At 68.7% G+C, this 55,274-nt stretch carries 53 protein-coding genes (2 of these 53 running past the window's edge); 19 read left to right on the top strand and 34 right to left on the bottom strand.

The genetic code is table 11. From position 1 onward, the window contains the following. The 5 genes from J7U37_RS09315 to J7U37_RS09295 form a co-directional block, all read right to left on the bottom strand. Positions 1 to 1,272 carry the 5' portion of a replication-associated recombination protein A gene (locus tag J7U37_RS09315; RefSeq protein WP_247635533.1) on the bottom strand. 45 nt of this gene lie to the left of the window's left edge, so the window shows 1,272 of its 1,317 coding nt (coding positions 1-1,272); its start codon is at positions 1,270 to 1,272; the stop codon falls past the left edge of the window. Between the two features lie 91 nt (positions 1,273 to 1,363). After that, the gene (locus J7U37_RS09310) at positions 1,364 to 2,842 is read right to left on the bottom strand and encodes a Do family serine endopeptidase (RefSeq protein ID WP_247635532.1); all 1,479 of its coding nucleotides are present in this window, start codon (positions 2,840 to 2,842) and stop codon (positions 1,364 to 1,366) included. Between the two features lie 121 nt (positions 2,843 to 2,963). After that, positions 2,964 to 3,842 carry a hypothetical protein gene (locus J7U37_RS09305; RefSeq protein ID WP_247635531.1) on the bottom strand — a complete coding sequence of 293 codons (879 nt, stop codon included), beginning with the start codon at positions 3,840 to 3,842 and terminating at the stop codon, positions 2,964 to 2,966. Between the two features lie 115 nt (positions 3,843 to 3,957). After that, on the bottom strand, positions 3,958 to 4,320 hold the full coding sequence (locus tag J7U37_RS09300) for a phasin (RefSeq protein WP_247635530.1): 363 nt from the start codon (positions 4,318 to 4,320) through the stop codon (positions 3,958 to 3,960). Between the two features lie 127 nt (positions 4,321 to 4,447). Further along, positions 4,448 to 5,701: a glycosyltransferase gene (locus tag J7U37_RS09295; protein ID WP_247635529.1), complete on the bottom strand. Its 1,254-nt coding sequence runs from the start codon at positions 5,699 to 5,701 to the stop codon at positions 4,448 to 4,450. A 163-nt stretch (positions 5,702 to 5,864) separates the two neighbouring features. Between J7U37_RS09295 and J7U37_RS09290 the strand changes: the two genes are divergently transcribed. Together J7U37_RS09290 and J7U37_RS09285 are read left to right on the top strand one after the other, a co-directional pair. Continuing rightward, positions 5,865 to 7,139, top strand: a complete 1,275-nt coding sequence (locus J7U37_RS09290; RefSeq protein WP_247635528.1) for a glycosyltransferase family 4 protein — start codon at positions 5,865 to 5,867, stop codon at positions 7,137 to 7,139. Positions 7,140 to 7,264: 125 nt separating this feature from the next. After that, positions 7,265 to 7,447, top strand: a complete 183-nt coding sequence (locus J7U37_RS09285; protein ID WP_056184342.1) for a hypothetical protein — start codon at positions 7,265 to 7,267, stop codon at positions 7,445 to 7,447. Positions 7,448 to 7,616: 169 nt separating this feature from the next. Here the strand turns inward: J7U37_RS09285 and J7U37_RS09280 are convergent, their stop codons facing one another. Further along, a complete protein-coding gene (locus J7U37_RS09280; protein WP_247635527.1) occupies positions 7,617 to 9,299 on the bottom strand; it encodes an acyl-CoA dehydrogenase family protein in 1,683 nt (560 codons plus the stop codon). Between the two features lie 212 nt (positions 9,300 to 9,511). Further along, positions 9,512 to 10,384 carry a DMT family transporter gene (locus J7U37_RS09275; RefSeq protein ID WP_056184028.1) on the bottom strand — a complete coding sequence of 291 codons (873 nt, stop codon included), beginning with the start codon at positions 10,382 to 10,384 and terminating at the stop codon, positions 9,512 to 9,514. A 156-nt stretch (positions 10,385 to 10,540) separates the two neighbouring features. Here J7U37_RS09275 and J7U37_RS09270 point away from each other — a divergent pair, with 156 nt between their 5' ends. Together J7U37_RS09270 and J7U37_RS09265 are read left to right on the top strand one after the other, a co-directional pair. Continuing rightward, complete coding sequence (locus J7U37_RS09270) at positions 10,541 to 11,425, top strand: YihY/virulence factor BrkB family protein (RefSeq protein ID WP_056184030.1); 885 nt, start codon at positions 10,541 to 10,543, stop codon at positions 11,423 to 11,425. Between the two features lie 127 nt (positions 11,426 to 11,552). Further along, entirely contained in the window at positions 11,553 to 12,377 is an 825-nt protein-coding gene (locus J7U37_RS09265) for a transglutaminase family protein (RefSeq protein ID WP_056482290.1), read from the top strand. 161 nt (positions 12,378 to 12,538) lie between these two features. On the opposite strand, the gene J7U37_RS09260 is transcribed toward J7U37_RS09265, so the two are convergent. Beyond that, a complete protein-coding gene (locus tag J7U37_RS09260) occupies positions 12,539 to 14,314 on the bottom strand; it encodes a glucan ABC transporter ATP-binding protein/ permease (protein ID WP_056184033.1) in 1,776 nt (591 codons plus the stop codon). 247 nt (positions 14,315 to 14,561) lie between these two features. Here J7U37_RS09260 and J7U37_RS09255 point away from each other — a divergent pair, with 247 nt between their 5' ends. From J7U37_RS09255 to J7U37_RS09245, 3 genes are all read left to right on the top strand, one after another. Further along, the gene (locus J7U37_RS09255) at positions 14,562 to 15,335 is read left to right on the top strand and encodes a MotA/TolQ/ExbB proton channel family protein (protein WP_056184035.1); all 774 of its coding nucleotides are present in this window, start codon (positions 14,562 to 14,564) and stop codon (positions 15,333 to 15,335) included. 61 nt (positions 15,336 to 15,396) lie between these two features. Next, positions 15,397 to 16,230 carry a flagellar motor protein MotB gene (locus J7U37_RS09250; RefSeq protein ID WP_247635526.1) on the top strand — a complete coding sequence of 278 codons (834 nt, stop codon included), beginning with the start codon at positions 15,397 to 15,399 and terminating at the stop codon, positions 16,228 to 16,230. A 333-nt stretch (positions 16,231 to 16,563) separates the two neighbouring features. Further along, positions 16,564 to 18,255 (top strand): CHASE3 domain-containing protein, encoded by a 1,692-nt coding sequence (locus J7U37_RS09245; protein WP_247635525.1) that lies wholly within the window; start codon positions 16,564 to 16,566, stop codon positions 18,253 to 18,255. A 124-nt stretch (positions 18,256 to 18,379) separates the two neighbouring features. On the opposite strand, the gene J7U37_RS09240 is transcribed toward J7U37_RS09245, so the two are convergent. Together J7U37_RS09240 and J7U37_RS09235 are read right to left on the bottom strand one after the other, a co-directional pair. Next, entirely contained in the window at positions 18,380 to 18,877 is a 498-nt protein-coding gene (locus tag J7U37_RS09240; RefSeq protein ID WP_056482284.1) for a CAP domain-containing protein, read from the bottom strand. A 31-nt stretch (positions 18,878 to 18,908) separates the two neighbouring features. Beyond that, entirely contained in the window at positions 18,909 to 21,554 is a 2,646-nt protein-coding gene (locus J7U37_RS09235; RefSeq protein ID WP_247635553.1) for a DUF3772 domain-containing protein, read from the bottom strand. 641 nt (positions 21,555 to 22,195) lie between these two features. Here J7U37_RS09235 and J7U37_RS09230 point away from each other — a divergent pair. Beyond that, entirely contained in the window at positions 22,196 to 22,744 is a 549-nt protein-coding gene (locus tag J7U37_RS09230) for an HNH endonuclease (protein WP_056184046.1), read from the top strand. A gap of 6 nt (positions 22,745 to 22,750) precedes the next feature. Here the strand turns inward: J7U37_RS09230 and J7U37_RS09225 are convergent, their stop codons facing one another. The 4 genes from J7U37_RS09225 to J7U37_RS09210 form a co-directional block, all read right to left on the bottom strand. Then, on the bottom strand, positions 22,751 to 23,014 hold the full coding sequence (locus tag J7U37_RS09225; RefSeq protein WP_247635524.1) for a hypothetical protein: 264 nt from the start codon (positions 23,012 to 23,014) through the stop codon (positions 22,751 to 22,753). Between the two features lie 80 nt (positions 23,015 to 23,094). Continuing rightward, entirely contained in the window at positions 23,095 to 24,018 is a 924-nt protein-coding gene (locus tag J7U37_RS09220; protein ID WP_247635523.1) for an outer membrane beta-barrel protein, read from the bottom strand. A 202-nt stretch (positions 24,019 to 24,220) separates the two neighbouring features. Further along, on the bottom strand, positions 24,221 to 25,072 hold the full coding sequence (locus J7U37_RS09215; RefSeq protein WP_247635522.1) for an outer membrane beta-barrel protein: 852 nt from the start codon (positions 25,070 to 25,072) through the stop codon (positions 24,221 to 24,223). Positions 25,073 to 25,355: 283 nt separating this feature from the next. Then, positions 25,356 to 26,237: an outer membrane beta-barrel protein gene (locus J7U37_RS09210; RefSeq protein ID WP_056184054.1), complete on the bottom strand. Its 882-nt coding sequence runs from the start codon at positions 26,235 to 26,237 to the stop codon at positions 25,356 to 25,358. Between the two features lie 218 nt (positions 26,238 to 26,455). Here J7U37_RS09210 and J7U37_RS09205 point away from each other — a divergent pair, with 218 nt between their 5' ends. After that, positions 26,456 to 26,782 carry an MmcQ/YjbR family DNA-binding protein gene (locus J7U37_RS09205; RefSeq protein WP_247635552.1) on the top strand — a complete coding sequence of 109 codons (327 nt, stop codon included), beginning with the start codon at positions 26,456 to 26,458 and terminating at the stop codon, positions 26,780 to 26,782. Between the two features lie 30 nt (positions 26,783 to 26,812). Here the strand turns inward: J7U37_RS09205 and glmM are convergent, their stop codons facing one another. From glmM to J7U37_RS09175, 6 genes are all read right to left on the bottom strand, one after another. After that, positions 26,813 to 28,156 (bottom strand): phosphoglucosamine mutase, encoded by a 1,344-nt coding sequence (gene glmM / locus J7U37_RS09200; protein WP_247635521.1) that lies wholly within the window; start codon positions 28,154 to 28,156, stop codon positions 26,813 to 26,815. Between the two features lie 251 nt (positions 28,157 to 28,407). Continuing rightward, a complete protein-coding gene (ftsH, locus tag J7U37_RS09195) occupies positions 28,408 to 30,324 on the bottom strand; it encodes an ATP-dependent zinc metalloprotease FtsH (RefSeq protein ID WP_056482272.1) in 1,917 nt (638 codons plus the stop codon). Between the two features lie 227 nt (positions 30,325 to 30,551). Further along, complete coding sequence (gene tilS / locus J7U37_RS09190) at positions 30,552 to 31,517, bottom strand: tRNA lysidine(34) synthetase TilS (protein ID WP_247635520.1); 966 nt, start codon at positions 31,515 to 31,517, stop codon at positions 30,552 to 30,554. A gap of 56 nt (positions 31,518 to 31,573) precedes the next feature. Continuing rightward, a complete protein-coding gene (gene ybgF, locus J7U37_RS09185) occupies positions 31,574 to 32,542 on the bottom strand; it encodes a tol-pal system protein YbgF (RefSeq protein WP_247635519.1) in 969 nt (322 codons plus the stop codon). A 204-nt stretch (positions 32,543 to 32,746) separates the two neighbouring features. After that, the gene (gene pal, locus J7U37_RS09180; protein ID WP_056184345.1) at positions 32,747 to 33,268 is read right to left on the bottom strand and encodes a peptidoglycan-associated lipoprotein Pal; all 522 of its coding nucleotides are present in this window, start codon (positions 33,266 to 33,268) and stop codon (positions 32,747 to 32,749) included. A 378-nt stretch (positions 33,269 to 33,646) separates the two neighbouring features. Further along, entirely contained in the window at positions 33,647 to 34,036 is a 390-nt protein-coding gene (locus tag J7U37_RS09175) for an Hpt domain-containing protein (protein ID WP_247635518.1), read from the bottom strand. Positions 34,037 to 34,183: 147 nt separating this feature from the next. Between J7U37_RS09175 and J7U37_RS09170 the strand changes: the two genes are divergently transcribed. Next, entirely contained in the window at positions 34,184 to 34,609 is a 426-nt protein-coding gene (locus tag J7U37_RS09170; protein WP_247635517.1) for a response regulator, read from the top strand. Between the two features lie 10 nt (positions 34,610 to 34,619). On the opposite strand, the gene J7U37_RS09165 is transcribed toward J7U37_RS09170, so the two are convergent. Continuing rightward, complete coding sequence (locus J7U37_RS09165; RefSeq protein WP_247635516.1) at positions 34,620 to 35,591, bottom strand: WcbI family polysaccharide biosynthesis putative acetyltransferase; 972 nt, start codon at positions 35,589 to 35,591, stop codon at positions 34,620 to 34,622. Between the two features lie 108 nt (positions 35,592 to 35,699). On the opposite strand from J7U37_RS09165, the gene J7U37_RS09160 reads away from it, so the two are divergent. Further along, positions 35,700 to 36,749: a GSCFA domain-containing protein gene (locus J7U37_RS09160; protein ID WP_247635551.1), complete on the top strand. Its 1,050-nt coding sequence runs from the start codon at positions 35,700 to 35,702 to the stop codon at positions 36,747 to 36,749. A 31-nt stretch (positions 36,750 to 36,780) separates the two neighbouring features. Here J7U37_RS09160 and hemC read toward each other — a convergent pair whose 3' ends face one another. Beyond that, positions 36,781 to 37,704, bottom strand: coding sequence for a hydroxymethylbilane synthase (gene hemC / locus J7U37_RS09155; protein WP_247635515.1), 924 nt, complete (start codon positions 37,702 to 37,704; stop codon positions 36,781 to 36,783). A gap of 253 nt (positions 37,705 to 37,957) precedes the next feature. Here hemC and J7U37_RS09150 point away from each other — a divergent pair, with 253 nt between their 5' ends. Both J7U37_RS09150 and J7U37_RS09145 read left to right on the top strand, forming a co-directional pair. Further along, positions 37,958 to 38,305: a hypothetical protein gene (locus J7U37_RS09150; protein ID WP_247635514.1), complete on the top strand. Its 348-nt coding sequence runs from the start codon at positions 37,958 to 37,960 to the stop codon at positions 38,303 to 38,305. 59 nt (positions 38,306 to 38,364) lie between these two features. After that, complete coding sequence (locus J7U37_RS09145) at positions 38,365 to 38,793, top strand: hypothetical protein (RefSeq protein WP_056184074.1); 429 nt, start codon at positions 38,365 to 38,367, stop codon at positions 38,791 to 38,793. A gap of 6 nt (positions 38,794 to 38,799) precedes the next feature. Here the strand turns inward: J7U37_RS09145 and J7U37_RS09140 are convergent, their stop codons facing one another. Both J7U37_RS09140 and J7U37_RS09135 read right to left on the bottom strand, forming a co-directional pair. After that, positions 38,800 to 39,099 (bottom strand): antibiotic biosynthesis monooxygenase, encoded by a 300-nt coding sequence (locus J7U37_RS09140; protein WP_247635513.1) that lies wholly within the window; start codon positions 39,097 to 39,099, stop codon positions 38,800 to 38,802. 33 nt (positions 39,100 to 39,132) lie between these two features. Continuing rightward, on the bottom strand, positions 39,133 to 39,999 hold the full coding sequence (locus J7U37_RS09135; protein ID WP_247635512.1) for a Kdo hydroxylase family protein: 867 nt from the start codon (positions 39,997 to 39,999) through the stop codon (positions 39,133 to 39,135). A 326-nt stretch (positions 40,000 to 40,325) separates the two neighbouring features. On the opposite strand from J7U37_RS09135, the gene J7U37_RS09130 reads away from it, so the two are divergent. Then, positions 40,326 to 40,793: a hypothetical protein gene (locus tag J7U37_RS09130; RefSeq protein WP_056184082.1), complete on the top strand. Its 468-nt coding sequence runs from the start codon at positions 40,326 to 40,328 to the stop codon at positions 40,791 to 40,793. 55 nt (positions 40,794 to 40,848) lie between these two features. Next, the gene (locus J7U37_RS09125) at positions 40,849 to 41,166 is read left to right on the top strand and encodes a hypothetical protein (RefSeq protein WP_247635511.1); all 318 of its coding nucleotides are present in this window, start codon (positions 40,849 to 40,851) and stop codon (positions 41,164 to 41,166) included. 72 nt (positions 41,167 to 41,238) lie between these two features. Here J7U37_RS09125 and J7U37_RS09120 read toward each other — a convergent pair whose 3' ends face one another. Then, entirely contained in the window at positions 41,239 to 41,712 is a 474-nt protein-coding gene (locus J7U37_RS09120) for an Hsp20 family protein (RefSeq protein ID WP_247635510.1), read from the bottom strand. A gap of 180 nt (positions 41,713 to 41,892) precedes the next feature. On the opposite strand from J7U37_RS09120, the gene J7U37_RS09115 reads away from it, so the two are divergent. Further along, the gene (locus tag J7U37_RS09115) at positions 41,893 to 42,873 is read left to right on the top strand and encodes an alpha/beta hydrolase (RefSeq protein WP_247635509.1); all 981 of its coding nucleotides are present in this window, start codon (positions 41,893 to 41,895) and stop codon (positions 42,871 to 42,873) included. Between the two features lie 3 nt (positions 42,874 to 42,876). Here the strand turns inward: J7U37_RS09115 and hisN are convergent, their stop codons facing one another. Then, the gene (gene hisN, locus J7U37_RS09110; protein WP_247635508.1) at positions 42,877 to 43,665 is read right to left on the bottom strand and encodes a histidinol-phosphatase; all 789 of its coding nucleotides are present in this window, start codon (positions 43,663 to 43,665) and stop codon (positions 42,877 to 42,879) included. A 148-nt stretch (positions 43,666 to 43,813) separates the two neighbouring features. After that, positions 43,814 to 45,787 carry an AI-2E family transporter gene (locus J7U37_RS09105; RefSeq protein ID WP_247635507.1) on the bottom strand — a complete coding sequence of 658 codons (1,974 nt, stop codon included), beginning with the start codon at positions 45,785 to 45,787 and terminating at the stop codon, positions 43,814 to 43,816. 634 nt (positions 45,788 to 46,421) lie between these two features. Here J7U37_RS09105 and J7U37_RS25115 point away from each other — a divergent pair. Beyond that, on the top strand, positions 46,422 to 47,435 hold the full coding sequence (locus tag J7U37_RS25115) for a methyl-accepting chemotaxis protein (protein WP_348772985.1): 1,014 nt from the start codon (positions 46,422 to 46,424) through the stop codon (positions 47,433 to 47,435). 54 nt (positions 47,436 to 47,489) lie between these two features. Here J7U37_RS25115 and J7U37_RS09095 read toward each other — a convergent pair whose 3' ends face one another. The 3 genes from J7U37_RS09095 to J7U37_RS09085 all read right to left on the bottom strand — a co-directional run bounded on the left by J7U37_RS09095 (position 47,490) and on the right by J7U37_RS09085 (position 50,879). After that, positions 47,490 to 48,782 (bottom strand): nicotinate phosphoribosyltransferase, encoded by a 1,293-nt coding sequence (locus tag J7U37_RS09095; RefSeq protein ID WP_247635506.1) that lies wholly within the window; start codon positions 48,780 to 48,782, stop codon positions 47,490 to 47,492. Positions 48,783 to 48,990: 208 nt separating this feature from the next. Next, positions 48,991 to 49,494 carry a pyridoxamine 5'-phosphate oxidase family protein gene (locus J7U37_RS09090; RefSeq protein ID WP_056184098.1) on the bottom strand — a complete coding sequence of 168 codons (504 nt, stop codon included), beginning with the start codon at positions 49,492 to 49,494 and terminating at the stop codon, positions 48,991 to 48,993. Between the two features lie 65 nt (positions 49,495 to 49,559). After that, entirely contained in the window at positions 49,560 to 50,879 is a 1,320-nt protein-coding gene (locus tag J7U37_RS09085; RefSeq protein WP_247635505.1) for a GGDEF domain-containing protein, read from the bottom strand. A gap of 462 nt (positions 50,880 to 51,341) precedes the next feature. On the opposite strand from J7U37_RS09085, the gene J7U37_RS09080 reads away from it, so the two are divergent. Beyond that, positions 51,342 to 52,481 carry an Mrp/NBP35 family ATP-binding protein gene (locus J7U37_RS09080; RefSeq protein ID WP_056482217.1) on the top strand — a complete coding sequence of 380 codons (1,140 nt, stop codon included), beginning with the start codon at positions 51,342 to 51,344 and terminating at the stop codon, positions 52,479 to 52,481. 4 nt (positions 52,482 to 52,485) lie between these two features. Next, complete coding sequence (gene mobA / locus J7U37_RS09075; RefSeq protein WP_247635504.1) at positions 52,486 to 53,106, top strand: molybdenum cofactor guanylyltransferase MobA; 621 nt, start codon at positions 52,486 to 52,488, stop codon at positions 53,104 to 53,106. Positions 53,107 to 53,288: 182 nt separating this feature from the next. Here the strand turns inward: mobA and J7U37_RS09070 are convergent, their stop codons facing one another. The 4 genes from J7U37_RS09070 to coaD all read right to left on the bottom strand — a co-directional run. Next, a complete protein-coding gene (locus tag J7U37_RS09070) occupies positions 53,289 to 53,747 on the bottom strand; it encodes a peptidylprolyl isomerase (protein WP_056184106.1) in 459 nt (152 codons plus the stop codon). Between the two features lie 4 nt (positions 53,748 to 53,751). Beyond that, entirely contained in the window at positions 53,752 to 54,141 is a 390-nt protein-coding gene (locus J7U37_RS09065; protein ID WP_056184351.1) for a hypothetical protein, read from the bottom strand. A 91-nt stretch (positions 54,142 to 54,232) separates the two neighbouring features. After that, positions 54,233 to 54,805: a peptidylprolyl isomerase gene (locus J7U37_RS09060; protein WP_056184108.1), complete on the bottom strand. Its 573-nt coding sequence runs from the start codon at positions 54,803 to 54,805 to the stop codon at positions 54,233 to 54,235. A gap of 48 nt (positions 54,806 to 54,853) precedes the next feature. Next, a protein-coding gene (gene coaD, locus J7U37_RS09055; protein ID WP_056482212.1) for a pantetheine-phosphate adenylyltransferase crosses the window boundary here: on the bottom strand, positions 54,854 to 55,274 show its 3' portion. 80 nt of this gene lie beyond the right edge of the window; 421 of the gene's 501 nt are visible here — the last part of the coding sequence; its start codon lies beyond the right edge, outside the window; the stop codon is at positions 54,854 to 54,856.

Genomic DNA, 55,274 nt, shown 5'->3' with positions numbered 1-55,274 from the left:
GGCCAGGCGGTCGCCGTAGCGCTGCTCCATGCCCCGGTCGGTGGGCGCGTAGAAGTGCTGGCGCCCGAGCTTCTCGGGCCAGTAATCCTGGCCCGAGAACGCGTCCGGCTCGTCGTGGTCGTAGCGGTAGCCCTCGCCGTAGCCGATCTTGCGCATCAGCTTGGTCGATCCGTTGAGGATGGTGCGAGGCGGCGGCAGGGAGCCATGCTCCTTGGCTACCCGGGTGGCGGCCTTGTAGGCGTTGTAGACCGCGTTCGATTTCGGCGCGCAGGCGAGATAGACCGTGACCTGGGCCAGAGCCAGCTCGCCCTCGGGGGAGCCCAGGAAATCGAAGGCGTCCTTCGCCGCGGTGGCCACCACCAGGGCCTGCGGGTCGGCGAGCCCGATATCCTCCACCGCCATGCGCACAAGGCGACGGGCGATGAACAGGCGGTCCTCGCCCCCGTCGAGCATCCGGCAGAGATAATACAAGGCCGCGTCGGGGTCTGAGCCCCGCACGGTCTTATGCAGGGCGCTGATGAGGTTGTAGTGCCCCTCCTGGGACTTGTCGTAGATCGGCGCCCGCCGCTGAATGATCGCCTGCAACTGCTCCGCGTCGAAGACCTCCTCCGGTTTCGCCGAGCGCCAGACCTCCTCGGCCAGGGTCAGGGCCGCGCGGCCATCCCCGTCGGCCATGCGGACGAGCACGCCGCGCGCCTCCTCGTCCAGGGGGAGCGGCTGCCCCGTCAGAGCTTCCGCGCGGATCAGCAGCTTGGCGATGGCGGCATCGTCCAGGGCCCGGAACAGCAGCACGCGGGCACGGGAGAGCAGCGCGGCGTTCAGCTCGAAGGATGGGTTCTCGGTGGTGGCGCCCACCAGCGTCACCGTGCCGTCCTCCATGACGGGCAGGAAGGCGTCGAGCTGCGCCCGGTTGAACCGGTGGATTTCATCCACGAAGAGCAGCGTGCCCCGTCCCATGGCCCGGCGCCCGCGCGCCGCGTCGAAGACTTTCCGAAGTTCGGCGATGCCGGAGAAGATCGCCGAGATCTGTTCGAAATGCAGGTCGGTCTCGTGCGCGAGCAGGCGCGCCACGGTGGTCTTACCGGTGCCGGGCGGCCCCCAGAACACCAGCGAGCCGAACGACCGGGCGTTGAGGAGACGGGTCAGCGCCCCGTCCTGACCTGTCAGGTGCTCCTGGCCCACCACCTCGGCCAGGGTTTTCGGCCGCAGGGCATCGGCGAGGGGGCGGGGCGCGGCATGGGCGAGGCCGGCGGAGGCGAAGAGGTCGGACATGGGCGCATGAAGACGCGGGAGCCCGCCGCCCGCAACCGGGAAAATCATCCCCCCGGCAATCACCGCCCCCTGCCCCCCGGGACGCCGGGCGTCAGCCCCCGAACATGGACGTCATCACCTCGCCGCCGCGGTTGATCGAGACCTCCCACATGTTGAGGCTGTTGCGGGTGACCCGCTCCAGGTCCTTCGTGGTGGCGATCGGCAAGCCGTTGATGGCGACGATCATGTCCCCCTTCTGCAGGCCGGCGCGGGCCGCGATCGAACCCTCATCGACGCCGGCGACCGCCACGCCCTCGGACGGGAAATCCACCTGGAGCTCTTCCGCCACGGCCGGCGAGGTGTTCACCAGGGTGGCGCCGAGGAAGGGCGACCGGGTCCGCACCTTCAGGATGTCGCGCGGCCGGGTCTCCGGCGCCGGTCCGAGCTTGACCGCGATCGTCGAACGCCCGGTCCCGCGCAGGATGCCGAACTTGGTCTGGCCGGTGAGGCCCTTCAGGGCGAAGCGGTAGCCGAAGGCCTCCGGGTCGTCGACGACCTTGCCGTCCACGGTCAGGATGAGGTCGCCGCGCTTCAGGCCGGCCTCTTCGGCCGGGCTCTTCGGCTGCAGGCTCGCCACAAGGACGCCCGTCGGATGGTCGAGGCCCATGCTCTCGGCGATGTCGGGCGTCACGCTCTGCACGCGCGCGCCGAGCCAGGGGCGGCGCACGGCGGTGGCGCCGCCCTTGGCGGTCTCGACCACGGCCCGGACCATGCTCGCCGGGATCGCGAAGCCGATGCCGTGGCTGCCGCCCGATTGCGAGTAGATCGCGGTGTTGATGCCGACGAGCTGTCCCTGGAGATCGACCAGGGCCCCGCCGGAATTGCCCGGATTGATGGCGGCGTCGGTCTGAATGAAGAACTGATAGTCCGAGGAGCCGACCTGCGTGCGCGCCAGGGCCGAGACGATACCCTGCGTCACGGTCTGGCCGACACCGAACGGATTGCCGATCGCCATGACGAAATCGCCGACCTCGAGGGCTTCGGAATCGCCGAAGGCCATGGGGATCAGGCCGCCGGTCGGGTTCTTGATCTTGACCACGGCGAGGTCGGTGCGCGGATCGCGCAGCACGATGGTGGCCTCGAACTCGCGCCGGTCGGCGAGCGAGACCCGCACCTCGTTCATGTTCTCGATGACATGATTGTTGGTGATGACGAGGCCGGACTCGTCGACGATCACGCCGGATCCGAGCGACTTCTGGGCGCGCTCCCCGGGGGCTCCGCCGCGACCACGGCCGCCGTTCTCGCCGAAGAACCGGCGCATGAACTCGTCCATGGCGCTGCGGCTCTGGCCGCGCGTCTCCACGTGCGAGGCGTAGACATTCACCACCGAGGGCGCGGCCCGTTTGACCACGGGCGCGAAGGAGAGCTGCACCTGCCCCTTGGCGAGGGGCGCCACCTTGTCGGGAAGCGCTCTGTCCGGGGACGCCTTCTCGGCAGGCCCCTCCGGCGTCTTCATCATCTGCGCCGAGGCCGGCGCGGCGGCGAGCGTCGCGGTCAGCAGCGGGACGAGCAGAAGGGACGAACGCGGCATGGACAACTCCCGGGGACCTGGCGTCGCAGCCATGCCCCGGTCTGGGACGTGGCCGCGACGGATGCCGGGATATCTAGACGGGTCGGGCCGTCGGCGCGAGGGGCGCCGCGTCCGGGGACTTTCAGCGCCGCACGATCGCGGCGGTGAGACGGCTGGTCCGCCGGGCGAGTGCCGCGAAGCAGCTCAGCGAGGCATCGGCCGCCCGCTGCATCTCGGAGACCTGCAGGCGGATCGCATCCGCCGGAGTCGCAGCGCCCGAGAGCGCCTTCAGATGCGCCATGGCGGCCACGCTCTCCCCGCGCAGATAGGCGAGAACCGTGGTGTTCACCTCGCCCACCTCACCCATCAGCTCCGTCAATCGGGGCGGCGTGAGCGCTCCGGTCGTCGCTGGCGGGCTCGCCACGGCGGGGATCGGGGCCAGTGCGGGAAGGGTCGACGGTGCGTCGGCCGCCTCGGGAAGGGTCTGCCTCACGGTCTCGACCGTTTCGGTCGCCACCGCGATCGTCTCACGGGCGATCCGGGCTGGCTCGGGCGCCTCCTCCGGGACCACCGTGAGATCGTCCGAGAGAGGCGCGGCCTCGGCCCCGTCGCCGGGGGATTGCGCGGATGTCGGCTCGGGCGCAGGCTCAAACTCGGGTGCGTTCCGGCCCGATCCGCCCTCGCCCGCGTGGCTCGCCACCAGGGCCTCGGCCGAGACACCTTCCAGCAACGTTTCGTGAACCGACCCTGTGCCGGGCGACCGATGGTTGGTGTTGGCCGCAGCGGCCTCCGCCCCCTGGGAGACCGGTACGAGGCGGGGCTCACCGTCACCGCCGGTCACGGCCTCCACCGGGTCGGCGTCCTCGACGTTCCTCGGTCCGTCCTCCCGGATCTCGGAGGTGTCGGGGGAAGCCCCGGCCTTGTCTTGCCCGGGACTCTGATCTTTACCCGGACCCTGATCTTTGCCCTGACCCTGATTCTTGCCGTGCCCCTGGGGTGGCATCCTGCGCCGTCTCGACATGTCGCTGTCTCCTTGCCGCTCCGGGTCGATGATGAACCCGAAACGGGCCGATGTCGCGCAGGCGCGTCGCGCAGAAGCCACGCGCCGATGCCTGAGTTCGGGGCCGGATCGTCCCTCAGGTCGAGGGACGCAACGTGTTCTGGGCGAGGGCGCCGAAGTCCTTGGCCTGCACCTGCAGGGTGGCGATCTGGCTGCGCAGGAATTCGCCTTGCAGCGCGAAGGCTTCGCGGAGGTCACGGGTGCGGACCAGCTTCTGGGCGAAGTCGAACGTCGCGGCCGCGTTTTCCTGAACCTGGTCGAGACCCTTGACGACGACGGTCTGCATCGATTCCTGCACCGACTTCGACGTGGTCTGCATCTGCTCTGCGGTCTTGAGGGCGGTGCCGATGACATTGCCGACGGCGACCCGGGCCTGGTCGACGCTCTTCTCGGCGAGCGCGCGCATCTCGGTGGGGATCTCGAAGGTTTGACCGTTCATTGCGATACTCTCCAGGGTGCACCGAGTCGTTCGGTGCACTGCGAGAGATTTATGTTGCGCCGCACCATGCAGGTCAATGGGTCCACGGCTGACAGGTGAAAAATTTTGCCGCTTTGCTGATCCGGAGTCACGAGGCCCGGATCGCGCTGCGAAGACTTGGGACAGCGGTGCCCGGCACGGCAAGGATGCGTTCGTAGACACCGATCAGCGCGTCGGCATGCTTGGTCAGGGTCATGGGGCGCGACCAGTAGCCGGCATGCGCCGCCGCACCGAGGCGGGCGGTTCGGGTATCGTCGCGGAACAGCGCGGCGGCCCGCGCCAGGGTGTCCGGATCGGGCGAGACGGAACACCCGTTCACCCCGTCGATGACGGCATCGGAGGCTCCGGAGCGATCGGAGGCGAGAACCGGAATGCCGTGGGCGAGAGCTTCGTAGACCGTGAGAGGGCCGGTCTCGAACCAGCGCGACGGCGCCGCGATGGTGCGGGCCCGCCGGCGCAACAGGGTCCAGACCGCTTCGGGAGCCTGCCAGCCGACGAGTTCGACGCCCGGCCGCGCGCGCAGTTCGTCCTCCAGGGGACCGGCCCCGATGAACAGGGCGGGCAGGCCGGCCGCCTTCGCGGCCTCCGCCACGAGGTCGGCGCCCTTCTCCCGCGTCAGGCGACCGACATACGCGATGGCATCGCCCCGCGCCGGATCGGCCGGCGGCTGGCGCTCAACCCGGACCGGGTTGTCGACCCGGTAATGGGTGACGTCCAACTCCTGAAGGAGGCCGCCCAGGCGCGCCACGCTCGCATCGCAGACATGGATGACAGCGAGCCGTCGGCGTTTCAGGGTCGCGCGCTGAGCCATCGAGCGACCCACCCGCACGAGCTTGTGCAGGCGGGTGCGGCCGTCACAGGGTGCTGCGATACAGGGGGCCGAAAGCGGTTTCAGGGTACAGGGCTCGGCCCGATCGAAGCGGTAATACACCCCGTTCGGACAGGCGAGGAAGTAGTCGTGCGCCGTCACCGCTACCGGTAGGTTGCGCGCGAACAGGATCGGAAACACGCTCGGCGACAGGCTGCGGGTCCATTGATGGAGATGGATCAGGTCCGGCCGCACCGGCAGGGCATCGAGGGCCGCCCCCAGGCGCGTGGCCGCCCCGGCGTCCCACAGGCCGCTGAATGCGGCCCTGTGCGCCGGTCGCGCCCAGATGTCCGTATTGCCGAGGGTGATGCGGCGGATGCGGGCATGGTCGAGGAGCGGATCCATCGGGCCATCGATGGCCTGGATGTAGGTGACGTCGATGCCGGCCTCGGCGAGGCCGCGCGCGGATTCGACCGCGACCTTTTCGGCGCCCCCGCTCGCCACCGCGAACTCGGCCAACACGACGATCTGCATGGCCCTGCCCCAGGTGACGGGTGACGCCCAAGGTGAGGGGCGGGACCCAAGAATGTCGGGAGACTTCCGTCGTTCTCCGCACCCGGATCAGCGATTTACCGGAGATCAACGCACGTTCGGTAAAGATCGGACGAACTGTCGTCGTTGGCCGGGACTGTCCACCATGCATGTCGTCCTCGTCGTCGACCACGCCTACATCAATGGCGGGCAGGCCAAGGTCGCGCTGGATGCGGGCCTGGGGTTACGCGCCCGCGGACACCGCGTCACGGTGTTCGCGGCGGTCGGTCCCGCAGACCCGCGCCTGGAGGCCGCGGGCATCCGCGTCGTCTGTCTCGGCCAGGACGATGTGGGCACGACGACGAACAAGTTCGCCTTCGCCGCCCAGGCCATCTGGAATCGCCCGGCGGCCCGGCGCCTCGCCGCCGAACTGCAGGGGCTCGATCCGCACGACACGGTGGTCCACGTCCACGCCTTCGCCAAGGCCCTCTCGCCCTCGATCGGGCGCAGCCTCGCGGCCTCCGGGCTGGCGCTGCTCTACACCATGCACGAGTTCTTCCTCGTCTGCCCCAATGGCGGCTTCTACGAGTATCCCGCTGCCCGGATCTGCCAGCGCACACCGATGTCCCCGGGCTGCCTGACCACGAATTGCGATGCGCGCAGCTACCCTCGCAAGCTCCTGCGGGTGGTGCGCCACCTCGCCCTCGAGCATCTGGCTGGCATGAAGGCCCTGTTCCCCCATATCGTGACCATCAGTGCCCTGCAGGAGCGGGTGATCGCCCCCCACCTGCCCCCCGCGACCCGCTTCCACCGGGTCGACAATCCCATTGCGGTCGCACAGGCGCCGCTCCGCACCGGCCCACCCGGCGCGTGTCTGTTCGTCGGCCGCATCTCCACCGAGAAGGGCGCTCCGATCTTTGCCGAGGCGGCGCGCCGCGCCGGCATCCGCCCGGTCTTCGTCGGCGACGGTCCGGCGCGCGCCGAACTCGAGGCGCGCTATCCCGAGGCGGTGATGCTCGGCTGGCGCGACGAGGCCGGTGTCCAGGCCCTGATGCGGCAGGCCCGCGCCCTGGTCTTTCCGAGCGTCTGGTACGAGGGCCAGCCGTTGACGGTGTACGAAGCGCTCGCCTGCGGTGCGCCCGTGGTCGTCAGCGACGCCTGTGCCGGGCGGGAAGCGGTGGAGGACGGCGAGACCGGCTTCTGGTTCCGGTCCGGCGATCCCGATTCCCTCGCCGCCCACCTCGTCCGTCTCTCCGACGACAGCCTCGCGGAGCGCATGAGCCGCGCCGCCTACGAGCGCTACTGGGCGGCTCCCCTGACGCCGGATGCTCATCTCGATCGCCTGGGCCAAGTCTACGATTTCGTCCTGCGCGAATGGCGGACGGCCGACCTGCGCGGCCGGCGCGTCGCGACGCGTCCGCAGGTCCCGGCGGCACTCTGAGGGAGCCGGGCGGAACCACGGCCGCGCCATCGTGGAAACCGGAGGCGCGCCCGGCGTTGTCCCGGCTCATCGTCGAGGAAGGTGCTGGCGAGGTCGCCGGCCGCCAAGCCGAGGGAGTGCCGTGCATGGCCGATCATCAGAAGACCCCCGAGACCGACATCATCTCCACCACCGGCAAGCCGGCCCCGAAGGGGTCCGACGGGACTCGTCCCGCGAGCCAGACGGGTGAACGCGACGAGCGTCTTGACGAGGCCCTGGAGGAGACGTTTCCGTCGAGCGATCCCGTGTCGGTGAAGATCACGAAGTAGCCCTTCGCACGGCTTCCCGCTCGCTTCGGCTTCCGAAGCGGGAAACGCAGAACGCCGGGGCGACGATCGCCCCGGCGTTCTGCGTTTCTGGACGGAGACCCGGTTCGGCCCCCGACCACGACGGAGAGGGCGCTCCGCCGGATCGGGTGAGGTCGGTGCCGCTCTCGGCTCAGGCGGTTTCGAGCAGGCGGCGGGCGATGACCTGAGCCTGGATCTCGGCGGCACCTTCGAAGATCGAGAGGATGCGTGCGTCGCAGAGCACGCGGCTGACCGCGTATTCCAGCGCGAAACCGTTGCCGCCATGGATCTGCAGGGCGTTGTCGGCCGCAGCCCAGGCGACACGGGCGCCGAGCAGCTTGGCCATGCCGGCTTCGAGATCGCAGCGCTTGCCCTCGTCCTTCTCACGGGCCGAGAAGTAGGTCAGCTGGCGGGCGATGTTGATCTCCACCGCCATCATGGCGATCTTGTCGGCCACACGCGGGAAGTTGATCAGCGCCTTGCCGAACTGCACCCGATCCTCGGCGTAGCGCAGGCCGAGATCGAGGGCGTTCTGCGCCACGCCGATGGCGCGGGCCGCGGTCTGGATGCGGGCCGACTCGAAGGTCTGCATGAGCTGGGCAAAGCCCTTGCCCTCGACCTCACCGAGCAGGTTGCCCGCCGGTACTTCGAAATTGTCGAAGGCGAGCTCGTATTCCTTCATGCCGCGGTAGCCGAGCACGTGAATTTCGCCACCGGACAGGCCGGCGACCGGGAAGGGCTCGGCATCGGTGCCGCGCGGCTTCTCGGCGATGAGCAGCGACAGGCCGCGGTGGCCCTTCTCCTCGGGCTTGGTGCGCACGAGGCAGGTCATGATATCGGCGCGCACCGGATGCGTGATCCAGGTCTTGTTGCCCGAGATCTTCCAGACGTCGCCGTCCCGGACGGCCTTGGTGCGCAGCGAAGCGAGATCGGAGCCGGTGTTCGGCTCGGTGAACACGGCGGTGGGAAGCGTGTCGCCCGAGGCGATGCCGGGCAGGAAGCGGTGTTTCTGCTCCTCGGTGCCGCCACAGAGGATGAGTTCCGCCGCGATCTCCGAGCGGGTACCAAGCGAGCCGACACCGATATAGGCGCGGGACAGCTCCTCGGAGACCACGCACATCGAGATCTTCGGCAGGCCCATGCCGCCGTATTCCTCGGGGATGGTCAGGCCGAAGACGCCGAGTTCGGCCATCTTGGTGACGATCTCCATCGGGATGTAGGCGTTCTGGCTGTGCCACTCATGCGCGTGCGGCACGACTTCGGCGAGGCCGAACCGGCGCATCTCGGAGCGGATCGCCTCCATGTCCTCGTCGAGGCCGGACTTGCCGATGGTGGCCGCACCGCCGTTGTCGCGGATGCGGGCGACGAGCGCGGCGCGGTTCTCAGGGGTGTTGCCCTCGGCGATGAGAGCCTCGACCGCCTCGGTGCGGAACTTGGCCACCTCACGGGCCGCGAGGCCCAGGGAGCCGGTGGGACGCACCATCTCGCCCTGGCTCATGGGAATGCCGGAGAACAGCTGGTCGAGGTATTCGCCGAGGCCGATCCGCACGAGCAGGCTCTCGGTCTCGCCGAATTCACCCGCCTCGGTCAGGCGCTGCGCGTAGGCGCCAAGCTCGCGCACGCCCTCGGCATAGGTGGCGATCCAGGCGAGCCCGTGGGTCGCGTGCTGCTCGGTCTCCATCTTCTCGGCCGAGATCTTACCCTCGTCGGACAGGATGGTGGTGCGCACCCGGCGGGTCGCCTCGGCCACCAGGCCCTTGGCCGATTCGGCCGCCTCGCGGGCCAGGGTCAGGAGATCCTGCGGTTCGGTCGAAACGACGGGGGAAGCTGACATGGCACACTCGCTGGAAAAGAGATCACGCTTTGCTGTTCATTATAGGCAGGTTTGACGAGCCTGTAGAGGCGTCTCGCCGCAGCGCGGCACTATCCCTCGTGAATTCATAATCCGCGCGGGCGAAAAACCCTGATTTCTCTTGGCAAATGGCCCAATGCTGAATTTTATTGAGATGTTTCTCAAAGAAAAAGTCACGCAGGTCCGTCGCCGAATCAGCCTCGACTGGCGATCGCGACGCCGAGGGCGGCGATGGCCATGCCCCCCATCTGGATCGGCACCAGGGCCTCGCCGAACAGAACGTAGGCCATCACGGCCGAGACCGGCGGCACCAGAAACAGGAGCGAGGCGACGCCCGCCACGGCCCCGCGCCGAATCAGAACCAGCAGCAGCAGGATACCGCCCACCGAGTTCACGACGATCGACCAGGCGAGCCCGAACCAGAGCGGCGTCGATCCATCGAAACCGCCGGTTCCGAACAGGAGTGCCGCCGGCACGGCAAGGATCGCGGCGCCCAGGAACTGAAGCGCGGCATTGCTGAGGAGGTCGCCCCCGGTGCCGTGGCGCTTCTGCCAGAGCGTCCCGCCCGTCATCGCCACCATGGCCAACAGGCATGCGGCGAGTGCCGGGACCGGGATGCCGGCGGGATCGGAGGCGCCGATCTTCGGGGCCAGCACCAGGAGCGCTCCCGAAAACCCGGTGGCGATCCCGAGCCAGCGCCGCCCGCTCACCGGCTCACCGAGAAGGCGACCGGCCAGCATCGCCGTCAACAGGGGCTGGAGGCTGCCCACGAGAGCGGCGATGCCCGCCGGCAGCCCATGCTGGACCGACCAGAACACGCCGATGACGTAGATCCCCTGCATCAGGATGCCGGCGAGGGCGGCATGAAACCAACCGGCCCGGTCGCGCGGCCAGCGTGCCCGCAGGGCGAGGGCCAGGCCCACGAGGACGAGGGCGACGCCCACCACCCGGATCGCCACGAAGGTGAAGGCCTCGGCATGCGGCGCCACGAAGCGGGCCGCGACGAAGCCCGTCGCCCAGATCAGAACGAACAGGGCCGGGATCAGGGACGAAGTGAATGGTGCCATGGCAAGGCCGCAGGCATCACAGTGCCCCCGGGATTTCAAGCCGGTTCCGCGCGGGGTCGGCCGGCGGCCCGTTGCGCAATCGGGTCCCGTTGCGTTTAGAAGACAGCCCGCCGCTTGGCGCCCCATCCTGATCGCTCAAGGACGAACCCCCGCCCCGTGAGTCGCATCCGCAAGCCTTTCGAGATCGCGAACGTCGCCGCGCAACGCTTCGTCGCCCATGACGGCTGGGCCATCGCCAGCCATATCGCGCTCTCGACTCTCACCGCCCTGTTTCCGTTCCTGATTCTGCTCGGCGCCCTGGCCGGCCTGTTCGGCACGAAGTCCCTCGCCGATGGGGCGAGCGACCTCATCTTCGATGCGTGGCCGCGCGCCGTCGCCAATCCCATCGCGGGCGAGGTGCACCGGGTGCTCACCGAGCAGCGCGGCGGGGTGCTGACCCTCGGCGCCCTGCTGGCACTGTACTTTTCGTCCTCGGGGGTCGAGAGCCTGCGGGTCGGGCTCAACCGCGCCTACGGCCTGCGCGAGGTCCGCCCGTGGTGGCTTACCCGCCTGGAATCGATCGGCTACGTCGTGTGCGGCGCCTTCGCCATGCTGGCCTTCGCGCTCCTCGTCGTGCTGGGCCCGCTGATCTGGCGCAAGGTGATCAACGTGGCGCCGGGACTGGAGCCCTTGAGCCTGACGGTGGCGATCGGCCGTATCGGCATCACCGCCTTCCTGCTCCTCACCGTGCTGGTGATCGCCCACAAGTTCGTGGCCGCGGGGCGCCGCTCGGTGCTGGCCGTGGTGCCGGGCATCGCCGTCACGCTGTTGCTCTGGTTCCTCGCCGGCCTCGGCTTCGGCTATTATCTCGACCGCTTCTCCAACGCCTACGCCTCCACCTACGGGGGGCTCGCCACCGCGATGGTGTTCCTCGTCTTCCTGTACTGGCTCGCCGCGATGTTCCTGTTCGGCGGCGAGATCAATGGCACCGTCATTGCAGCGCGGCGGGTGCGGCTCCAGGCGCGGATGCAGGAGAAGCAGGCCCGGGCCAGAGGGCTCTGACTCGGCTGCTTCATCTGCGCGCAGGGCGTGCGATGACATCCGCCTGTGACCTCGGCGGCCTAGTGTCCCCGACCGGGCGCGGGCAGTGAGGGCTGAGCGGCGCGGCGGCGAGCCCGGGGGAGTTTCGATGCGGATCAGGTTCGGTTGCGAGATGGGCTATGATTTCCCACAGCCGACCCCCGTCATCGCCCGCCTGAATTCTTATCCGATCAAGGGCCTGGCGGCGGTGCCGCCGGACGTGCTCACCCTCGATCCGCCCCTTCCGGTGCGCACCTTCCGCGACGTCTTCGGCAACCGCACGGTGCGCTTCGTGGCTCCGGCCGGCGCCGTAACCCTGAGCGTTCACGCCGAGATCGACGACGACGGCGCCCTCGACCCGGTGGTTGCCGACGCGGCCGAGCATGCGGTCGAGGATCTGCCGGAGGAGGCTTTGCCCTTCCTGGTGGCGAGCCGATACTGCGAATCCGATCTGCTCTCCGACGAGGCCTGGAACCTGTTCGGCCATCTCGAGCCCGGCTGGTCGCGGGTTCAGGCGATCTGCGACTACGTCCACGGCCACATCACCTTCGGCTACGGCTACGCCCATGTCGACCGTACCGCCGCCGATGCCTTCGCGAGTCAGCGCGGCGTGTGCCGCGATTACGCACACCTGTTCGTGGCCTTCTGCCGGGCGCTCAACATCCCGACCCGCTACTGCACCGGCTATCTCAGCTTCATCGGCGAGCCCGAACCGCATGGGCCCGGCGACTTCGCCGCCTGGACCGAGGTGTATCTCGGGGGGGCCTGGCACGTGTTCGACCCGCGCAACAATGCACCCCGCCGCGGTCGCATCCTGGTGGCGCGCGGCCGGGACGCGGCGGACGTTCCGCTGACCCACACATTCGGCTCGAACCGCCTGACGCAGTTCCGGGTCTGGGCCGAGGACGCGCGGACGTCGGTCCCGTCGGACTGATCCCCCGCGCTCTCCGTCCTGACAAACTGGCCTCGGCGCCCCCCTGCGCGGGCTGCGTGTCCGCGCCACCCGACCCCGGCACGAAGACGCCCTCCCCCGAGGGTCGGGAGAAGGCGTCAGTCGGTGGGCCTACGGCGCGCTGGCGTCAAATGCGCCGGGGGTCAGGCTGCCAGCGCCATCCCGTCCGGCTCCTGCGCCGCCATGAACTGTGCCCGGGCGAGATCGGCGAAGCGGCCGTTCTGCGCGACGAGGTCGTCGAAGGTGCCGGATTCTACGATCCGGCCCTCGTGGAAGACGAGGATGCGGTCGGCGTTGCGGATGGTGGCAAGCCGGTGGGCGATGACGAAGGTGGTGCGGCCCTCCATCACGGCCTCCAGGGCGCCCTGGAGCTTGCGCTCGGTGGTTGCATCGAGGGCGGAGGTCGCCTCGTCGAGGATCAGCACCGGCGGGTTCTTGAGCAGGGCGCGGGCGATCGACAGGCGCTGGCGCTCGCCACCGGAGAGCGAGCGGCCGCGCTCGCCGATCACCGTGTCGAGGCCGTCCGCCTGGCGGGCCATGAACTCGGTGGCCTGGGCCCGCTCGAGGGCGTCGAGCATCTCGGCATCGGTGGCGTTCGGCCGGCCGACCTGAAGGTTCTCGCGGATGGAGCGGGCGAACAGCATCGGCTCCTGGAACACCACGCCGATGTTGTGGCGCAGGCTGGACAGGCCGATGTCGCGAATGTCGGTGCCGTCGATGCGGATGGCCCCATGGTCGGGATCGAAGGCGCGGTGCAAGAGGCCGAGGGTGGTCGACTTGCCCGAGCCGGTGGTGCCCACGAGGGCGATGGTCTGGCCGGCCTGCGCGGTGAAGGAGACATCCTCCAGGGCCTTGCGGCGGGCCGTGTAGGAGAAACCGACGCTATCGAAGGCGACCTCGCCGTCGAAGCGCGCGACCTGCTGGGCGCCGGGACGGTCGTGAACGGCCGGGGTGGTGTCGAGGATCTCGAAGAACTCGTCGATCTTGGGCATCTGCTGGAACAGGCCGTTGATGCAGGTGGCGACCTGATCGAGGCGCGAAACCAGCATGGTGGCCAGGCTCATGAAGGCCACGACCTCGCCGACGCTGGCCTGGCCGTGCTGGTGCAGCGCGATGCCGGTGATGAAGATCGCCGTCATGGTCAGGGTCGCGGAGGCGCGGGTGGCGACGTTGGCGAGCGCCCACCAGGACAGGACCGGGATCTGCGCGGCGAGCAGGTTGCGGATGATGTCGTGCATCGCCTCCTTCTCGGCCTTGGCGCGGGTGAAGGACTGGATGACGGCGACGTTGCCCAGGGCGTCCGAGGCGTGCTCGGCGAGGCCCGACTGATAGGCCTCGACCCGGCCCTGCAGGGTCTCGGTGCGGCGCATGACCATCGTGGTCAGGGCGGTGAAGGCGAGCACGAGCACGACCAGGATCGAGCCGAGCTGCCAGTTCACGAACAGGGTCATGGGCAGGAGGACGATCAGCGACACGAAGGCGACGAAGTGGTCGCGGAAGAAGCCGAGCCAGAGCCAGAACATGCCGTTCGAGCCTTCCAGCATCGCCTTCAGGACGCGGCCGGAATGATTGGAGGAATGGAAGGCGAGCGGCAGCTCGAGCACGTGCTCGAAGTAGTTGGCCATGGCGGTGAGGCGGTTGCGGTGAGCCAGCCGGTCCGCATGCAGGGCGATCGTCACGCCGGCCGCGATCGTGAACAGGCCGAAGCCCACCCAGGCGCCGATCAGGGGCGCCAGCGTGGCGAAGGCGTTGGTGCTGCTCTTGAGATGGGTGAGCTGGTCGATGATGCGGCCCATCAGCAGCGGCTCGGCGAAGGCCGCCACTGCGAGAGCCACGTTGGCGCAGGCCAGGACCGCCGCCAGACGGCGGTCGGCACCCAGGAGACCCATGACCCGTGCGTAAAGACGAACCAACGACATGATACCGTGTGCTCCGATCCCTGACCGGGTTGCGCGAACGCATCCCGGCGGAGGCCGCCAAATCCTTGGCGTGGCGTGCCTTATGTCCGGCGCTCCCTGAACAGTGCATGACGCGATCACACGGTGTTCGGCCAGAGACCGCCGGCGTTTTTACGGTTCGTTCAACCTGAATGCGTAACGGTGGGAGCGGCGCCTCGTCGTGCGGTGCCAACGCGGCATGCGGGCAGCCGCTCAGGCTCGAGTGATCATGGATCTCGCAACCGGTATCGGCCTCGTCGGCGGCTTCGCCGTCGTCTTCATCCTGATCATGATCGACGGCGGCAATTTCGCCGCCTATTTCGACAAGCACGCGGTCATCGTGATCTTCGGCGGCGCCACTGCCGCCACGATGATGCGGTTCCCGTTCTCCACCATGATGCACGGGCTGCCGATGGGCCTGCGCTACGCATTTTCGATGCGCGCCATCAAGCCGCGCGACCTCATCGAGGAGATCACCAAGATCGCCGACGTGGTGCGCAAGTCCGGCCCGATGGCCCTGGAAAACATGGAGATCTCCGACCCCTTCCTGGCCCAGGGTGCGCGCTACATCGCTGACGGCTACGACCGCGAGTTCATCCGCGACACGATGGAGCGCGACCGCGACAACTTCCTCATGCACCTCGACGAGGGCTCGAAGATCTACCGGGCCTTCGGCGACTGCGCCCCGGCCTGGGGCATGATCGGGACGATTCTCGGCATGGTGACGATGTTCGCAAACATGTCGGACCCCTCGAAGCTCGGCCCCGCCATGGCGACCGCGCTGCTCGCCACCCTCTACGGCGCACTGATCGCCAACATGATCACCCTGCCGCTGGCCGACAAGCTGCATGTGAAGCTGGAGGAGGAGGACGTCTCCCGCTCGCTGATCATCGACGGCATCCTGCTCATCCGCGATGCCAAGAGCGCCTCCCTGGTGCGCGAGATGCTGATCGCCTATCTGCCGCACAACCACCGTGACGAACTCGTGGCCGAGCCGGCCTGATGGCGCGGGTTCGCATCGGGCGCAGTATCACGCATGACTAAGAACAAGCGCGGTACCGCTCATGGCTAAGAAGAAGCGCGGCGGCGCGCATGGCGGCCACGGCTGGTTCGTGACCTTCGCCGACCTGATGGCGCTGCTCATGAGCTTCTTCGTCATGATCGCGGCCTATTCGACGCAGGATCAGAAGAAGATGCAGGCGGTGGCCGGCTCCATGCGCGATGCCTTCGGCGTCAACAAGGAATCGCGCTTCGCCGGCATTATCGAGAAGGACGGTCTGGCCCATGCCGACAAGGTGAAGTTCCGGCGCGACATCCCGCCGGAGCTCGCCTCCGATCACACCACGCCGCCGGCCGTGGACGGCAACGTCGACGAGGGCATGCCGGACAAGGGCTATCCCGACGGCGCGGGGCTGGCGGCCGCGAGCCTGCGCCAGGCGCTTCAGGACATGCCGGAGGTGGCCGAGCTGTCGAAGAACATCATCGTGGCGCCCTCCCAGCGCGGGGTCGACCTGTCCATCGTCGACCAGGACGGAGCCTCGATGTTTCCCGATGGATCGAGCCGACCGAACGCCCGCACCCGCCGCCTGCTCGAGCGCATCGCCGTCACCCTGCGCAAGATGCCGAACCGGATCGCCATCACGGGCTACACCGCCACCGACCGGCCCGGAACGCGCCCCCCCGCCCCGCCCTGGGAACTCTCGGCCAACCGGGCGATCAGCGTGCGCGAGATCCTGGCGGGCAGCGGCGTACCCGACGACCGCTTCGCCTCCGTCGCCGGCAAGGCGGACACCGAGCCGATGTTTCCGGACAACCCCTACCTGCCCGCCAACCGCCGCGTGACCGTGACGCTGATCAGCGAATCGTCGCCTTCGCCGCGGATGAAGCACTTCCCCTGACGGCGGAGGGCGTTTCCGACCGTCGGTCGGATCGCCCCCGATGTCCCGACACCGCGTCCACCGCGCAGCCTCGTCCTTCCGGCGCCCAACCCCGCGCATGGCGGCTGCCTGCCGGACGATCACCACCTCCCCCGACCGATCAGCCTACGCCGCGGCCCCGCCTCGAGCGGACGATGCTGTCGCGCTTCTTCCTCCTGGGGGCCGAACTTGATAAATGATAGGGAGGCGTAAGACATAGTTATAAAAGATAAGACTAGCTCTTCGACAAGCGGATTTTCTCGCCACAGACGGGAGCAGAAGGCTTTTTGCACCCGCAACGAAGAGACATTCTCAATGTTGTCCCGGCTCATCAACCTCAAGATCGCTGCGAAGATTGGTGCAACCCTTGCAATTGTTCTGGCGGCTTCCACAACCGTCTCGGTTGTATCGCTCCGAAACCTTTCGGCGATTGAGGAGGCCAACCAATGGACACGCCACACCTACCAAGTGCTGGGCGAGATGAGCCGCCTCACCGGCGCGATGGTCGATCAGGAAACGGGGGTGCGCGGCTATCTCGTCTCCGGCGATGACGCCTTCCTGGCCCCTTACAAGGCCGGCCAAGCCGTCTTCGCCACCTCCCTGGGCGCGGTGCGGCAGCTGACCTCGGACAACGCCCGCCAGCAGGAGCGGCTCCGGGCCGTGGAGGGCTTCGCGCGGCAATGGCAAGGGGACGTCGCGGAGAAGGAAATCCGCCTCATGGCCAATCCGGCCACGCAGGATGAGGCGCGCCGCGTCGAGGCTTCGGGAGCCGGCAAGGCCTCGATGGACGCTCTCAGAGTCAAGGCGGCCGAGATCGTGGCCGACGAGGCGTCTTTGCTGGAGACCCGCGGGGCCGCCGCCGCCGCCGCGACCCTGGCGTCCCGGCTTGCGAACTGGATCGGGATCGGCGTCATCCTCCTGGTCTCCGCACTCAGCCTGCTGCTGCTGCATCTCGGGATTGCCCGGCCGATCCGGGCCATGACCGCCATGATGGCGCGTCTCGCGGCCGGGGACCTGTCGCTTGCGGTTCCGGGGGCCGGGCGTCGCGACGAGGTCGGCGCGATGGCGGCGGCGGTCGGCGTGTTCAAGGACAACCTGATCTGGACTGCCGAGCTGGAACGGCAGGCCGAACTGGCGCGGGCCAGCATCGAGGTCCAGCGCCAGACCGCCATGCGCGAGCTGGCCGATGGGTTCGAGCGCGCCGTGGGCGGCATCGTGGGCGCGGTGGCGGCCTCGGCCACCGAGTTGCAGGCGACCGCCCAGGTCATGAGCACGACGGCGACCGAGACCAGCAATCAGTCGACGAATGTCGCCGCCGCGGCCGAGGAAGCCGCCACCAACGTCACCACGGTGGCGTCGGCCGCGGAGGAACTCGGCTCCTCCGTCGCCGAAATCGGCCGGCAGGTCGACGGCTCGGCCCATCTCGCCAATCAGGCCGCCTCCCAGGCGGCCGAGACCACGATCCTGGTCCAGGCCCTGTCGCGGAGTGCCGCCAAGATCGGGGAGGTCGTCGGTCTGATCTCCAGCATCGCCGGGCAGACCAACCTGCTGGCGCTCAACGCCACCATCGAGGCGGCGCGGGCCGGCGAGGCGGGCCGCGGCTTCGCGGTCGTCGCGACCGAGGTCAAGGAATTGGCGAGCCAGACCGCCCGTGCCACGGACGAGATCGCCCGGCAGATCAACGAGATCCAGGATTCCACCGGCCGCGCCGTAGGCGCCATCGAGGGGATCGCCAACCAGGTCCGCGAGATGAGCGTGGTCGCCACCACCATCGCGGCGGCGGTGGAGCAACAGGGGGCTGCCACCCAGGAGATCGTGCGCAACGTCGCCCAGGCCGCCAGCGGCACGGACGTCGTGACCACCAGCATCACGGGCGTGGCCAATGCGGCCGCCGGGACGGGGGCGGCGGCCGAGCAGGTCCTGGGCGCAGCCTCCGAGTTGTCGCGCCAGAGCGAACATCTCGACGGCGAGATCCAGCGCTTCCTCGCCACCGTCCGGGCCGCCTGACAGCCTGCGGCAGCCGACCGGTCAAGGAGCCAGCCTACGTCACGAGGAATCCAAGCTTGTCGGCTTGGGTTCCCCGGTTGGCCGAACCCGTCAGGTGCACCGGCGGGAGGCTCTTGTCGGAGCTCTATTTCGCCAGCAGCAGCGCCCAGTAGACCTTGTATTTCGAGCCCGGCGCGTAGGCTGTGGCGATGCCCATGCGTTGGGCGGTGGGCGACAGCATCGCGGCGTTGTGTGCCGGGCTGTCCCGCCAGCCCGAAAAGGCCTCCGCCAGGGTGTGATAGCCGGCCGACAGGTTGGCCTCAGCCGATTCGAAGCCGAGCCGCTCGACGGCGTTCTTCACAGTCTGCGCCCGGCTCGGCCGATCCGCCATCGCCATGGAGGCGGCCTCCGCCTCCGCCAGTTTCTGCAAGTCCGGATCGAGGCGCAGGGCACCCGCACCGCTGCGGGCCCGATAGGCCGAGATCATGTCGCGGGCCGTCGCCGTGTCGACCTGCGCCGTCTGGGTGGTCATCGGCCAGTACAGGCTCGGAAGGGTCGCGTTCACGGGCTCCGGGGTGGCGCATCCCGTCAGGAGCCCGATCCCACCGGCGGCGAAGCCGATCCCCAATCCCTTCACCGACATCCGCCTCACCACGACCCGATCTCCCTGACGTTCAGCTTCCCGCGCGCCGGCGCGCCGCCTCGGCCGAGCGCATCGGCTCGGCCTCGTCGAGACGGTCCTCCGCGGCCCGAGCCGGACCCGCCTGCTCGCCGGGCCGCTGCGGCGGCGTGAACGTGCTGGCGATCTGGCCCATGGCGGACTGGAAGGAATCCAGCCCCTGGACCGTGACCACGCTGGAGCCCGGGCCGAGAGCCGGGATCATTCCGGCCCCAGACAAGGTCTGGAAGACTGCAAAGTTCAAATCGTTCTGCACTTTCAGGCTGAGGCTGATGTCGACGATCATCGCGATCAGCTCGAATTCCAGGAACGGGTCGCCGATCTTGCGGAACACCACCCGGGGCGGCGGCTCCTTCAGCACGTCCGGCTGGGCCTGCGCGCAGTTCATCAGCAGTTCCGCCGCCCGGACCGGGTCCTGATTGCGCAGGACGCTGACCGTGATGCTGACCCGGCCGGTCCGGTCGCCGCGCACGCGGTTCTTGACGATGCCCGAAATCAGGTTCGAGTTCGGAACGATCACGGCCGACCGGTCGAAGGTCTGGATCTCGGTGGAGCGCACCGAGATGCGCTTCACGATGCCCTCACTGTCACCGATGAGCACCTGATCGCCGACGCGGATCGGTCGCTCCCACAGCAGCAGAAGGCCGGAGACGAAGTTGTTGACGATCGATTGCAGGCCGAAACCGATACCGACAGAGAGCGCGCCGGCCACGATGGTGAGCTTCTCGAGACTCAGGCCGAGATACGAGAAGGCCAGCGCCAGGGTGAGCAGGAAGCCGACATAGCCGGCGATGGTCGAGATCGAGTTGCGCAGGCCCGCGTCGAGGTCGGTGGCCGGCAGGTAGGTCTGTTCGAGCCAGCGCTGGATCGCCCGCGTCAGTGTCATGCCGAGGATCAGCAGGCCGATCGCCAGCGCGATGGTGGAGAGTGAGATGGTGACGTCACCGACCTTGAAGCCGAAGAAGGCGGTCCGCACCGAACTGAAGACGTCGGTCGAGTCGAGACCCCAGGGGGCGAGCGCCAGCAGGGCCGCGATCAGCACGAGGACCACGCGGGCGAAGCCCGAGGCCAGTACGGCGATCTGGTTGATCGAGCGCTTGCGCAGGCCGGTATTGGCCTGGAGCGCCGTGGCGAACTTGGTGTCGTCGCCGAGCGTCCCGCCGATGAAGGTGTCGGCGCTGGAGGTCAGCAGGAACAGGAGGACCAGCAGGCCCGCCGTCCACACCAGCTGGTCGATGACGAAGGCCGCGAAGGCGACGTAGCCGACGAGGGCGGCGATCGCGATCACCACCGCGGCCGCCCAGCCGAGGAGTCGCGCCGGGCCGCCGATGCCGGTGGTGGCTTCGGGAGCCACGTAGGGACCGAAGCAGGCCTCCTCCTGCTCGGCCGAGTCGGCGAAGCGGTGCAGGCCGATGGCGAGGATGAGCGCGGTCGCCAGCGCGCCGATGCCGCGCGTGGCGATCGAGATCGGCAGGGCCGCCGAGAGGCCGGAATTCAGGGCCTCGATCGACTTGACCACCGAGATGACGACGGCGATGCCGACCGCCAGCCGCGTCACCCGCGAGGCGGCCGCATCGCTCATGGTGGCGACGCGCCAGGACGGTTTGCCCGGGGAGAGCAGCCCGTCGGCCAGGGCCTCGACATAGGCCACGAAGGCGAGACCGCCCAGGATGGCGCCGGCCACCGGCAGGAGCCGCAGGGGCAGGAGGTCGGTGGCGTCCAGGGCGTAATAGACCGCGTAGCTGCCGATGATGGCCGGGATGGTTCCGAGCAGAAACACCCGCCAGGCCGCCAGGAGCTTCTTGCGCTGCGACGGGGCGACGGCCTTCGCGTCGCGGCGGCCGAGGCGGGGCGCAATGTTGCGGCGGCCGAAATACAGGGCGATCGAGATGCCGAAGGCGACCCCGAGCAGCAGGAGGTTGCCGATGGTGCCGTTGCGGGCGAACAGCGCCACGGTGTCCTCCACCGCGCTCTGGAGCGCCCGCAGGTCGCGCGGGACATCCGCCGCGATCCGCATCCACAGGTCGGGGCTGACCAGGGCGGTCGAACGCTCGAACAGGCCGCGGGTGAAAGCCGCACGCCGGCGGTTGGAGACCTGGTCGATAATCTGATCGGTCTGCACCAGCAGCGAGCGAGCGAGGCGCTGGGTCTCGTCGATCTCGGCGACGGCGTGCTCGCGCTCCGTCCGCTCGCGCGCCACGTCCTCGCCCTCCTCGCCCTCCTTGGGCTTCGGGCCGAGCTGGGTCAGGCGCTCCCGGGCGGCCTCCAGGCGCGGCGTGGTGATGTCGATGACGTGACGGATCTTGTCGGCGATCCCCTCGATGCCTTCGCGGGCGCGGGTCAGGTCGCCGCTGCCGACGTTGGGCCCGCTCAGGATCTTTTCGCGTTGTTCCAAATCGGCCTTGGCGGCGTCGAGCTCGGCGCGAACGTTCTGGATCTCTTCGGAGACCGCCGGCTTCGGTACGGCCGGTTTCGGCTTGGCCTCCGCTGGCGCCGCCTTCGGGTCCGCCGGCGCGGGCTTGGTCTCCGCAGGCGCCGCAGCGGGGGCGGGCTTGGCCGGGGCCGTCGGCGTGCCCTGCGCGACCGCACCGATGGGAGCCAGCACGAGGGCCCCGAGCCAGGCGGCGATCACCGCTGCCATCCGGATGCCCCAGGGTGTCTGGCCTCTCGGGATACCGCCCATGTCGATCCTTTCGCGCCGCGCCAACGCGCGCTCGTGGCCCGCCGTCACGCGCCGCTTCGCCGAGCCGCTGGCAACCCGCAGGGCTCGAATCGCCCCAGCAGGATCTGTGCGAGTCGGAGAGCGGGGAGCGGCCGTGGCCCGCCCCATCGCCGAGCAATGGGGCGAAAGGCTGACGAAGTGGCGGTTTCCGGGCGGAAACCCGGACCTGCGCGTCCGGGTTGTGGGCGCGACGTCGTGGAAAGCCGGAGTGACCTTCACAAGCGTGTCACGCTGATATTAGACTAAGCCCCGATGGACTTGGCCTTTTCGTTCCCGTGCGAGGAGGTGGCGACGCCCATCCGCGCCGATGAGCGTCGCCACGAACCGGGCGTTCCCGCCCGATGCGACGGCTTTTGGCCAACGTCCGGCAAATCTGCCTTCGGCGTGTCACCGCTCCGGCCCCACCAGCCCCATCGCGGACACCCGGTTCCCCCGCTCTTCCGTCGCGCGCCTCGACGCCTCGGATTGCGGAGATGTCTGATCTTTCACCAACCCGGGACGATGCGTCGGCCGATTCCTGCGCGTTGTCCCCTCGTTGACCCGTCGAGAGGGTAGCGCCGATGCTGGATCTCCAAACGCTCGTCCTGAATGCGGATTACCGGCCGCTCTCCTACAATCCGCTGTCCCTGTGGTCCTGGAAGGACGCCTTCACCGCCCTGTTCCTCGACCGGGTCACCCTGGTCGCGAGCTACGATGTCGAGGCGCGGTCCCCATCGCGGTCCCTGCGGGTTCCCAGCGTGGTCGCTCTGAAGAGCTACGTGACCCTGGCGCGCAGTCCCGCCTTCACGCGCTACAACATCTACCTGCGCGACACCTTCTCCTGTCAGTATTGCGGTTTGCGCCTGCCCTCCGGGGGCCTGACCTTCGACCATGTGGTGCCGCGCTCGCGGGGCGGCCAGTCGAGCTGGGAGAACGTCGTGGCGGCGTGCTCCCCCTGCAACCTGCGAAAGGCCAACCGCACCCCGGCCGAGGCCGACATGCCGCTCCTGCACGAGCCGCACCGGCCGACGCGGCACGAACTTCACCGCCGCCAGCCGGAATTCGACCACCGGGAGTACCACCACACCTGGCTCGATTACCTCTACTGGGACACCGAGCTGGAAAGCTGAGGCGGTCTACGGGGTGGGGAAGCGCGGCGGCGGCTCGTTGTAAAGCGGAAGCGCCAGGGAGCGCGGCGCGCGAAGGACCGGCGCCAGGACCACGGTCCGAAGCGGCGGCGGCGCGACGTAGGTCGGGTCGCGATAGGCGATGTCGGGCGGAAGCAGCGGGCGCCGATAGGCCGGCCCGGGCTCTCCCCCCGCGAGAGCCATTCCGACGCCCGCGGGCATCGCGAGCACGCTGCCGGCGAAGACGCTGCCGGCGAGGACGAGTCGAAGCATGGAGAACATCCCGGCGGGCGCAGGCCAACTGCGGCTGACGATCGAACCGCCAGGATAGGGGCGAATGCTTAACGGTACCCTCAAAATTTCACTGCGGCACCGGCACGCACGGTGTTGATGGCGACGCGGTTGGCGGCACTCTCCTGGAAGTCGTTGAGCATCACGTACTGGTATTCGGCCCGAAGCAGGATGTTGCTGGTGAGAGCAAATTCGAGGCCGGCGCCGAGGACGAATCCGCCCATGGTCTTGGTCTTGGCGTTGCGCACCCGCCTGGTTGCCGGGATACCGGCTTCAGGGTTGTTCGGATCGAAGCCGCCATTCACGTAACCGAAATCCTTCACGGCAACGGCCTTGGCGCCCACCTGGAGGGCTTGATTGGCTTTGTAGGCGGCCGCGTCGTAGCCATGATACTGAATGGCGACCGATTGATCGACATGAACGCGGCCGATCGCCAGACCACCGGTGATGTAGGGCAGGAAGTTTCCGATCGCGTAGCCTCCACGCGCCCGCAGCGTCCCGTAATCCTCGACGCGTGAGGTGGCCGCCCCGTCGAGGGAGACGCTTTCCATGTAGCCATCGGGACTGAGTTTGAAACGAGCGATGCTGTCGCGCGCCGAAGTGGTCCGATCGAAGCGCGTGTAATCGGCCTCGATACCGATCACCGTCTCTTCGAACTGATAGTTGAAACCAATATACGCGCCGTAGCTGGAACCCTCCGTGGTGCCGGTCCGCGAAGGGAGCAGGGTCGAGGCGCCCAAAAGGCTCTCAGCCGACGAATCCCGCAATTCGTTCAAGATCAACGGAGTGTAGACGTTCTTGAAGCCTGCGGAGGCGGACGTATACCCGCCATGCCCGCCGACATAGATGCCGTTCCAGTCGATGAGCTGGATCTCGGGCTCGTAGTCCGACCCGCGCAGCACGCCGTAATCGAGGTCGGCCCCCTGCGCCGGCGCGATGACCCCGAGGGTGAAGCTGGCCAGGAGCGCGAGGGTTGCGGTACGCATCGATGTCGTCCTAACGGCGCAGCCCGATGGGTGAGAGTGCTGTGCCTGTAGCCTGGTTCTACTTGAGTAACCTTAACGCTCCGTTGCGGTTTGCGATTTGATGTAGTGGAGAGCCGTCCCGTGGCGGGACGGGACTCGGGAGGACGCGGCGGTCCGACGCTCCCCCGAACGAGGTGCACCGAGAGCCTGCGGGTCCCCTCCCCTACTCGTAGGGATTCCGGCTCCAGCTCGGGACCGCCAGGCCGGGCAGGCGACCGGAGGCGTCGGCGAAGCGGTAGCGCAAGCCGACCCGGACCTCGTGCGAGGCCAGATCCTTCAGGCGCGAATCGTACCCGAAGGCATCGACGCCGGTCTTCGCCCGGCCGAGATCGACGTAGCGGTAGCTGGTGTCGAGGCTGAGGCCATGGCCGATGTCGTAGGAGACGCCACCGGTGAGGGCCCAGGCGAGGGAGGTGACGGACCGGCTCGGCCGGCGCACCGCGTCGCGCGGGCCTGTGCCCGCATTGTTGTCGCAGAATTCGAGGATGCAGGTGGTCTGAGTGTAGGCCTTGGCGAAACGCTTGTCGGCGAAACCGATGCCGCCGCCGATATAGGGCGTCAGGCCCCACCAGGTGCCGAGATCGGCATAGACGTTGACGAGGCCGGTGAGCACGTCGATCTGGCCCGCCTCGACATTGTAGCCGGTCACGAAATTGGACCCGGACGAATAGGCGCTGTAGCGCGCGGGCATGCGCTGATCGATTGTGGCGTCGACGCGGAGCCAGTTGCTGATCCGGTAGCCAATGCCGCCGCCGTAACCCGGCACGGTCTCGAGGTTCATGCGCGTCAGGGGAACGATCGGGCTGCCGTCGGCCGGTCGCGGCGTTGCATCGCGCGGCCGGGCATAGTCGCTGACGGTGGCGTCCACGCGCAGATACCAACCCTCGCCAATCGCTACCGGTGCGATCGGCGGCGGCGGCGGCAGAAGATCGGCGGCCCGTACGGTCGTGGCCCAGCCGGATGCGGAGAGTGCGAGGGCGAGTGCCGTCGCGGTGCGGAATCGGTGTGCGGCCATAACGCCCTCGAACTCACGGTACGCGTGGCAGACCGGGCGCCGGAGACGCGGTGCGGATTGCCGTTCTGGCGATCCTGCACGGGAAGCGTTAGAGAGGACTTAACCCTAACCCTCTGCTGCGAAAAGGTTTTCGTCACCTGAGGATTTCACCCCCATGCGACACAGCAGAACGGCCACGCGAGCGGTCTCCCGCTGTCGTGGCCGTTTTGGATCGGTGCTTGTTGGACGTTCAGCGGTCGCGACGACGAGGGCGGCTTGGCGGCCCCCGACCGTCGTTTCCGGATCAGTACTTGCGGATCAGCGGGGCGGGCTCGGGCTGGTACTCGACGACCGCCGGGGCGACGACGCCTCCGAGCAGCCAGCGCATGCCGATCCGGACGTCGTGGGAGGTGATGTCCTTGATCTTGTAGACGGCGCCGCCGCAGCCCGGATCATTGATGCAGGTCACCGGGTTGGAGCCGACATGGCCGAGGTTCATGTAGCGATAGCCGAGTTCCAGCTTCACGTTCGGGGTGACGCTGTAGCCGAGGCCCGCCATGGCGGCCCACGCGAAGGTGTTGGTGTTCTTGTCCTTGGCGTAGCCGTAGCCACCCGAGGCGGCGCCGAAGCCGGAATCGTTGAATCCGCTCAGGCGGTGAAAGGCTGTACCGACGCCGCCGCCGACGAAGGGCGTGACCCCGTACCAGGTGCCGAGATCGATGTAGCCGTTGGCCATCACCACCACCGACGACAGGTTGGCGTTGTAGGCGTTCACGCCTTTGCACGGATAGGCGTTGTCGCCGCCGCAGACGGAGTCGTAGCTGTCCTGGAAGCGGAACTTGCTGCCGCCCCGATATTCGGCCGTGATGTCGCCGTGGAAGTAGCTGCCGAACTGGTAACCGACGCCGCCGCCGGCGAAGTAGCTGTCCTCGACCGACTTCTGATCGTAGCGGTAGCCTGAAGGCAGGCCCTCGCCATGCACCGTCGTCGAGATGGCACCGACATTGGTCGCGCCGACTCCGACATCGCCACGCAGGTACCAGCCGCCGCCGATCTCGACCGGCGGGGGCAGCGGCTCGGGCGGCAGCGGGGGCAGCAGATCCGCCGCTTGGGCGAGGCAGGGCGCTGCCACGCTCACAATGAGCGTGATCGAGCGCGCCAAGGCAGACAGCTTGGTGCGGCGCATCGGATGTCCTTCAATCGACCGTGTGCCGGAAGCTCAAGACGCCGGCGGGATGACGAGGACACCATGGTGGGGAAGTGTTAAATCGGATTTAACGTTAAATCTTATCCTTGCCGAAGCGTTGACACCGGTTTGGTTGTATTTCGACGGGCACTTGCGAGCATCGTCCAGCAAGAGACATCGTGCTTCACGATGACCAGGGAGACGTCGCGTTCGTGACCATGAAACCCGAGGATGTTCGGCGTCTGGCCCGTGCCCTGCCGGAAGTCGTCGAGGGCGCCCATAGCGGCCATCCCGACTTCCGCGTGGGGGGACGCATCTTCGCGACGCTCTGGGTCGAGGAAGAGCGGGTGGTTCTGCGCCTGTCGCGCGCCCAGCAGGCGGAATGGGTCGAGGCTGAACCCGACCGGTTCGAGGCGATCGAGGGCGCCTGGGGCCGCCGGGGCTGGACCAATCTCAATCTCTGGGAGGCCGATGAGGACGCGCTGCTTGCGGCCCTCCTGGCCGCTTGGCGCGAAGTCGCGCCGGCGGATGAGGATCGGATTTGAGGCCGGGCTTCGATCCCGGTATCGGACCTCTCAGGCCGCCGCCCTGGTCACCGCCTCCACGACCTCGTCGACCACCTCGGAGACGAGGCGCCGGTCGTCGCCCTCGGCCATGACGCGGATCACCTTCTCTGTGCCCGAGGGGCGGATGACGAGGCGCCCCGAATTGCCGAGGCGCTCGCGGGCCTGGGCGATGGCGGTGACCACCGAATCCGCCCGCAGAGGCTCGCCGGAGCGATAGCGCACGTTCTTGAGGATCTGCGGCAACGGCTCGAAGCAGTGGCAGACCTCGCTCACGGGGCGCTCCTGCCGCTTGACGACGCTGAGCAGCTGGAGAGCGGCCACGAGGCCATCTCCGGTGGTCGCGTAGTCTGACATGATGATGTGGCCCGATTGCTCGCCGCCGAGATTGTAGCCGTGCTCGCGCATGTGCTCGAGCACGTAGCGGTCGCCCACGGCCGTGCGGGCGAGGTTGAGCCCGATCCCGCCAAGGTAACGCTCGAGGCCGAGGTTGGACATGATGGTCGCGACCAGGCCCGGCTGGGTCAGGCGATCGTCCTCCTTCCACGAGCGGGCGACCACGGCCATCAGCTGGTCCCCGTCGACCGATTGGCCCTTCTCGTCGACGATGAGGACACGGTCGGCGTCGCCGTCGAGGGCGATGCCGATATCGGCGCGCAGTTCCCGGACTTTGGCGGCGAGCGCGGCCGGTGCGGTCGATCCGACGTCGCGGTTGATGTTGAAGCCGTCCGGCTCGACACCGATGGCGATGACCTCCGCGCCGAGTTCCCACAGAGTCTCGGGCGCCACGCGGTAGGCCGCGCCATTGGCACAGTCGACCACGATCCTCAGGCCGTCGAGGGTGATGTTGCGCGGCAGCGAACGCTTGGCGAACTCGATGTAGCGGGCATGCACGCTCTCGATGCGCTTGGCGCGTCCCAGGTCGCGCGAGCCTGCGAGACGCTTGTGCAACTCGCCGTCGATCAGGGCCTCGATCTCGTGCTCGACGTCGTCGTTGAGCTTGAACCCGTCCGGCCCGAACAGCTTGATGCCGTTATCCTCGAACGGGTTGTGCGAGGCCGAGATCATCACCCCGATATCGGCGCGCATGGAGCGGGTCAGCATCGCCACAGCCGGGGTGGGCATTGGCCCGAGCTGGAGCACGTCCATCCCCACAGAGGTGAAGCCGGCGATCAGGGCGGTCTCGATCATGTAGCCCGACAGGCGGGTATCCTTGCCGATCACGACGCGATGACGATGATCGCCGCGCTGAAACACCAGGCCGGCGGCCTGACCGACCTTGAGGGCGAGTTCCGGCGTGATGACGCCGTTGGCGCGGCCCCGGATACCGTCCGTGCCGAAATACTTGCGCGCCATGATCTTCGCGTCCCGTTTCTAATCTTGAGCCGAGGAGGCCAGCTCCGTTTCCGGACGCCGTTCTCCCAGCCTCATCGGAGATGATGCGTCAGGATCTGTGCACCCGACAGCCTGAAGATCCAGTTGCGGGATAACGGGCGATAACCGAGGGCGATCGAGGAACCCGAACCAGCATTCGTGGAGACTTGATACGAACGAGCCCGCCGGAGGCGGGCTCGTGGTGTCGGAGCGATCGGTTCGCGCGGTGGCGATCAGGCCTGGGGCTGCGGCTCCAGTCCGTCGCTGCCGCGGGGACGACCGCGACCCGTGGACGGGACCGACGACCCGCGCAGGGTGGTCGGACCATCGCCCGCGTCGCGGATCGGCGGTCGGCCGGCGATGAGGTTCTTGATCTCATCGCCCGAGAGGGTCTCGTACTCGAGCAGCCCCTGCGCCAAGGCCTCGAGGTCGTCCTTGTGTTCGCCGAGGATGCGGCGCGCCTCTTCCAGGCCAGTCTCGACGAGGCGACGAACTTCCGCGTCGATCTTCTGGGCGGTGGCTTCCGACACCGTCTGCTGCCGGCCCATCGACATGCCGAGGAAGACCTCGTCGTTGTTCTCGCCGTACGCAACGGTGCCAAGCTCGGGGGAGAAGCCCCAGCGGGTGACCATCATGCGAGCGAGGCGGGTGGCCTGCTCGATGTCGGACTGGGCGCCCGAGGTCACCTTGTCGGCGCCGAAGGTCATCTCCTCGGCGATACGTCCGCCCATCATGATAGCGAGGCGCGAGGTCATCTGCTCGAACGACATCGACAGTTTGTCACGCTCGGGCAGCTGCATGACCATGCCTAGCGCCCGGCCGCGCGGTATGATCGTCGCCTTGTGGACGGGATCGGTCGCCGGCACGTTGAAGGCCACGATGGCGTGGCCGCCCTCGTGATAGGCGGTCAGGCGCTTCTCGTCCTCGGTCATGACCAGGGTCCGCCGTTCGGCGCCCATCATCACCTTGTCCTTGGCGTCCTCGAACTCGTGCATCGTGACGATGCGCTTTCCGCGACGGGCGGCGAGCAGCGCCGACTCGTTGACCAGGTTCATCAGGTCGGCACCCGAGAAGCCCGGGGTGCCGCGGGCGATGACCTTGAGGTCGACATCCGGCGCCAGCGGCACCTTGCGGACGTGGACGCGCAGGATGCGCTCGCGCCCGACGACGTCGGGATTCGGCACCATGATCTGGCGATCGAAACGGCCCGGTCGCAGCAGAGCGGGATCGAGCACGTCCGGCCGGTTGGTGGCCGCGATGATGATCACGCCCTCGTTGGCCTCGAAACCGTCCATCTCGACCAGGAGCTGGTTCAGGGTCTGCTCACGCTCGTCGTTGCCACCGCCGAGGCCGGCGCCGCGATGACGGCCGACCGCATCGATCTCGTCGATGAAGATGATGCAGGGGGCGTTCTTCTTGGCCTGCTCGAACATGTCGCGCACGCGGGAGGCGCCGACACCGACGAACATCTCGACGAAGTCCGAGCCCGAGATGGTGAAGAACGGCACATTGGCCTCACCCGCGACCGCCCGGGCGATCAGGGTCTTACCCGTACCGGGGGGACCGACGAGGAGCACGCCGCGCGGGATACGGCCGCCGAGGCGCTGGAACTTCTGCGGGTCGCGCAGGAACTCCACGATCTCCTGCAGATCCTCCTTGGCCTCTTCGACGCCGGCGACGTCGTCGAAGCTGACGCGGCCGGAAGCCTCGGTCAGCAGCTTGGCCTTCGATTTGCCGAAGCCCATGGCGCGCCCCGCGCCGGACTGCATCTGGCGGGACAGGAAGATCCAGGCGCCGATGAACACCAGGATCGGCAACCAGCTGACCAGCAACTGGATGAACCACGGCGTATTGTCCGATGGCGGGCGCGCGGTGATCTGCACACCCTTGCTCTGGAGCTTCGAGACGAGGCTTGGATCATTCGGGGCGTAGGAGGTGAAGTTGCCGCCGCCCACATAGGTGCCGCTGACGTCCTGCCCGGAGATCACAACCGTCTGGATCTTGCCGGAATCGGCATCGTTCAGAAGCTGGCTGTAGGCGATCTCGGAGCCGCCACCGCGATGACCCGGGTTCTGGAACAGGGTCACGAGGGCGAGCACGAGCAGGAAGATGACGACCCACAAGGCGAAATTGCGGAAATTCGGGTTCATCGATCTTTCCCTGGAGGCGTCCGGGCCCGCCGCGCGAAATGGGGCGAGTCAATCCTGACGCTCGCTCCCAATGTAGGCAGCGAGTCACCCCTTGCCAAGTCGACGTGCCGGCCATGTCATGGACCCAGCCATGGGCACGCGGCCGCAGCGACGTAGCCATGGGCGTGAAGCGGCGACAAGGCCGTGTCCGAACCTTCGGGTGACAGGCCTAATGCTTCGACACAGTCCTAATGCTGCGACGCAGTCCCGTGTGTCCGGCGCGTCGGAGCCGGTCTCAGGACGAGATCACCGGTGCGGGTCACCTCGAACAGGGTCTCGCGCAGGGTCCGACGCAGAGGCGTTCCGCTGCGCAGCGCCGGAACCAGCCCGTCGAGGACCAGACGCTCCAGACGCTCCAGGCGCTCGCGGCCGACGGAATGGTCCCACGTCGCGTTAAGGCGGGTGACGGCCAGGCTCGCGACACGAAGAAGCACCGCTGCCGGCACGGCGCGCAGGGCGGTGCCGTCGAGACGGATCGTCCCCCCGGCCTGCGACGTCGTCGCAGCCGCGAAGACCGTGCCGGCCCACGCGGCCAGGGCGGCGTCGTCTCGGCCGCAGCGCTCCGCCAGGCGGCACAGGCGGTCGGTGCTCAGTCCCTCCCGGTCGAGGTCGGGCCGCAGGCGACGCAGGCGGGCGCGGGCGTAACGGTCGTCGCCGTTCGAGGGATCGCGGATGAAGGCCAGTCCCCGCGCCGCGCAGTAATCGACGAGGTCGGCTTTCGCGAGGCCCAGGAAGGGCCGCCCCAGGCGGATCGAGGAGGTCAGATCACGGGTCGGGCGCATGCCCGCGAGGCCGGCCGGGCCGCTCCCCGCCAGCAGCCGCATCAGGACCGTCTCCGCCTGATCGTCGCGGGTGTGGCCGGTCAGCACGAGGCCGGCGCCGAGGGACCCGGCATGCGCCGCCAGGAGTTCGTAGCGCGCCGCGCGCGCCGCGGCCTGCACGCCACTGGCCGGCTTCGGTCCGGTCCAGACCAGCGTCCGATGCGGCAGGCCGAGGGTCCGGGCGGCCATCGCCACCGCGGCAGCCTCGGCGGCGGAGTTGGGGCGCAGGCCGTGGTCGATGGTGGCGACGTGGAGCGGCGCGGCGGACCCGGCCCGCGCGGCCGCGCCCATGAGAGCCGTCGAGTCCGGCCCGCCCGAGACCGCGAGCAGCACCGCCTCGGTGCCGAGCCAGGGCCGGATCGCGGCCTCGACCGTCTCCGGCGCGATGGTCAGGCGGCGCAGCGCGCGCGCTTCTGTTCGCGGCTCACGCCCTGGCGGACGCTGGCGCTGGCCGAGGGAAACTTCCGCTCCAGTTCCGCCAGGGTCGCGCAGGCCTGTTCGCGGGCGCCGAGCGCGTTGAGCGAGGCGCCGAGCTTCAGCATGGCGTCGGGCGCCTGGGCCGAACGGGCGTAATCGGTCGAGACCTTTAGGAACTGCTCGGCCGCCTCGCGATTGCGGTTGCGCTGCAGGTAGCTCTCGCCGAGCCAGTAGGTCGCGGCCGGCACCAGTGCATCACGCGGATGGGACTGGATGAACTGACGCAGGCCCATCTCCGCCTGCTCGTACTGACGCTGCAGGATGTAGGCGTAGGCGGTCTCGTAGTCGGCGCGGGCATCGCCCGATCCGGTGGCGGCGACGCTGCCGGGCCGCGGCGGATTCGGCAGCGCGCCCGTGGTGGGAACCCGCGCCGGCGGCGTCAGGTCCACCGGGCCGCCGAGGCCGGGCGGGGTCAGGCCGGGCTCGTCGTCGTCGGAATCCACGACCGTCGGAGGCACGCTGCGCATGCGCGGCGCCTCGGCGACGGGCGCGGTCGGCGTCGTGGTCCCGAGCTGCATCGGGGCGCCGGGACGACCGGGGTTCTGGTCGGGATCGAAGGCGTCGCTGCGCTTCTGCGGCTTGGCCGCGGCCGGATTGGTGCCCGCCGGGGCGCTTGGGCGTCCGCCCTTCATCTCCTGAAGCCGGAACTCCACGTCCTCCTGGAACTTGCGGAGCTGCTCTTTGAGCTGGCGATTCTCGTATTGCAGCGTCTCGATCTGCCCGGCGGTCTGGCGCGACTGATTCTCCAGCCGGTTGAGCCGGACCACGAAGTCCGACGCATCCTGCGCCTGGGACGGCACCGGAGATCCCGACAGCAGAAGTCCCGAGACGAGGCCCGTCGCGACAGCGAGGCGGGTTGCGCGGAGGAGGCGGGCAAGCATGGCGGTGGTTACCGGTGGTCGATGGACGAGGGCGTTGTCCCGGGGACAGAACCCGTCCGATACCAAATGCCGTGCCGCACGGCAAAAATGCGGCCCGGTGCGGCCCGCCCGACCTGCCCGGCGATTTTTCGAAGCGTTGTGCCTTTGCGAATACGAGACCCCGTCGCCGCACGCGCGGCACGGCGACGAGCGTCGTTCGGTGGCTTACGAACCGGCGCCCCGGTCGAGCACGGTGACGGCGCGGCGGTTCTGCGACCAGCACGAGATGTCGTTGCAGACCGCCACCGGACGCTCCTTGCCATAGGAGACCGTGCGGATGCGTCCGCCCGCGATGCCGCGCGAGGCGAGATAATCCTTGACCGACTGGGCGCGCCGCTCGCCGAGCGAGAAGTTGTACTCGCGCGTGCCGCGCTCGTCGGCGTGGCCCTCGATCAGGAAGGTGTAGCGCGGGTAGCGCTGCAGCCAGTTCGCCTGCTTGTCGAGGGTGGCGGTGGCGGTGGAGGTCAGGTCGGTGGAGTCCGATTCGAAGAATACGCGGTCGCCGATGTTCACCACGAAGTCCTGGGCGCTGCCGGGCGTATTGGCGCCGCCGTTCAGGCCGCCGCCACCGGCACCGAACCCGGACGCGTCGGCGAGATCCTTGTCATTGGTACAGGCGGCGACGCTGAGAGCGGCGCAGAGGGCGGCCGCCAGCGGAAACACGCGGAAGCGCGCGGTCATGGACATGATCCTGTTCTCCTCGGGCAGTGCCGCCAAATCGATCATGATCGGGGCGACGGCGCCTCGTGGGGCCCCCTCGGGGCCGCATGGGCGGTTCTTAGGCGATCTCGGTTAAGCGAAGGTTCCGTCAACCTTGAGCAACCCTTTTCGAATCCGGCCAGATTGCTGGGATGCGGACCCGAGCGCGGCGCGGAAAGACCGGAGGTCGATCCGCGACGACAGGGTTCGGAATCGCGCGCGATTGCGGCATCGGCAGGACATCGGCAGCACATCTGCCGGGCCGCCACCGTTAAGGATCAGGTTGTTGCGCAGCGGCAACAGGCGGGACTGAACCTGAGGTGCCGCCGGGATCGTCCGATGCGATCCGTCTTCGTCTGAGTCGCGTCAGCGGCGATCCCGAAGGATCTCGATCGCCGCGATCGCGTTGGTGGCGGCCGCCTGTGCCGCCGCAAGCGGCCGCGTCAGGTCGGCGCCCTGCAGGCAGGCCCGTTCCATCTCGGCACAGCGGCCGGACAGTTCGTTGAAGCCGAGCGACCCGCTCACCGAGAGCAGCGTGTGGGCATCGTGGCCGAGGGTGGCCCGGTCCGAGGCCGGAGCCCGCAGGCGCTGGGCGATCTCCGTCCTGAGGCGGTCGAGCAGGTCCATCAGCCGCGGACGGCCGAAGATGCCTTCGAGTTCGGTCAGGGTCCCGGGATCGTAGACCGGGCGCATCGCAGCGACCGACCCGGACCGCGCCGGGGACGTCCCGGCTTCGGGGGGCGGATGATCCGGCATGGGGGCGTTCCAAGAAGTCCTGTGGCCACGTTTTTGCCGAAGCCACGACGACGCCATAACCGCGACTTCGCCGAAACACTGCATCCGTTGATCGTCACTTAACGAATATCGGACCAAGTCGAGGGTGCAAAGCCTCTGGTGCGATCGATGCGACACCGTCACGTCCTCATGGTGGAGGACAACTACCTGCTCCTCGACATGCTCACTGGCCTCTGCGCGCGGAGCGGCATTGCCGTGGTGTCGGTTTCCAGCGGCGAGGCCGCAATCGCCGCGATCCGGCGGCCCGGGACCCAGCCTGCGAGTCCCGAGGGCGGGTTCGCGCTCCTGCTCACCGACATCAACCTGCCGGGCCTCATCGACGGCTGGACGGTCGCGGACGCCTTCCGGCAGTTCAATCCGGACTGCCCGGTGATCTACACCTCGACCAGCGGCTGCAGCGACCGGCGCGCCGTGCCGGACAGCGTCTTTCTCGGCAAACCGTTTCGCATCCAGGATGTGGTGGATCTGACCGGCGCTCTGATGCGGACGGGGCCGGCCGACCGGAGTGCGGACGCCCGCGCCGCGCTGGCCTGAGCCCCGGCGATCAGGCCCGAAAGATCGCCCGGACCGCCGGATCGGCCCGCCAGGCCTCGACGCGGGTGCACGCGAGCGCCGCCGGATCGTGCCGCCGATAGATCGCGAAACTCGCCGCGACGAACGCCGGAAGGTCGTAGAGCTTCGGGAAGGCCGCGCCGCGGGCCTTGTCCTTGAACACCATCGTTCCCGGCAGGCCGTAGCGCGCGGCCAAATCCGGATAGAGCGGCCAGACGACGTCGGCGGCGAGTTCGTCGGGCAGGTAATCCTCCACCGGCACGTCGACCGGCGCGAGCCCGGCTTCGCTGGCGAGGCGGCGGGCGATATCGGCGAGCACGAAGAGCTTGGGGTGGTTGAGCACATGCATGAAGCAGCCGCGGCGTGACCACCGGGCAAGATCCGCCTCCAGCGGAAAGACCATGTCGCGGCCGCCGCCGAGGAGGTAGACCGCCGCCTCGTTCCAGGCCTCGTAATAGCCGAGCTGCGCGTAGGTGGAGTCCCGGAACAGGGCCACGGTGTCCGCCGGACTCAGGCCCTCGAGATAGGCGCACAGGATGATGGCCGAGTGGTAGGGGCCGACCGGCGAGCGCACGAGGTGCGCTGCGGAGAGCGCGCCGACATCGCCGACATGGACCATGTCGGGGTGGTAGCCGGGGAACAGGATAGTGGGGAACAGGCGGACGCGTGGGTCGCCCTCCGCCAGGGCGTGGACGTTGCCGCCCTCGACGAAGCCCGTGGGGAAGAACTGCGTGAAGACGTGATCGAATGCGTCCAGGTGAGTGCGCAGGCGATCGAGGGTTCCGTAGTGCCGGGTGAGACGGCCCAGGGGGATCAGCGCGACGCGAGCGGTCGGGACCAGCAGCTGCAGCGCCTGGGCGACCCCTTCGGCCTGGCAATTACCCAGCACGGCGAGGCGCGGACCGGTGCGGGTCGGATCGACGGAGGGGGCCGCCCTGCGCCATGCTCCCGCCCAGGATCTCAACGATGAGACCGAGCGCGCCAGGGGTGCGACCCGCGCCGCGAGGGAACCCGACGGAGTGGTGGTGCGCGGCAGATGCGTGAGCGATCGGATGGAGATGCCGCCGTGGTGATGAACCCTTACGCCGATCTACCGGCCGAGCGATTCTGGCGCAAGGTGGTGGCCGGGGTGCCACCCTTCGCCCTCGCCCCGGGGCCATCGGAGCGCTTCACCATCGCGCGAGACGCCCGGGTGGCGACGGCCGGCTCGTGCTTCGCCCAGCACGTCGCCCGCGCCCTGACCGAGGCCGGCTTCGGGCATTACCTCGCCGAGACGGCGCCCGAGGGGCTGGCCCCCGACATCGCGGCCGACCGGCAATACGGCACCTATTCGGCCCGGTACGGCAACGTCTACACCGCCCGCCAATTGCTGCAGCTCTTCGATCGCGCTTACGGGACCTACACACCGGCCCTCGCGGCCTGGACGCGCCCGGACGGGCGCCTCGTGGACCCGTTCCGTCCGGGCATCGAACCGGACGGCTTTCCCGATCCGGAGGCCCTGGAGACCGCGCGCGCGACGCATCTCGCCGCGGTGCGGGCGATGTTCGAGACCCTGGACGTCTTCGTCTTCACCCTCGGGCTGACCGAGGGCTGGATGCACCGGCCGGACGGCGCGATGCTGCCCGTCGCTCCCGGCGTCATCGGCGGCAGCTTCGACCCGGAGACCTACGCCTTCGTGAATGCGCGGGCGGGCGACGTGCGCGACGACATGCTGGCTTTCCTCGCGCGCCTGTTCGCAGTGAACCCGGGCGCGCGGGTGATCCTCACGGTGTCGCCGGTGCCGCTGATCGCCACCTATGCCGACCGGCACGTGCTGGTCTCGAACACCTACAGCAAGGCGGCGTTGCGGGTCGCCGCCGAGGAGATCGTCGCGGCCGAGCCGCGCGCCGTCTACTTCCCCGCCTACGAGATCGTCACCAGCACCGCCAATGCCGGCCGCTACTATGCCGACGATCTGCGCTCGGTCACGCCGGTCGCGGTGGCGCACGTGATGCGGGTCTTCCTGGAGGCCTTCACCGAAGCCGCAACGGCCCCTGCCCTCACCCATCCGCTCGGACTCGAATACGTGCGCGCCGCCGGCATCGTCTGCGACGAGGAGGCGATCGAACGCAGCCTCGTCTGAAGGGCGTCCGGGACCTTCGAAGGCCCCGTTCCTACTGAAGATGCCGCGCGTAGGTGTCGCCCGCCGCGCGCTTCAGTTCGGCGCCGGCCTCGCGGCCGATCCGAGCCGCATCGGCGACCGGTCCGGCGCGCTGCACGCCCCAATGGGCGCTGCCGTCGGGCAGGAACAGCAGACCGTCGAGGGTCAGCGTATCGCCGGCGATCCGGGCCAGCGCCGCGATCGGCGTCCGGCACGACCCATCGAGTTCGGCCAGAAGGCCGCGTTCGGCATCCAGCTCGGCGGTGGCGCGGGCGGAGACCAGGGGGGTGAGGAGAGCGCGCACCTCGGCATCCGCCTCGCGGCACTCGATGCCGAGGGCACCCTGGGCCACGGCCGGAAGCATCTCGCCGACGTCGAGGACGCTGCGCGCCATGTCCGCCATGCCGAGGCGTTCCAGGCCGCAAAGCGCCAGCAGGGTGGCGTCGCAAGTGCCCTCCTCCAACTTGCGCATCCGGGTGTTGGCGTTGCCGCGCAGGGGCACGATCCGCAGGTCGGGCCGCCGCATCAGCACCTGGGCCGCGCGGCGCAGGGAGGAGGTCCCCACCCGGGCGCCGGGTGCGAGATCGGCGAAGCCGGCGGCGCGCGGCGACAGGAACGCGTCGCGCGGGTCGTCGCGTTCCAGGATGCAGGCGATGACGAGCCCGTCCGGCAACCAGGTCTCGACATCCTTCATCGAATGCACGGCGACGTCGACCACGTCGGCGTACAGCGCCTGTTCCAGTTCCTTGGTGAAGAGACCCTTGCCGCCGATCTCCGACAGCGGACGGTCGAGGATGCGGTCCGCCACGGTGTTGACCACCACGATCTCGGTCTCGAGGCCGGGATTGGCGGCGACGATCTGGTCCCGGACCATCCCGGTCTGAGCCAGGGCCATCGGGCTTCCACGCGTGCCGATGCGCAGGGGGCGTTGGATCATGGGCGAGGATCGCTCGTGTAAGGGTCGACCGGTGGCGGCGCTGGGAACCGGTGGGACATGTCGGTCCCTAGGTACGCAGTCCGTGGCCGGATGTCACCGGAAACCGGTTCGAACGGTTCGATCCGGCAAGCATTCGGAAACCACAACCCAACGTTGTCGCAGTCCCCGGGCGGATGTTAGCCCGCCCTCGACGCAAGCTCGGGTATGACGGGGTCACAACGACGTTATCAGCCGGATCGGCGGATGCTCACCGATGAAGCGCAGCAAGCTCGAAGCCTATTACGTGGAGACCTTCGGCGCCCGCGAGGCCGAAGGGGACGATGAGCCCGATCACTCCGCCTCGCCGAGGCGGCGCGACGTGCGTCCCGCCCGGAGACGACGGAGCGGCTTCGGCGTCCTGCGCCTGTTCAAGCTCGCGCTGATGTTGGGGCCGATGTCGATCCTGCTCGGCGCGACCCTGCTGATGGATTGCCAGAGTGTCTCGCGCGGATCGTGGGTTCCCGAGATCCTGCGCAATACGGCCTGCGCCCGACGCGATCTCGCCGGCCGGGTGCTCAACCTGGACGGCAACCTCCGCACCGTCGTGAACAGCATCCGGTAGACATCGATGCGTCGAACCGGCCCTCGGGGTCTCGCCCGGCATCTTGAGAGGACGTCGCGATGAAGCTTCAATCCGGTGGCGTGCTCACCGACGATCCCTACGGGCTGCGGCCGGAAGCCGAGGACGCCACGGATCCCTACACCGCGCCGCCCACGGCCCGGTCCGGCGGGGCGCAACTCCGCGATACCCTTTATCGGCCCAGGCTGGTGCGGTCCTTCCACCGTGCCGCGCGCGAGGGCGAGGAAGCGGAGGTCCGCACCGTTACCCTCGGCTGGGTCGCGTCGCTCGTCCTCAACCTGTTCCTGCTCGCCGCGCCGTTCGGGCTCGTGCTCGCTCTGCCGCCGGTCCTGGCCTGCCGCGATCGGGAGGAGCAGTTTGGGTTCTTCGCCGGGGAAACCCTCACGAGCTGCAGCACCGCCGGCATTCGCGAGCGGGTCAGGAAGCTCGATGACCGCATCAAGATGCTGGTGCGTGGGTCCGGCCGCTAGACCCGATCAGAACGCCTGGAGCGTCAGTTCGGTGTGCTCGACGCTCGGGGGCGCTTCGAAGCAGGGCGACACCATCGCCCGGTAATCCTTCCAGGCCTGGGAGCCGGTGAAGTCCACGGTGTGGTTCTCCAGGGTCTCCCATTCGATGAGCAGGCGGTAGCGCTGCGGCTTCTCGATGGAGCGACGGACCGCGAAGCTGCGACAGCCCTGGGCGGCCTTGAAGATCGCGGCGGCCTCGGCGATGCCGGCCTCGAACTCGGCCTCCAGGCCGGGCTTGACGTCGATCTGGGCGATTTCGAGGATCATGGGTCGGTCTCCGGTCGTGAAAGGGCGTTGCGGTCAGCGTAAGGGGCGGCCGAGGGCCTTGGCGAGCAGGCGCTGCGGGCTGCGCTCGGGCCGGGCCTGATCGGCGACCGCGAGGTAGCCGGTCTGCTCCAGCATGTAACGGCCGCCCATGGCCCCGTGCATGACGAGGTCGGAAAAGGTCACCCAGGTCTGTTCGGGGGCGAAATGCACGTCGGCCTGCGGCGCCGTCTCCTGGTAGGTCATGTCCTGCTTCAGGGCGTCGTGCAGGTGAAGCATGAGGTGATCGTACTCGCTGCGCCGGGCCTTGGTGATCTTGAGCAGCGCCAGCATCCGGGCGGAGAGCGGCGAATAGCCCGGCAGCCGCGGCAGGAATTTCTCCGCCATCGCGGAAAAGTCCTCGCCGACGCGCCAGTGGCGCGGCTGCCCGTTGGGATTGATGTTGCGGAAGATGCGCAGGATGCGCTTCTCGCCGATCGGGTTCGACGGGAAGGCGTCCACGTGCAGGCGGGTGTCGTCGCGGCGCCAGCTCAGCTTGCGCCGGTCGACGTCGAAGGGCCGGTACGAGGTGCCGGCCAGCGTGACCTTGCCGGCATAGGCCGGAAGATGCTCGGCGATCAGCGCCTCGGCGAAGGCCCGGTAGCGGATCAGGACCTGACGCAGGGCCTCCTGCTCCTCCGGCGTGCCGGCGGCGCCCCTTAGGGTGGCGGCGGCGCCCCGGATGTTGACGTTCTTGGCCTTGCCGTCGGCGAAGGGCCGCTCGACGAAGCGCTGCTCGAAGGCGCTCAGCGGGAAGTCGAGATCCGGGAACATCAGGACCGCGCCGTTCTCCAGGGCATCCACCAGGGAAGGCGTACCAGGCGCCGGCCCGGTGCGCGAGACGGAAACGATCGGGCTGATCATCGGGCGGGATCCTCGAAAACCGCGGCAGGATCGGCGGTTTAGCCGAATGCCGCGCCGGTTGCCACGGGCGATCGCGGCGACCGGATCGGATAACCCGGGCGCGGGCTTCGAAGCGGAGCCGCCCGGCGCGGACCAGCAAGTTCCAGATGTCGGACCGCCGCTCCGGGTGCGAATACCGGTGGATGGCGCAGGTTGGTCGTTGTCAACGCGGTTGACGAGGCTCAACCCTCACCGTCTGTCCGGCGCAACCCTGGCGTTTCGGTCGCGTTGATAGAACAGCCGCGGTTCCGGCCTCACGGAACCCCGCGGCGATGAGGATGCCGACGATGGCGACGTTGAAGGAATTCGAGGAGTCCCTGCGCGAGCACGGCATGCACATGGCCCTCGCCCTGCTCGAACGTCTGCGGGAACGCGACCGGGCCACGCGCACGATCAAGCCGGCCCGCCGCCTCACCGGGCAGAAGATGACGCCGGACCTCGCCCGCGCGATCCTGGAACTGCACGCTTCCACCGGCATGACCCAGCAGGAGATCGCCTTCAAGGTCGGGGTCAATCAGGGCCGCGTCAACGAGGTGATCAAGCGCGGCAAGTGGCTCGACGACGATCCGCACGCGCCGGAAGCGATCGCCCGCGACCGGGCCAAGGCACGGCTGCGCGCCGATCCCCCGGCCCAGCGTCCCGCCGTCCAGCGCGCGGCAGCGAAGCCGGGAGCCAAGCGCGCCAGGAGTGCCAAGCCGAATGCTCCCGCCCGGCGTCCGAGCCCGCAGGGTCAGCTGATCTTCGGCGACCTCTGACAGGCCGACCGGCTCGGAAGGGGATCATCCGGACCATGAATCGCGTTCTCGCGGCATGAGCCGTTCCCGGACCCTTCGTGTTGTTTGCCTCGCAGGCGCGATCCTGACGATCGCCGGTCCGTCGCTGGCGCAGCGGCCCTCGACCACTGCCATGTCCTGCCACCAGGCGAAGGGATTGGTCAACCGCCAGGGCGGGCTCGTGCTCGGAACCGGCGGCCAGACCTATGACCGCTTCGTACGTGACCGCAGCTTCTGCGAGATCACCGAAATCACGGTTCCGGCCTTTGTGCCGGCCGGCGACACGCCGCGCTGCTTCGTCGGCTATCGCTGCCGGGAGCCGAGTCGCGGGGACTGGCTCGACGACGGATTCTGAAAACCATGAAAGCGCCCCGGCCTTGCGGCCGGAGCGCCCTTCACCGCATCCTGTGTCGGAGCCGATCGCCGATCAGGCGGCCTGCTGGACGGCGCCCTCGATAACGGGGGCGTTGGACGCGCGGGTCGTCGCGATCTGAATCTGGCGTGGCTTCTTGGCTTCCGGAATTTCGCGAACCAAGTCGATGTGAAGGAGACCGTTCTCGAGAGCAGCGCCCGTCACCTGCACGTAGTCGGCAAGCTGGAACCGGCGCTCGAAGGCGCGGGCCGCGATGCCCTGGTGCAGAAACTCCGCCGGCTTGGACGGATCGGACTGACGCTCGCCCTTCAGAGTCAGCGCATTCTCCTTGACCTCGATCGACAGATCGGAGTCCGTGAAGCCGGCCACCGCCACGGTGATCCGGTAGGCGTTCTCGCCGGTGCGCTCGATGTTGTAGGGCGGATAGGTCGGCGCCGCGTCGGCACTGACGAACTGGTCGAGGGCCGAGAACAGGCGGTCGAAACCGACGGTGGAACGATACAGGGGAGCAAGGTCGAACTGACGCATCACATATTCTCCATAAGAAGCAACATGCACAGTCTGGGTCCGCCCGAGGGCCGGACCAGTCGCACCGCCGTATTGGCCGGTGCCTCCGTGATATTGGCGCGGCTCTTCACGCTCGCAAGAGCCTCGGCCAGCCCCGCGATCGAAATTTTTTAGCTCCTTTCCTGACGTGAGACGTCCGCGATGCTGACCCTGCGCTCCACCCCCGACAATCCCGTTCCGCCGGGCGGTGCCTTGAAGGCGGTGCGTACCGAGGACGGGATCGAATTGCGCGCCGCGCATTGGCGCCCCACCACCCGGTTGGTGAAAGGGACGGTCTGCCTGCTCCAGGGCCGGGCCGAATTCATCGAGAAGTACTACGAGACCATCACCGACCTGCGCGGGCGCGGCTTCGCCGTCGTCGCCTTCGATTGGCGTGGACAGGGAGAGTCGCAGCGGCAGACCGACGATCCGCATCGGGGCCACGTTGCCCATTTCGACGATTACCGCCTCGACCTGAAGGCGATTGAGGAGGCGATCCTGCGCCCGTCGATGCCCCACCCACATCTGGGTCTCGCCCATTCCATGGGCGGCGCCATCGCGCTGACCGGCGCCCATGACGGATGGCTGCCGTTCCGGCGCCTCGTCACGGTGGCGCCAATGCTGTCGATCCGCATGGTGCGCTGGCCCGCGGGCGCGGCGGTACTGGCCCGGCTCCTCCACGCGATCGGACGTGGGCGGGCCTATATCCCGTTCGGCTCGGCGGTCTCGATGGCGACGAAGCCGTACCGGAACAACCGCCTGTGCCAGGATCCGAAGCGCTATGCCCGCAATGCCGCCGCTGCACGCGACGTCGGCGCCGGGGCGGTGGGCGATCCGAGCATCGCCTGGCTCACCGGCGCCTTCCGGGCGATGAAGCGCCTCGCCGATCCGGCCGTTCCGGGACGCATCACCCTGCCGACCCTGATCATCGCCGCCGGCGCCGATCCGGTCTGCGGCACGCACATCACCGAGCGCTTCGCCCGCGGCCTCCGGGCCGGCCATATCCTGGTGCTGCCCGATGCCCGCCACGAGATCCTGTCGGAGCGGGACGCCATCCGCCAGGATTTCTGGGCCGCCTTCGATGCCTTCATGCCGGGCTCCGACACCTCCGAACCGATCGAGAAGGACCGGGTCGAGGCCTAAGCCTCAGGGGTTGAGGTGGCGCAGGGCCGCCTCGTGCAGCCGGCGGTCGCCGGCGGCGACGATGCGCCCGCCGCCCGTGGCGGGGCCGCCGTCCCAGGTCGTGACGATGCCGCCGGCCCCCTCGACGATCGGGATCAGGGCGACGATGTCGTAGGGCTTCAGGCCGGCCTCGACCACGAGGTCGATCTGCCCGGCCGCCAGCATGCAATAGGCGTAACAATCGGTGCCGTAGCGGGAGAGGCGCACCGCCTCTTCGAGGCCGAGGAAGCGCTCGCGCTCTTCGCCTTGCGCGAACAGGCGCGGGTCGGTGGTGGCGAGGATGGCCTGATCCAGGGCAGTGCCGCGCCGGGTCAGGAGCTGGCGCTCGCCGCGTGCCGAGCGCAGGCGGGCGCTGGCGCCGTCGCCGGAGAAGCGCTCGCCGAGATAGGGTTGGTGCATCAGTCCGCGCACGGCCGCACCGTGATGGGTCAGGCCGATCAGCGTGCCCCAGGTGGGCAGGCCCGAGACGAAGGCGCGCGTCCCGTCGATGGGGTCGAGCACCCACACGCACTCGGCCTCCAGATTCTCCGAACCGAACTCTTCGCCGAGAATGCCGTGGGTCGGGAAATGACGGCGGATCATGCCGCGCATCGCCACCTCGGCGGCCCGGTCGGCCTCGGTCACGGGGTCGAAGGCGGCTCCGCCCCGCGCCTTGTCGTCCATGCCGAAGGCAGTCCGGAAGAACGGCAGGATCGCCTGCCCCGAGGCGTCCGCAAGATCGTCCATGAACCGCGCGAGATCGACCACACTCATCGGCCTGTCCTCCTTAGAAACGCGGCGCAGCGAAGCGGACCCGAGGGAGCATGGTCAAGTCCAAACATCGCCCCCGGAGAACCATGCCGGCGGCAGGGCTTCAGGGAGAGCTTCCGGCAGGGCTTCAGACAGGGCTTCCAGCAGGGCTTCAGGCGGGCATCGGCTGCACCCGGGCGAATTCGCCCTCCGGTTCCGGGGCCTTCGGCGCGGGAATGGCCTCGCCATGGGCGGCCGCCACCACCGCGTCCACGGCGGCGCGCAGCGAGGAGACGTGGATGTCGGCATCGACGGCCCGGCGCCGGGTCGCCTCGTCGAGACCGGCATCGTCGGCCTGCCACAGGCCGAGGACGAGCCGGGCGTCGGGCAGCGTCCGGCGCAGGCGCTCGGTCAGCCGGCGCAGGTGGGTCGGCTCGCCGCTGATCGCCATCGACACGATGCAGACGAGCTTGGCGGGACCGGGATCGAGGTCCGCGATCTTCGCGCGCGAAACGTCTGAGAACGGCACCACCCGGACGCCGATCCCGCGCTTGCCCAGCAGCTGCGCCAGGATCGCGCAGGCGGATTCGTCGACGAAGCTGCGTCCGGCCACGCACAGGACCGTGCCGGCGGGCCGCCACGTCTCCGGCACCGGCTCCGGGCGCGGCGCGTCCGGGTCGGCTTTGGCCTCGGTGTCGCTGCGCAGGTCGTCGCGGTCCGCCATCTCCGCGATCAGGCCGCCGACGCTGGTGCGGATGTCGGTCTTCTGGTCCGTGGTGAGCACGCCGCGGGCCGCGTCCCGGGCCGCCAGTTCGAGGCCCTTCACCACCACCTCGTCGTAATAGGCGGTGAGCGAGCAGTTCTTCAGGATGAGGTCGGCATGCTCCTGCGCCTCCTCGGGGTCGTCGGCCAGGATGCGCTGGTAGAAGTTCTCCACCGGCGTCAGGGCCGGCCGGTCGCCGAACAGCACGTCGAGGAATTCGAGCTTGTCGACGTGGCGACCGAGAACCACCAGGCAGACCGTGAGCGGGGTCGAGAGCAGCAGGCCGACAGGTCCCCACAGCCAGGTCCAGAACAGAGCCGAGACCAGGACCGCGAAGGGCGACATGCCGGTCGACTGGCCGTAGAGCATCGGCTCGATGAAATGCCCGACCAGGGGCTCGAGGATCAGGAACAGGATCAGGGTTCCGATCACCATCGACCAGCCTGGGTCGACCGCCGCCGCAAGCGCGAGGGGGAACAGGGCCGAGACGAAGGCGCCCACGTAGGGCACGAAGCGCATCAGCGCCGAGAAGATGCCCCACAGGACCGGGTTCGGTACGCCGAGGATGTAGAGGCCGATGCCCACCACGAGGCCGAACGAGGCGTTCAGGGCGAGCTGGACCAGGAAGTAGCGGCTGAGGCGCTTGGCGGCATCGTCCATCGCCACGGTGGTGCGGTGGAGATCGCTGGACCCGGCCAGCCGGATCATCCGGTCGCGCAGGTCCTCGCGTTGCATCAGCAGGAAGAGCAGCACCACGAACACGATGCCGATGGTCGCCAGGGGATGCAGGATCGGCGAGAGCAGCGTGCCCGCCAGCGTCACCGGACCCGGTACGCGCTCCTTCACCTCGACCAGGATCGCCTTGTCGGGCGGGGCGGGATTGGCCTGGGGATTCGGGCCCGTGGACTTCACTTCGGGCTTCGGCTCCGGCTTCGCCTCCTCCTGGCTCTCGTGCATCGTCCGGCCGATGCTGGCGACGTAGCCGGCCAGGCGCCCGGCGGGGGTGTCGTTGAGGCCCTCGATCTTGCGCTCGATGGTGCTCCGGTAGCGCGGGACGTCCTTGGCGATGTCGGCGAGTTGGACGCCGATCAGGGTCGCCAGGGCTGCGGCAGTGCCGAGCGCGAGGACCACCGAGGTGGCGACAGACAGGAAGCGGCCGAAATGCCAGCGCCGCAGCAGGTTCACCAGTGGGCCGAGCACGAAGGAGAGCAGGATCGCAATGGCGATCGGGATCAGGACGTCGCGTCCGACATAGAGCCCGGCCATGATCAGGGCCGCGACGATCAACGGGGAGGTGAGAGCCTGGGGCGGCGTTGCGGCCGCCGCGATGCGTGTCGGTCGCGGAGGGACGAGGGACGGCTTTGGGGTCGATGTCAGGGCCATTCCGATTCCGGTTCTCGACGCAACGCGCGCGCTCCCGTCGACCGGGCTACGGCGATGAGAAGGCTGCCCGAAGAACGATGAGCTTAGCGAAAACGATCCCTCAGAACCGTTCGTCTCGTCGCGAAACCGTGATCTCATGCGGAAGGCGTGCATCCGACGCATGACTGCAGGAGCGGTGCGCCTGTAAAGCACCTGTTCATGACAGGAGCGCCGGGACGGTTCGTCGATGATGGGCTGCCGATTTCGGAACGTGCGGGGCTCTTGCGTGATGAGCTGAAGATCTCACTCGGTAGCGACCGGACGAAATCTCAGGTTGTCGGGCGCTTTGTGCGATCGGACGCGGGAGCAACCGATTGGGGCAGCCGGATCGACGTTGTGACGGAGGCTGACATCTCTCCGTATCAAAATGAATATCGGTCTTCTGTATTTGGAAGAACGACACCGAGGCACAGTATCATCGCCGAAAAACAACGATAGATTGCCATTTAAGGGAACGATAAACTTGTTCGCTTATCCCGTGTCGGAGGCTCGATGAGCGATCGACCAGGCAGAATGACTGGAGGCGGGTTTGTACGACGCGGCGATTGAGGTGGCCCCCGGATCGGATGCGTCCGACGCCACGAACCTTCGTGACATCGCGACGGAAATCGCCGCGCTGCAGCGCATCTCCTCCGACAAGAGCCGCCGCATCCAGGCGATCACCGGGCAGGTCAAGATTCTCGCGTTGAACGCCCTGATCGAGGCGGCGCGGGCCGGTGAGATGGGCCGAGGCTTCTCCGTGGTCGCGCAGGAGGTGCGGGCGATCGGTGCCGAGGTCGAGAGCGTCGCCAAGGCGCTCGAGGTCGAGCTGTCGAACCGCATCGCCGGCCTGCAGGTCCGGGTCAAAAGCTTCGCGGAGGAGTCGCAGACGACGCGGCTGATCGACCTGGCCCTGAATGCGGTCGAGTTGATCGACCGCAATCTTTACGAGCGGACCTGCGACGTGCGCTGGTGGGCGACGGATGCCGCGCTGGTCGCCTGCGCGGCGGCGCCGGCGCGCGCGACGTCCGATCACGCCACCGCCCGACTCGGCATCATCCTGGATGCCTACACGGTCTATCTCGACCTGTGGATCTGCGATCTCCAGGGCAAGGTCCTGGCCCATGGACGGCCGGACCGCTATCCCGACGTCGTGGGCCGCAATGTTGCCGATCAGGCCTGGTTCCAGCGTGCGGCCGCCCTCCCCGACGGCGACGCCTACGTGGCCGCCGACGTCATGTGTCAGCCGCTCCTGAACGGGGCGCAGGTCGCCACCTACTGCGCCAGCATCCGCCAGGAGGGCAACAGCCGGGCCGCGCCCATCGGCGTTCTGGCGATCCATTTTGACTGGCAGGCCCAGGCCCGCGCCATCGTCGAGGGCGTCCGCGTCGCCGACGAGGACCGGGCGCGGACCCGCGTCCTGCTGGTCGATGCCCGGCAGCGGGTGATCGCCGCTTCGGACGGGCGCGGCGTGCTGGAAGAAACCCTGCCGCTCGCCATCGCCGGACGGGACAGCGGCGCCGATCTCGACCCGCGGACCGGTCGCACCGTCGCCTTCCACCGCACCCCCGGCTACGAGACCTATGCGGGGCTGGGCTGGTACGGGGTGATCGTTCAATCCGCGACCTGAGGCGCGGGCTCGCGTCTCGAAGTCAGGTTCGCATTTTGGAGTCGGGCTTGCGCCTCAGACCAGGACGGGCATCGCCGCCTGACCCTCGACGCCGAAGACCCGGGTGTACCGGGCGATCGCCTCGGCCGGACCGATTGCCTTCGAGGGATTGTCCGAGATCTTCACGGTGGGCCGCCCGTCGGCGTCGATGACCTTGCAGACGATGGAGATCGGGTCGAGGCGGCCATCGGGCACGAGGCCGCGGAAGTCGTTGGTCAGAAGGGTGCCCCAGCCGTAGCCGATGCGCATCCGGCCGTGGAAATGGACGTGGATCGCCTCGATGGTGTCGATGTCGAGCCCGTCGGAGAAGATCGCGAGTTTTTCGCGGGGGTCCGAGCCGCGCGAGCGCCACCAGGCGATGGCCTCCTCGCCGCCGGCGATCGGCTCCTTCGAGTCGATGCGGATGCCGGTCCAGGCGTTCATCCAGTCGGGGGCGTTCGCCAGGAAGCCCGTGGTCCCATAGGTGTCGGGCAGCATCACCAGCAGGTTGCCGGCGTAGTCCTGCTGCCAGTCGGTCAGCACGTCGTAGGGTGCGCGGGCCAAGCCCGCATCGTCGTCGGCCAGGGCGGCGTAGACCATCGGCAGTTCGTGGGCGTTGGTGCCGACCGCCTCGACCTCGCGCCGCAGGGCGATGAGGCAGTTCGAGGTGCCGAGGAAGCGGTCGCCCAGGGCCTCGTGCATCGCCTCGACGCACCAGTCCTGCCACAGGAAGCCGTGGCGCCGGCGCGTGCCGAAATCCGCGATGGAGAGGCCGGGCAGGCGCTGCAGCCGCTCGATCTTCTCCCAGACCCGCGTCATGGCGCGGGCGTAGAGCACCTGCAGGTCGAGCTTGCCGAGATGGCGCACGACGCCGCGCGTACGCAGCTCGTTGAGGATGGCGAGCGCCGGCACCTCCCACATGGTGGTTTCGAGCCAGGGGCCGTGGAAGGTCAGGACGTACTGCCCGTCCCGGGCTTCCAGCTCGTATTCGGGCAGCCGGAAGCCCTCGAGCCAATCCATGAAGTCGGCCGAGAACATCTGGCGCTGGCCGTAGAAGGTATTGCCGCGCAGCCAAGTCGACTCGCCCCGGCTCAAGCGGACCGAGCGGGCGTGATCGAGCTGCTCGCGCAACTCGCCCGCATCGACGAACTCGGCCAAGCGCACCTGCCGCGAGCGGTTCTGGATCCCGAAGGTGACGCGCGCGTCGCGATGGCGGCGAAAGATCGTCTGCGCCATCAGGAGCTTGTAGAAATCGGTGTCGAGCAGAGACCGGACGATCGGGTCGATCTTGAAGCTGTGATTGTACACCCGCGTGGCCAGATCGAGCATGGTTCGGATCACGGTCCCTGGCGCGGATCTCCGGCGTCTGCGCGCCGGAAGAGGCGCACGGCATCCGGCAACAAGTCAATCGTGCCCCGCACGGAGCAGGCATGAGGAGTTGCGCCGGGCGCGACGGGTGGGCGACCCTACGCCATCACGAAAAAGGGCGACGCGCCCCTCGGCACGCCGCCCGTTCTGGTCACGCCGGCGGATCCGCTCAGGCGAGATCGACCTTCTTGGTCTCGGTCTTCGGGGATTCACCGGTCAGCGCGGCTTTCACGTAGCCGTAGACGTGCAGCATCGTGGCGTTCGGGCTGTCCCAATACTCGCCCTTCTCGGGGTGCACGCGGATCAGGGCGACTTCCGGGTCGTCCTTGCCGTTCGGGAACCAGGTCTTCAGGCTCTCGCTCCACTTGTCGTCGATCGTCGCCTGCTCGGTGACGATCTCGGCCTTGCCGGCGATCGACACGTAGGTCTGGCTCGACGGGTCGGAATAGGCGAGGTTGATCTGGTTGTCCTTGCTGATCTCGGCCGTCTTGGGCGAATGCAGCTTGGTGAAGAACCACAGGTCGCCGTTCTCATCGGCTTCCTGGCACCACATCGGGCGGCTGTAGAGCTTCCCGTCCTGGTCGGCGGTGGTCATCATCGCGACCTTGACCTCCTTGATGAGGGCGAACAGCTTCTTGGCGCCCTCGTGGTCGCGGTGGTTGCCCTGGTGCATGGGATCGTCATCTCCAACTCGTCGAACGGCATCCCGGCGCGCTCGCACGCAACCGGATCGTGTCCTCAACGGGCGAGGGCGGCATTGGTTTCGGAGGCGAGCGCGGGGGGCTTGATCGGGGGGCCCACTTTGGTCGCCGAGGCCATCTTGGTCGGGGCCGCGGTCTGGTGCGTGACGCGCGGCGGCTGGCGGCGCATCGCCCCGAGCCGTCCGAGACGCCGGTCCTCCGGCATCATGGTGGCCCCGCCGATGTATCGCACCACGTGACAGTTTCGGCCGTGGCGCTTGGCTTCGTAGAGGGCGCCGTCCGCCTCGCGGAGAAGTTCGTCGGCCGACGTCGCCCGGCCCGATCCCGCGACCGCGATCCCGATGCTCACGGTGACGAGACCGTGGCCATCGCCGCGCCCGCCATGCGGGATGGCCAGCCCGGCAATGCCGGCCCGCAGCCGTCGCACCACGCGGTCGACCGCCCGGGCATCGCAGCCCCGCATGAGAATCGAGAATTCCTCGCCGCCGTAGCGCGCCACGCAATCGCGGCCGTTGCGCGTCTCGCCGGACAGGGATTCGGCGATCCGGCGCAGGCAGGCATCGCCCGCCGGATGGCCATAGGCGTCGTTGAAGCGCTTGAAGTGATCGACGTCGATCATCAGCAGGGCGATTCCGCGGGTTTCCCCGGCGGTGGCGGCCAGGGCGGAATCCAGGGCGCGGCGGTTGGCCAGGCCCGTCAGGGCGTCGGTTTCGGACAGGACGGTGAGCACCCGCCGGTCCTGCTCCAGGCCGGCCGAGCGCAGGATCTCGCGGAGCGAAACCAGGTAGGCCCGCCGCCGGACCCCTTCGATCTGGTGGTTGCCGTAGAGCACGAAGAAGCTACCGGTCAGGGTCTGGAAGGCGAGGCAGAGGGCGAGTTCGGACGAGAGGTCCGAGCGCAGCCCGATGCTGGCGAAGGACGCCGCCGCGCTGAGGCCGGTGAGGATGAGAGCGTGCGGGAATCGCAGCACCAGCATCATGGTGGCGAACACCATCATCAGCGGATACTCGATGTAGCAGACGGCGCTCACCGTCTCGCGCTCGAGGCTGAACAGCAGGATCGGCACCGCCGTCACCAGCAGCATCGTGGCGGTGACCATGCGCTCGCGTCGCGGACCCGACATCCGGGTCACCGACCAGGCCAGCAGCAGGCCGATCGGCGTGACCAGCAGCAGTCTCAGGCCCATCGCCAGGGGCAGCATGCCGGGCATCAGCAGCGCCGTCGTGAGATTGTATGCGTTGTGGAACACGAGGCCGATCAGGATCGTGCGGCGCAGATGCAGCGCCCGCTCCCGGCCGGTGTCGATCTCGAAGCGGGCCGAGACGGGCCGCGAGAACCGCAGCAGCGTGCGGCTCATCGTCAGGTCGCCGTCGGCGACGTCACCGCGCGCACGGACCTGCGAGCCCCGTACCGAAGTCGGAAACCGAAAACGCAACCAATGAAACACGAATGGTCGATCCTGAGAGGAGCGAGGCCGCCGTCCGGCGCCCTCCTTATGTGGCCTATCGAACGTTGCCGAGGGGCGGGTGGACGCAAAGTCCCCCTCGTCCCCTCGCCTCATGCCTAGCGAAATCTGAATGAAGTCTCTGAAACCCGGATCTTGGCGGATGATGCCGGCGCCCTCGTCCCGATCCGGCCAGTGCCCACCCGCGACCCGCGGTCTCGCCCCCGGGAGGCCGGGCAAGCCTTGCGCTCGGGCGGCGCCTGTGCTGTCGCATGGGTTCCCCGTGGATGGGACGGCCGCCGCCGGACGATCCGCGCTTCCCCGTTAGTCTCCCGCCCCAGCCGTTTCGGCCGGACGCGGTAAGGAGCCGGCCCCTTGGCGATCACCCGTGACGACGTCCTGAAGGTGCTCTCGACCGTGACCGTGGACGCGGCCGGGACCACCCTGCCGGCCTCCGGCCGCCTGTCGCAGGTGGTGGTGGATCCGACCAACCGGGTCATGTTCTCGATCCTGATCGACCCGAGCGAAGCCGAGCGGTTCGAGCCGATCCGGCGCCGGGCGGAGGGCGCGCTCCTGGCGACACCGGGCGTCTCCGGCGTGTTCGCGAGCCTGACCTCGGAGCGCGGCCCGAACCAATCGGCCCAGACGCCGCCGCCGCCTCAGCCCCCCGCCTCCGGTCGCGCAGCGGCGGCCCCGCCGCCTCGCACCGGCCCGGCCCTGCCGGGCGTCCGCCACATCGTCGCGGTCGCCTCCGGCAAGGGCGGCGTCGGCAAGTCCACCACGGCCTGCAACCTCGCCCTCGCGCTTGCCGCACAGGGCCTGAAGGTCGGTCTGCTCGATGCCGACATCTACGGACCCTCGGTGCCGAAGCTGTTCGGCCTGTCGGGCAAGCCCCGCGTCATCGAGGAGCGCCTGCTCGCCCCGATGGAGGGCTTCGGCATCAAGGTGATGTCGATCGGCTTCCTGATCGAACCCGAGACGGCGATGATCTGGCGCGGTCCGATGGTCCAATCCGCCATCACCCAGATGCTGCGCGAAGTCGCCTGGGGCGAACTCGACGTCCTGGTGGTCGATATGCCCCCCGGCACCGGCGATGCCCAGCTCACCATGGCGCAGGCGACGCCGCTTTCCGGCGCCGTCATCGTCTCGACGCCCCAGGATCTGGCCCTGATCGACGCCCGCCGGGGCGTCACCATGTTCCGTAAGGTCGCGGTGCCGATCCTTGGTGTCATCGAGAACATGGCGACCTTCATCTGCCCACATTGCGGCACTGCCTCGCACATCTTCGGGCATGGCGGCGCCCGCGCCGAGGCCGAGCGCCTGGAGGTGCCGTTCCTCGGCGAGGTGCCGCTGAACATGACCATCCGCGAGACCTCCGATGCCGGCCGCCCCGTGGTGGCGGTGGACCCGGACGGGCCGCACGCGCAGGTCTATCGCGGCATCGCCGCCAAGCTCTGGGCCAACCTGACCGGCGGCCCGGCCCCGCGCGCGGCCCCCCGCATCGTCATCGAGTAGGCCGATGCCGCCGGTGCTGGGCGTCGTCCTCGCCGGAGGGCTCTCGCGACGCATGGGCGGCGGCGACAAGCCGCTGCGCCAGCTCGGCGGCCGCACCCTCCTCGACCGCGTGGTGTCGCGCTTGGCGCCGCAATGCGGGGCCGGCCTGATCCTCAACGCCAATGGCGACCCGGCGCGGTTTCCGGGGTTTCCCGGCACGGTCGTGCCCGACGGCGTTCCGGACCACCCGGGTCCCCTGGCCGGCATTCTCGCCGGCCTCGATCACGCGGCGTCCCACCATCCGGTGGTGACCCATCTCGCCAGCGTTTCGGGCGATGCGCCGTTCCTGCCCCTCGACCTCGTCGCCCGACTCGCCGACGCGGCCGAACCGGTCGGCACCATCGCGATGGCGGCCTCGGGCGCGCGCGAACACTTCACGGTGGCGCTGTGGCCGGTGGCCCTGCGGGCGGACCTGCGCGAGGCCCTCGTGGTGCGGGGCGAGCGCCGGGTCGGCGCCTTCCTGAGGCGCCACGCGGCCGTCGCGGTATCGTGGCCGGTGGAACCCTACGATCCGTTCGCCAACATCAATGCGCCGGAGGACCTGGTCGCGGCGGAGGCGGTCCTGGCCGACATCGCCGGGCCGTGATCGCCCGGCCGGTCGGCGACGGGACCGTGTGCGGCGGGAATTGAGGACGGACCCCGTAAAACGAAAGACGTGCCCGCGCTCTCGCACGGACACGTCTTTCAAGATCGATCGTTCCCGAAGAAGCGTTCCCCAAGAACCGTTCTCGAAGAACCGTTCCCGAAGACCGGTCGATCCGGGTCGGATCAGGCGGCGCCGACGGTCGCCTTGACGATCTTGTCGGGGGTGCGCGGCGGCTCGCCCTTGTTCAGGGTGTCGACCACGTCCATGCCCTCAACCACCTTGCCCCAGACGGTGTACTGCTTGTCGAGGAAACGGGCATCGCCAAAGCAGATGAAGAACTGCGAGTTGGCCGAGTGCGGGAAGTTGGTGCGGGCCATCGAGCAGGTGCCGCGCACGTGCGGCTCGGCGTTGAACTCGGCATTGAGGTCGGGGAGGTCGGAGCCGCCCGAGCCGGTGCCGGTCGGGTCGCCGGTCTGGGCCATGAAGCCGTCGATGACGCGGTGGAACGGCACCCCGTCATAGAAGCCCTGTCCGGCGAGCGTCTTCAGGCGCTCGACGTGGCTGGGGGCGAGGTCGGGGCGGAGCCCGATCACGACGCGGCCCTTGGTGGTCTCCAGGATGATGGTCTCGGTCTCTGCCATGGGTCTAGACTCCTTGTCCCTTGGGTCCTTGGTAGATGAAGCGGAGCGCGATGGGGCGCCCCGCAATGGCCGCGCCGAGGGCGGGGGTGATCCGGGCCGGCGTGCAGCGCCGGATCGCCGCCAGAGTCGCATCGGTGAGGATGCGGTCGGCACGGGTATCCAAATCCTGCGTCGCGTAGGTGACGCGCGGCGCGCCGATGACGCTGCCGTCGCGCCGGAGCGCGAAGCGGGTCGTGATCTCGGCGCGCCCCAAACCCGTCAGCCCCGGCGGGATTTTCCAGCAGGCGGCGAGGACGGGATACAGGCTCCGGAGCGTATCGGCGGGCGACCGCGCGTCCGCCCGGCCCGGGACCGGCACCCGGACGGTGCCGCGCAGGGTTTCGGGAAGGCTCAGCGGGCCGGTCGACTGGGCGGCCTGCGCGACGGCCGAGACCGTGAGCGTGGCCGCTCCGATCAGGGCGCTCCGCAGGCCGCCCTGCCGCACCTTACTTGGCCCCCTGTGCCATCTGCATCTTCACGATCTTGTCGGGGTTCTGGACCGCGCCGCCGGGCGCGCCCGGGGCGGCCTTCTTGATCGCGTCGACGGCCTCCATCCCGGAGGAGACCAGCCCCACCACCGTGTACTGGCCGTTCAGGAACGGCGCGTCGCCGAGGCAGATGAAGAACTGGGAATTGGCCGAATTCGGGTCCGACGAGCGGGCCATTCCGACCGTGCCGCGACGGAACGAGGCCTGCGAGAACTCGGCCGGAATGTTGGGCAGACTCGAGCCGCCGGTGCCGTTGCCCTTCGGGTCGCCGGTCTGGGCCATGAAGCCGTCCATCACCCGGTGGAACTTGAGGCCGTTGTAGAAGCCCTGCTTGATCAGGGTCTTGAGCTGCGCCACGTGTTTCGGCGCCAGCTCGGGCCGCAGCTCGATGGTGACGCGGCCGTCCTTGGTGTCGAGGTAGACGGTGTTCTCGTCCGCCGCCCGCGCCGCCGGTGCGGTCGCCAGCAGGCCGGCCACGGCCAGAAGGGCGACCCGGCGGTTGAGTCCGAAAGTCTTTTTGCCAGAAGTCATGAGAATCAGCGGTCTCTCGTTGGACGTGACGGAGGGAATCAGTGGCGTTCAGGCCGTGCCGAAGCGCTGCGCGAGGCGCGTCGCCACCACCTGCGGCACGAACGGCGAAACATCGCCCCCCATGGCGGCGATCTGGCGGACCAGGGTGGCGGTGATGGGCCGGACGCCCGTAGACGCAGGCAGGAACACGGTCTGCACCTCCGGCGCCATGGCGCCGTTCATGCCCGCGAGCTGCATCTCGTAGTCGAGGTCGGTGCCGTCGCGCAGGCCGCGGATGAAGACGCTGGCGCCGACCCGTCGCGCCGCCGTCACCGCGAGGTCGTCGAAGGTCACGATCGTCAGCGCCGTGCCCTCGGCCTCGGCCAGGGGCTCGCAGGTGAGGCGCAGAAGCTCCGCCCGCTCCTCGGGCGAGAACATCGGCGCCTTGCCGGGATGCACACCGATGGCGATGACGAGGGTGTGCACGAGC

It is taken from the genome of Methylobacterium sp. 37f (assembly GCF_023093475.1).
Classification (GTDB): Bacteria; Pseudomonadota; Alphaproteobacteria; order Rhizobiales; family Beijerinckiaceae; genus Methylobacterium.
This window is presented reverse-complemented; position numbering and strand designations above follow the sequence as displayed.

What these genes read in the sequence shown, in the direction of transcription:
- J7U37_RS09235 (WP_247635553.1), bottom strand. Translation starts at nt 21,554, where the DNA reads ATGGCAGCGGTGATCGCCGCCTGGCTCGGGGCCCTCGTGCTGGCTCCC.
- J7U37_RS09205 (WP_247635552.1), top strand. Translation starts at nt 26,456, where the DNA reads ATGAAACCCGAGGATGTTCGGCGTCTGGCCCGTGCCCTGCCGGAAGTC.
- J7U37_RS09125 (WP_247635511.1), top strand. Translation starts at nt 40,849, where the DNA reads ATGAGCCGTTCCCGGACCCTTCGTGTTGTTTGCCTCGCAGGCGCGATC.
- J7U37_RS09135 (WP_247635512.1), bottom strand. Translation starts at nt 39,999, where the DNA reads ATGATCAGCCCGATCGTTTCCGTCTCGCGCACCGGGCCGGCGCCTGGT.
- J7U37_RS09120 (WP_247635510.1), bottom strand. Translation starts at nt 41,712, where the DNA reads ATGCGTCAGTTCGACCTTGCTCCCCTGTATCGTTCCACCGTCGGTTTC.
- ybgF (WP_247635519.1), bottom strand. Translation starts at nt 32,542, where the DNA reads ATGCTTGCCCGCCTCCTCCGCGCAACCCGCCTCGCTGTCGCGACGGGC.
- pal (WP_056184345.1), bottom strand. Translation starts at nt 33,268, where the DNA reads ATGTCCATGACCGCGCGCTTCCGCGTGTTTCCGCTGGCGGCCGCCCTC.
- J7U37_RS09095 (WP_247635506.1), bottom strand. Translation starts at nt 48,782, where the DNA reads ATGCTCGATCTGGCCACGCGGGTGTACAATCACAGCTTCAAGATCGAC.
- J7U37_RS09145 (WP_056184074.1), top strand. Translation starts at nt 38,365, where the DNA reads ATGAAGCTTCAATCCGGTGGCGTGCTCACCGACGATCCCTACGGGCTG.
- J7U37_RS09240 (WP_056482284.1), bottom strand. Translation starts at nt 18,877, where the DNA reads ATGTCGGTGAAGGGATTGGGGATCGGCTTCGCCGCCGGTGGGATCGGG.
- J7U37_RS09225 (WP_247635524.1), bottom strand. Translation starts at nt 23,014, where the DNA reads ATGCTTCGACTCGTCCTCGCCGGCAGCGTCTTCGCCGGCAGCGTGCTC.
- ftsH (WP_056482272.1), bottom strand. Translation starts at nt 30,324, where the DNA reads ATGAACCCGAATTTCCGCAATTTCGCCTTGTGGGTCGTCATCTTCCTG.
- J7U37_RS09150 (WP_247635514.1), top strand. Translation starts at nt 37,958, where the DNA reads ATGAAGCGCAGCAAGCTCGAAGCCTATTACGTGGAGACCTTCGGCGCC.
- mobA (WP_247635504.1), top strand. Translation starts at nt 52,486, where the DNA reads ATGCCGCCGGTGCTGGGCGTCGTCCTCGCCGGAGGGCTCTCGCGACGC.
- J7U37_RS09160 (WP_247635551.1), top strand. Translation starts at nt 35,700, where the DNA reads ATGAACCCTTACGCCGATCTACCGGCCGAGCGATTCTGGCGCAAGGTG.
- J7U37_RS09220 (WP_247635523.1), bottom strand. Translation starts at nt 24,018, where the DNA reads ATGCGTACCGCAACCCTCGCGCTCCTGGCCAGCTTCACCCTCGGGGTC.
- J7U37_RS09215 (WP_247635522.1), bottom strand. Translation starts at nt 25,072, where the DNA reads ATGGCCGCACACCGATTCCGCACCGCGACGGCACTCGCCCTCGCACTC.
- J7U37_RS09285 (WP_056184342.1), top strand. Translation starts at nt 7,265, where the DNA reads ATGGCCGATCATCAGAAGACCCCCGAGACCGACATCATCTCCACCACC.
- J7U37_RS09290 (WP_247635528.1), top strand. Translation starts at nt 5,865, where the DNA reads ATGCATGTCGTCCTCGTCGTCGACCACGCCTACATCAATGGCGGGCAG.
- J7U37_RS09250 (WP_247635526.1), top strand. Translation starts at nt 15,397, where the DNA reads ATGGCTAAGAAGAAGCGCGGCGGCGCGCATGGCGGCCACGGCTGGTTC.
- hisN (WP_247635508.1), bottom strand. Translation starts at nt 43,665, where the DNA reads ATGAGTGTGGTCGATCTCGCGCGGTTCATGGACGATCTTGCGGACGCC.
- J7U37_RS09090 (WP_056184098.1), bottom strand. Translation starts at nt 49,494, where the DNA reads ATGCACCAGGGCAACCACCGCGACCACGAGGGCGCCAAGAAGCTGTTC.
- J7U37_RS09175 (WP_247635518.1), bottom strand. Translation starts at nt 34,036, where the DNA reads ATGCCGGATCATCCGCCCCCCGAAGCCGGGACGTCCCCGGCGCGGTCC.
- J7U37_RS09260 (WP_056184033.1), bottom strand. Translation starts at nt 14,314, where the DNA reads ATGTCGTTGGTTCGTCTTTACGCACGGGTCATGGGTCTCCTGGGTGCC.
- J7U37_RS09130 (WP_056184082.1), top strand. Translation starts at nt 40,326, where the DNA reads ATGGCGACGTTGAAGGAATTCGAGGAGTCCCTGCGCGAGCACGGCATG.
- hemC (WP_247635515.1), bottom strand. Translation starts at nt 37,704, where the DNA reads ATGATCCAACGCCCCCTGCGCATCGGCACGCGTGGAAGCCCGATGGCC.
- J7U37_RS09115 (WP_247635509.1), top strand. Translation starts at nt 41,893, where the DNA reads ATGCTGACCCTGCGCTCCACCCCCGACAATCCCGTTCCGCCGGGCGGT.
- J7U37_RS09060 (WP_056184108.1), bottom strand. Translation starts at nt 54,805, where the DNA reads ATGACTTCTGGCAAAAAGACTTTCGGACTCAACCGCCGGGTCGCCCTT.
- J7U37_RS09245 (WP_247635525.1), top strand. Translation starts at nt 16,564, where the DNA reads ATGTTGTCCCGGCTCATCAACCTCAAGATCGCTGCGAAGATTGGTGCA.
- J7U37_RS09265 (WP_056482290.1), top strand. Translation starts at nt 11,553, where the DNA reads ATGCGGATCAGGTTCGGTTGCGAGATGGGCTATGATTTCCCACAGCCG.
- glmM (WP_247635521.1), bottom strand. Translation starts at nt 28,156, where the DNA reads ATGGCGCGCAAGTATTTCGGCACGGACGGTATCCGGGGCCGCGCCAAC.
- J7U37_RS09140 (WP_247635513.1), bottom strand. Translation starts at nt 39,099, where the DNA reads ATGATCCTCGAAATCGCCCAGATCGACGTCAAGCCCGGCCTGGAGGCC.
- J7U37_RS09255 (WP_056184035.1), top strand. Translation starts at nt 14,562, where the DNA reads ATGGATCTCGCAACCGGTATCGGCCTCGTCGGCGGCTTCGCCGTCGTC.
- J7U37_RS09085 (WP_247635505.1), bottom strand. Translation starts at nt 50,879, where the DNA reads ATGAGCCGCACGCTGCTGCGGTTCTCGCGGCCCGTCTCGGCCCGCTTC.
- J7U37_RS09280 (WP_247635527.1), bottom strand. Translation starts at nt 9,299, where the DNA reads ATGTCAGCTTCCCCCGTCGTTTCGACCGAACCGCAGGATCTCCTGACC.
- J7U37_RS09230 (WP_056184046.1), top strand. Translation starts at nt 22,196, where the DNA reads ATGCTGGATCTCCAAACGCTCGTCCTGAATGCGGATTACCGGCCGCTC.
- J7U37_RS09070 (WP_056184106.1), bottom strand. Translation starts at nt 53,747, where the DNA reads ATGGCAGAGACCGAGACCATCATCCTGGAGACCACCAAGGGCCGCGTC.
- J7U37_RS09210 (WP_056184054.1), bottom strand. Translation starts at nt 26,237, where the DNA reads ATGCGCCGCACCAAGCTGTCTGCCTTGGCGCGCTCGATCACGCTCATT.
- J7U37_RS09295 (WP_247635529.1), bottom strand. Translation starts at nt 5,701, where the DNA reads ATGCAGATCGTCGTGTTGGCCGAGTTCGCGGTGGCGAGCGGGGGCGCC.
- J7U37_RS09305 (WP_247635531.1), bottom strand. Translation starts at nt 3,842, where the DNA reads ATGTCGAGACGGCGCAGGATGCCACCCCAGGGGCACGGCAAGAATCAG.
- J7U37_RS09105 (WP_247635507.1), bottom strand. Translation starts at nt 45,787, where the DNA reads ATGGCCCTGACATCGACCCCAAAGCCGTCCCTCGTCCCTCCGCGACCG.
- J7U37_RS09310 (WP_247635532.1), bottom strand. Translation starts at nt 2,842, where the DNA reads ATGCCGCGTTCGTCCCTTCTGCTCGTCCCGCTGCTGACCGCGACGCTC.
- J7U37_RS09275 (WP_056184028.1), bottom strand. Translation starts at nt 10,384, where the DNA reads ATGGCACCATTCACTTCGTCCCTGATCCCGGCCCTGTTCGTTCTGATC.
- J7U37_RS09300 (WP_247635530.1), bottom strand. Translation starts at nt 4,320, where the DNA reads ATGAACGGTCAAACCTTCGAGATCCCCACCGAGATGCGCGCGCTCGCC.
- J7U37_RS09170 (WP_247635517.1), top strand. Translation starts at nt 34,184, where the DNA reads ATGCGACACCGTCACGTCCTCATGGTGGAGGACAACTACCTGCTCCTC.